At 72.3% G+C, this 41,760-nt stretch carries 34 protein-coding genes; 19 read left to right on the forward strand and 15 right to left on the reverse strand.

Annotation, left to right across the window (positions count from 1 at the left end):
* Positions 1 to 90: 90 nt before the first annotated feature.
* Entirely contained in the window at positions 91 to 1,431 is a 1,341-nt protein-coding gene (locus tag AB0435_RS26115) for a UDP-glucose/GDP-mannose dehydrogenase family protein (RefSeq protein ID WP_366004363.1), read from the reverse strand.
* Between the two features lie 197 nt (positions 1,432 to 1,628).
* Between AB0435_RS26115 and AB0435_RS26120 the strand changes: the two genes are divergently transcribed.
* Positions 1,629 to 2,789 (forward strand): acyl-CoA dehydrogenase, encoded by a 1,161-nt coding sequence (locus AB0435_RS26120; protein ID WP_366428090.1) that lies wholly within the window; start codon positions 1,629 to 1,631, stop codon positions 2,787 to 2,789.
* Positions 2,790 to 3,121: 332 nt separating this feature from the next.
* Positions 3,122 to 3,910 carry a VOC family protein gene (locus tag AB0435_RS26125; RefSeq protein WP_366004327.1) on the forward strand — a complete coding sequence of 263 codons (789 nt, stop codon included), beginning with the start codon at positions 3,122 to 3,124 and terminating at the stop codon, positions 3,908 to 3,910.
* Between the two features lie 30 nt (positions 3,911 to 3,940).
* On the opposite strand, the gene AB0435_RS26130 is transcribed toward AB0435_RS26125, so the two are convergent.
* Positions 3,941 to 5,242 carry an LCP family protein gene (locus AB0435_RS26130; protein WP_366004326.1) on the reverse strand — a complete coding sequence of 434 codons (1,302 nt, stop codon included), beginning with the start codon at positions 5,240 to 5,242 and terminating at the stop codon, positions 3,941 to 3,943.
* 119 nt (positions 5,243 to 5,361) lie between these two features.
* On the opposite strand from AB0435_RS26130, the gene AB0435_RS26135 reads away from it, so the two are divergent.
* Positions 5,362 to 5,910, forward strand: coding sequence for an acyl-CoA thioesterase (locus AB0435_RS26135; RefSeq protein ID WP_366004325.1), 549 nt, complete (start codon positions 5,362 to 5,364; stop codon positions 5,908 to 5,910).
* Between the two features lie 225 nt (positions 5,911 to 6,135).
* Here the strand turns inward: AB0435_RS26135 and AB0435_RS26140 are convergent, their stop codons facing one another.
* The gene (locus tag AB0435_RS26140) at positions 6,136 to 7,608 is read right to left on the reverse strand and encodes an LCP family protein (protein ID WP_366004324.1); all 1,473 of its coding nucleotides are present in this window, start codon (positions 7,606 to 7,608) and stop codon (positions 6,136 to 6,138) included.
* A 222-nt stretch (positions 7,609 to 7,830) separates the two neighbouring features.
* Between AB0435_RS26140 and AB0435_RS26145 the strand changes: the two genes are divergently transcribed.
* Entirely contained in the window at positions 7,831 to 8,847 is a 1,017-nt protein-coding gene (locus tag AB0435_RS26145) for a glycosyltransferase family 2 protein (RefSeq protein ID WP_366004323.1), read from the forward strand.
* Positions 8,848 to 8,890: 43 nt separating this feature from the next.
* On the opposite strand, the gene AB0435_RS26150 is transcribed toward AB0435_RS26145, so the two are convergent.
* The 7 genes from AB0435_RS26150 to AB0435_RS26180 all read right to left on the reverse strand — a co-directional run bounded on the left by AB0435_RS26150 (position 8,891) and on the right by AB0435_RS26180 (position 16,315).
* A complete protein-coding gene (locus tag AB0435_RS26150; RefSeq protein ID WP_366004322.1) occupies positions 8,891 to 9,217 on the reverse strand; it encodes a DUF4288 domain-containing protein in 327 nt (108 codons plus the stop codon).
* Positions 9,218 to 9,226: 9 nt separating this feature from the next.
* Positions 9,227 to 9,577, reverse strand: coding sequence for a hypothetical protein (locus AB0435_RS26155; RefSeq protein ID WP_366004321.1), 351 nt, complete (start codon positions 9,575 to 9,577; stop codon positions 9,227 to 9,229).
* Between the two features lie 4 nt (positions 9,578 to 9,581).
* Positions 9,582 to 10,043, reverse strand: a complete 462-nt coding sequence (locus AB0435_RS26160; protein WP_366004320.1) for a hypothetical protein — start codon at positions 10,041 to 10,043, stop codon at positions 9,582 to 9,584.
* 187 nt (positions 10,044 to 10,230) lie between these two features.
* On the reverse strand, positions 10,231 to 11,961 hold the full coding sequence (locus tag AB0435_RS26165) for an LCP family protein (protein ID WP_366004319.1): 1,731 nt from the start codon (positions 11,959 to 11,961) through the stop codon (positions 10,231 to 10,233).
* 152 nt (positions 11,962 to 12,113) lie between these two features.
* Positions 12,114 to 13,904: an LCP family protein gene (locus tag AB0435_RS26170; RefSeq protein WP_366428091.1), complete on the reverse strand. Its 1,791-nt coding sequence runs from the start codon at positions 13,902 to 13,904 to the stop codon at positions 12,114 to 12,116.
* Between the two features lie 227 nt (positions 13,905 to 14,131).
* The gene (locus tag AB0435_RS26175) at positions 14,132 to 15,421 is read right to left on the reverse strand and encodes an LCP family protein (protein WP_366004317.1); all 1,290 of its coding nucleotides are present in this window, start codon (positions 15,419 to 15,421) and stop codon (positions 14,132 to 14,134) included.
* 141 nt (positions 15,422 to 15,562) lie between these two features.
* Positions 15,563 to 16,315, reverse strand: a complete 753-nt coding sequence (locus AB0435_RS26180) for a TIGR03089 family protein (RefSeq protein WP_366004316.1) — start codon at positions 16,313 to 16,315, stop codon at positions 15,563 to 15,565.
* 138 nt (positions 16,316 to 16,453) lie between these two features.
* On the opposite strand from AB0435_RS26180, the gene AB0435_RS26185 reads away from it, so the two are divergent.
* From AB0435_RS26185 to AB0435_RS26195, 3 genes are all read left to right on the forward strand, one after another.
* The gene (locus AB0435_RS26185; protein ID WP_366428092.1) at positions 16,454 to 17,959 is read left to right on the forward strand and encodes an N-acetylmuramoyl-L-alanine amidase; all 1,506 of its coding nucleotides are present in this window, start codon (positions 16,454 to 16,456) and stop codon (positions 17,957 to 17,959) included.
* A gap of 81 nt (positions 17,960 to 18,040) precedes the next feature.
* A complete protein-coding gene (locus tag AB0435_RS26190; protein ID WP_366004314.1) occupies positions 18,041 to 19,123 on the forward strand; it encodes an NDP-sugar synthase in 1,083 nt (360 codons plus the stop codon).
* A gap of 97 nt (positions 19,124 to 19,220) precedes the next feature.
* On the forward strand, positions 19,221 to 20,123 hold the full coding sequence (locus AB0435_RS26195; protein WP_366428093.1) for a DNA-3-methyladenine glycosylase 2 family protein: 903 nt from the start codon (positions 19,221 to 19,223) through the stop codon (positions 20,121 to 20,123).
* Positions 20,124 to 20,497: 374 nt separating this feature from the next.
* On the opposite strand, the gene AB0435_RS26200 is transcribed toward AB0435_RS26195, so the two are convergent.
* From AB0435_RS26200 to AB0435_RS26210, 3 genes are read right to left on the reverse strand one after another with little or no spacing between them, the layout of a single operon-like run.
* Positions 20,498 to 21,829 (reverse strand): coenzyme F420-0:L-glutamate ligase, encoded by a 1,332-nt coding sequence (locus AB0435_RS26200; RefSeq protein ID WP_366428094.1) that lies wholly within the window; start codon positions 21,827 to 21,829, stop codon positions 20,498 to 20,500.
* Positions 21,826 to 22,791: a 2-phospho-L-lactate transferase gene (gene cofD / locus AB0435_RS26205; protein ID WP_366004311.1), complete on the reverse strand. Its 966-nt coding sequence runs from the start codon at positions 22,789 to 22,791 to the stop codon at positions 21,826 to 21,828. The genes AB0435_RS26200 and cofD overlap by 4 nt, the downstream gene beginning before the upstream one ends.
* Before the next feature lie 43 nt (positions 22,792 to 22,834).
* On the reverse strand, positions 22,835 to 23,395 hold the full coding sequence (locus AB0435_RS26210; protein WP_366004310.1) for a cysteine dioxygenase family protein: 561 nt from the start codon (positions 23,393 to 23,395) through the stop codon (positions 22,835 to 22,837).
* Between the two features lie 718 nt (positions 23,396 to 24,113).
* Here AB0435_RS26210 and AB0435_RS26215 point away from each other — a divergent pair.
* The 3 genes from AB0435_RS26215 to AB0435_RS26225 all read left to right on the forward strand — a co-directional run bounded on the left by AB0435_RS26215 (position 24,114) and on the right by AB0435_RS26225 (position 30,089).
* A complete protein-coding gene (locus AB0435_RS26215) occupies positions 24,114 to 24,377 on the forward strand; it encodes a WhiB family transcriptional regulator (RefSeq protein WP_004952403.1) in 264 nt (87 codons plus the stop codon).
* Between the two features lie 391 nt (positions 24,378 to 24,768).
* The gene (locus AB0435_RS26220) at positions 24,769 to 28,509 is read left to right on the forward strand and encodes a glycosyltransferase (protein ID WP_366004309.1); all 3,741 of its coding nucleotides are present in this window, start codon (positions 24,769 to 24,771) and stop codon (positions 28,507 to 28,509) included.
* Entirely contained in the window at positions 28,506 to 30,089 is a 1,584-nt protein-coding gene (locus AB0435_RS26225; protein WP_366428095.1) for a DUF5719 family protein, read from the forward strand. Before AB0435_RS26220 ends, AB0435_RS26225 begins: the two co-directional genes overlap by 4 nt.
* 125 nt (positions 30,090 to 30,214) lie before the next feature.
* Here the strand turns inward: AB0435_RS26225 and AB0435_RS26230 are convergent, their stop codons facing one another.
* Entirely contained in the window at positions 30,215 to 30,724 is a 510-nt protein-coding gene (locus AB0435_RS26230; RefSeq protein ID WP_366004307.1) for a metallopeptidase family protein, read from the reverse strand.
* A 272-nt stretch (positions 30,725 to 30,996) separates the two neighbouring features.
* Here AB0435_RS26230 and AB0435_RS26235 point away from each other — a divergent pair, with 272 nt between their 5' ends.
* From AB0435_RS26235 to AB0435_RS26260, 6 genes are all read left to right on the forward strand, one after another.
* Entirely contained in the window at positions 30,997 to 31,428 is a 432-nt protein-coding gene (locus AB0435_RS26235; protein WP_366004306.1) for a DUF3499 domain-containing protein, read from the forward strand.
* A 139-nt stretch (positions 31,429 to 31,567) separates the two neighbouring features.
* A complete protein-coding gene (locus AB0435_RS26240; protein WP_366428096.1) occupies positions 31,568 to 32,926 on the forward strand; it encodes a phosphomannomutase/phosphoglucomutase in 1,359 nt (452 codons plus the stop codon).
* 161 nt (positions 32,927 to 33,087) lie between these two features.
* Positions 33,088 to 33,264, forward strand: coding sequence for a Trm112 family protein (locus tag AB0435_RS26245; RefSeq protein WP_116212094.1), 177 nt, complete (start codon positions 33,088 to 33,090; stop codon positions 33,262 to 33,264).
* 63 nt (positions 33,265 to 33,327) lie between these two features.
* On the forward strand, positions 33,328 to 34,485 hold the full coding sequence (locus AB0435_RS26250) for an SIS domain-containing protein (RefSeq protein WP_366004304.1): 1,158 nt from the start codon (positions 33,328 to 33,330) through the stop codon (positions 34,483 to 34,485).
* 84 nt (positions 34,486 to 34,569) lie between these two features.
* Entirely contained in the window at positions 34,570 to 35,775 is a 1,206-nt protein-coding gene (gene manA / locus AB0435_RS26255) for a mannose-6-phosphate isomerase, class I (RefSeq protein WP_366428097.1), read from the forward strand.
* Between the two features lie 86 nt (positions 35,776 to 35,861).
* Positions 35,862 to 36,830 (forward strand): cation diffusion facilitator family transporter, encoded by a 969-nt coding sequence (locus AB0435_RS26260; protein WP_366004302.1) that lies wholly within the window; start codon positions 35,862 to 35,864, stop codon positions 36,828 to 36,830.
* Between the two features lie 35 nt (positions 36,831 to 36,865).
* Here the strand turns inward: AB0435_RS26260 and AB0435_RS26265 are convergent, their stop codons facing one another.
* Complete coding sequence (locus AB0435_RS26265; RefSeq protein ID WP_366428098.1) at positions 36,866 to 38,830, reverse strand: fructose-specific PTS transporter subunit EIIC; 1,965 nt, start codon at positions 38,828 to 38,830, stop codon at positions 36,866 to 36,868.
* Positions 38,831 to 39,212: 382 nt separating this feature from the next.
* Between AB0435_RS26265 and ahcY the strand changes: the two genes are divergently transcribed.
* The 3 genes from ahcY to AB0435_RS26280 all read left to right on the forward strand — a co-directional run.
* Complete coding sequence (ahcY, locus tag AB0435_RS26270) at positions 39,213 to 40,670, forward strand: adenosylhomocysteinase (protein WP_366004300.1); 1,458 nt, start codon at positions 39,213 to 39,215, stop codon at positions 40,668 to 40,670.
* A gap of 103 nt (positions 40,671 to 40,773) precedes the next feature.
* Positions 40,774 to 41,388 (forward strand): hypothetical protein, encoded by a 615-nt coding sequence (locus AB0435_RS26275; RefSeq protein WP_366004299.1) that lies wholly within the window; start codon positions 40,774 to 40,776, stop codon positions 41,386 to 41,388.
* Positions 41,389 to 41,541: 153 nt separating this feature from the next.
* Positions 41,542 to 41,760 (forward strand): hypothetical protein (locus AB0435_RS26280; RefSeq protein ID WP_366428099.1); only part of this gene is annotated, 219 nt, incomplete at its 3' end.

Consider the following 41,760-nt stretch of genomic DNA (forward strand, 5'->3'; position numbering starts at 1 on the left):
GACTCGACCGGCACACCGCCGATCACCCAGAAGAATCCTCCGCCGCCCCAGCCGCATGATCAACCCCCGAAGGATTTACGACGCAGACCACTAAGCCTGCGGCCGCCCCATCGCACGGTAAACCCAGCCCGCCGCACGCCACGCGCCGGCGTCAAGAGCGTTGCGGCCGTCCAGAATCTGACGTTCCGCGACCAACCCGCCCAGCTCCGCAGGAGAAAGCTCCCGGAACTCCCCCCACTCCGTCAGATGCAGCACCACATGCGCCCCCCGCACCGCGTCCAGCGCCGTCGGCGCGTACGTCAGCGTCGGGAAGAGGCGCCGCGCGTTCTCCATCCCCTTGGGGTCGTAGACGGTGACCTGCCCGCCCTGAAGGTGGATCTGCCCGGCGACATTGAGCGCCGGGGAGTCCCGCACGTCGTCGGAGTCCGGCTTGAACGTGGCGCCGAGCACGGCCACCCGCCGGCCGAGGAAGCTGCCGCCGACCGCCTCCCGCGCGAGCTCGACCATATGGCCGCGGCGGCGCATGTTGATGGAGTCGACCTCGCGCAGGAAGGTCAGCGCCTGGTCGACGCCGAGCTCGCCCGCACGGGCCATGAAGGCCCGGATGTCCTTCGGCAGGCAGCCGCCGCCGAAGCCGATGCCGGCCCGCAGGAACTTCTTGCCGATCCGCTCGTCGTGGCCGATGGCCTCCGCCAGCTTCACCACGTCGCCGTCCGCGGCCTCGCAGACCTCGGCCATGGCGTTGATGAAGGAGATCTTCGTGGCGAGGAAGGAGTTCGCGGCGGTCTTGACCAGCTCGGCCGTGGGGTAGTCGGTGACGACGAACGGCGTGCCCTCGCCGACCGGGGTCGCGTACACCTCGCGCAGCAGCTTCTCGCCGTGCTCACCGGCGACGCCGACGACGATCCGGTCGGGGTGCAGCGTGTCCTGGACGGCGAAGCCCTCGCGCAGGAACTCCGGGTTCCAGGCGAGCTCCACGTCCGCGCCCGCCGGGGCCAGCTTGGTCAGCAGCCCCGCGAGCCGCGCCGCGCTGCCGACCGGGACGGTCGACTTGCCGACGACCAGCGCGGGCCGGTGCAGCACGGGGGCGAGGGAGGAGACGGCGGCCTCGACGTAGGACATGTCGCACGCGTACTCGCCGTGCTTCTGCGGGGTGTTCACGCAGATGAAGTGGACGTCGCCGAACTCGCCGACCTCCTCCCAGGAGGTGGTGAAGCGCAGCCGCCCGGTCGAGCCCTCGATCCCGGCGACGTGCTTGCCGAGCAGCTCCTCCAGGCCGGGCTCGAACATCGGGACCTTGCCCCGGGCGAGCATCTCGACCTTCTCGGGCACCACGTCCAGGCCCAGCACCTCGAAGCCGAGCTCCGCCATGGCCGCGGCGTGGGTGGCGCCGAGGTAGCCGGTGCCGATCACGGTGATCTTGAGGGCCATACGCTGCTCCATGTGCTGACGGTCCGGACTGCGCTGCCCGAGCATAGTCGGGGCGTGCCCCGGGAAGGATCTCGGGAGACGCCATGACACCTCGGCCGCAGTGCGGACGCTGTCGGCAAGCTCACGTAGTCCCCGCCGTGGGGGCACCCCTAGACTTGGTGTTACTAAACGGTAGTTAACTCTCAGGGGAGTACGCCTTGGCGGGATCAAAGGACTTCGACCTGTACCGGCCGGCAGAGGAGCACGACGAGCTCCGCAAGGTCGTGCGCTCGCTCGCCGAGGCGAAGATCGCGCCGTTCGCCGCCGAGGTGGACGAGGAGGGCCGCTTCCCCCAGGAGGCGCTCGACTCGCTGGTGGCCGCCGATCTGCACGCCGTGCACGTGCCCGAGGAGTTCGGCGGCGCCGGCGCCGACGCGCTGGCCACCGTGATCGTCATCGAGGAGGTCGCGCGCGTCTGTGCCTCCTCCTCGCTGATCCCGGCGGTCAACAAGCTCGGCTCGCTGCCCGTCGTCCTCTCCGGCTCGGACGACCTCAAGAAGCGCTATCTGAGCCCGCTGGCCAAGGGCGAGGCGATGTTCTCGTACGCCCTCTCCGAGCCCGACGCGGGTTCGGACGCGGCCGGCATGAAGACCAAGGCCGTGCGCGACGGCGACCACTACGTCCTCAACGGCGTGAAGCGCTGGATCACCAACGCGGGCGTCAGCGAGTTCTACACGGTCATGGCCGTCACCGACCCCGAGAAGCGCTCCAAGGGGATCTCCGCCTTCGTGGTGGAGAAGTCCGACGAGGGCGTCTCCTTCGGCGCGCCGGAGAAGAAGCTCGGCATCAAGGGCTCCCCGACCCGCGAGATCTACCTCGACAACGTCCGGATCCCCGCCGACCGCATGATCGGCGAGGAGGGCACCGGCTTCGCGACCGCGATGAAGACCCTCGACCACACCCGCATCACCATCGCGGCGCAGGCGCTGGGCATCGCGCAGGGCGCGCTGGACTACGCCAAGGGCTATGTCCAGGAGCGCAAGCAGTTCGGCAAGCCGATCGCCGACTTCCAGGGCATCCAGTTCATGCTCGCCGACATGGCGATGAAGCTGGAGGCCGCCCGCCAGCTCACCTACTCGGCCGCGGCCAAGTCCGAGCGCCTCGACGGCGACCTCACCTTCTTCGGCGCCGCGGCCAAGTGCTTCGCCTCCGACGTCGCCATGGAGGTCACCACGGACGCCGTCCAGCTCCTCGGCGGCTACGGCTACACCCGCGACTACCCGGTGGAGCGCATGATGCGCGACGCCAAGATCACCCAGATCTACGAGGGCACGAACCAGGTCCAGCGGATCGTGATGGCGAGGAACCTGCCGAAGTAGCGTCTTCGCCGGGCGTGATCGACTTCCGGTCCGTTCGGGCCTGTTCCGGGCCGGTCATGGGCGTCACACTGGGGAAATCCTGGGCTTGACGCCGGGTGGGAAACCGCCTCTCGTCTGTATGGACACAACGGCCCCCGGCACGATGCCGGGGGCCGTTCGCATACGTTCCGTAAGGCGACTTCCGTCCGTCCTTCGGTGGGATCATCCGCGCCGGGCGTGGTCACCCCGCAGCCCCCCCCGTACGGCCCCTCGCCGCTGGCGAGGGAAGGGTGGGGCGCGGAGGGTGGGAGGGCGGGGGGTCATCGAAACGCGCCCCCCGAGAGGCAGTCGACATGCCCGATGTAACCGGCCCGTACGCTCCCGGCACCCCCTGCTGGATCGATCTCATGGTGCCCGACCAGCAAGCCGCCCTGGACTTCTACCGCGACCTCTTCGGGTGGCAGGGCGAGGTCGGGCCGCCGGAGACGGGTGGGTACGCCGTCTGCACGCTGCGCGGCAAGCCGGTGGCCGGCATCATGACCGCGATGTCGCCGGACGGCGGGCCGACGCCGCCGACCGTGTGGACCACCTATCTCGCGACTGCCGACGTGGACGTCACCGAGCAGAAGGTCACCAAGGCGGGCGGCTCGGTGATGGTGCCGGCGATGGACGTGATGACCCTCGGCCGGATGTCCGTCGTCTCGGACCCGACCGGCGCGGTGGCCGGGCTGTGGCAGGCCAAGGACTTCCCCGGCGCGGGCGTCGTCAACGAGCCCGGCGCGCTGATCTGGAACGAGCTCGACACCAGCGACACCGGTGCCGCCACCACCTTCCTCTCCGCCGCCCTGGGCATCGAGGCGGCGGCCATGGAGGACGCGGACGGCTACTACGCGCTCAACGTCGACGGGCGGACCGTCGGCGGGATGCAGGGGCTCGACAAGCTCCCGGAGGGCACGCCCTCGCACTGGCTGACGTACTTCGCGGTCGACGACACCGACAGCACGGTCGACGCCCTCGTCCGCGCACGCGGCAACGTCCTCGTGCCGCCGTTCGACATGATGGCGGGCCGGATGGCCGTCGTGCAGGACCCGCAGGGCGGCATCTTCGCCGTGATCAACGCGTCCGGGCCGGAAGCCGCCTGACCCGGGCCCGGACCCGTTGCGCGCCGGGCGTCACTTGCCGGCGGCGGTGACCTTCTCGTCGTTCTTGAGCTGGTCGAAGAGCTGCTTGGCCTTGACCGGGTCCCACTTGACCGCCACGCCGTCGCTCCGGGTGGGCAGGTTGGCGTTGGAGATCGGCACGGTCAGCTGCTTGCCGTCGCCGCCGGTGACGCCCTTCATCGACCAGAACATCGACATCAGGTCCGTCAGCCCCATGTCCTTGTCGACGACGAGCGTGTCCAGCCCGGAGCCGATGACGGGGTAGAGGCGGAAGGGGTTGAGGACCGTGGACGGCGAGGCCGCCTGCTTGGCGAGGGTGTTCAGGAACTTCTGCTGATTGCGCATCCGCCCCAGGTCCTGGTCGGCCTCCTGGTGGCGCTGGCGTACGAACGCGAGCGACTGCGTGCCGTTCAGCGTCTGGCAGCCCGCCTTGAAGTCCGCGCCCGAGTCGCGGTCCTTCACCGGCTTGTCCAGGCACATGTCGACACCACCGAGTGCGTCGACCAGATTGCGGAAGCCACCGAAGCCGATTTCCGCGTAGTGGTCGATATGCAGTCCGGTGTTGTACTCGATGGTCTGCGCCAGCAGCTCCGCCCCACCGTCCGAATACGCCTCGTTGAGCTTGTGCGTGGACGCGGGGAACTGCTTGCCGGACTGCGGCCCGGTGAAGGCGGGGATCGTGACGTACGAGTCACGGGGCAGGCTCAGCATCGTGGTGCCGTTGTCGCCCGTGTGCAGGATCATCATCGAGTCGGTGCGCTTGCCGTCCGCGGACCCGGTGTGGAGGTCCTTCTTGTCCTGCTCGGACAGGCCCTCGCGGCTGTCGGAGCCGACGATCAGGTAGTTCGTGCCCTTCCCGCCGGAGGGGCGGTCCTTCACCTTGCTGAGGTCGACCTCGCGGCGCATCTTCGAGTCGGCCCAGAAGTACGTGCTGACGGAGACCGCCAGCAGCAGCACGACGAACGCGATCAGACCGACCGTGATCCGCTTGCGCCAGTTCGGCGGGCTGGTCCGGCCGCCGCCGCGCGGGCCCCGGCCGTCGCCGCCACCGGCACCGCCGCCGTGGTTCGGGCCCACCGGGCCGCCGTGCCCGTAGACCTGGCCCGTGTTGTAGCCGTCGCCGGGACGGGGGGCGGGGGGAGTGCCCGTGCCGCCGCCGCCGGAGTTCTGGCCGGGTACCGGCCGGTACGGGCGCGGCGGGGCGTCGCGGCGGACGTGCGGCATGGCGCGGACGCCCTCCGGCTCGGCGCTCGCGCTGCCGCGTCCGTACCGGTCACCCCGCTCGTCGGTCCGCCCTTCGGGCCAATCACTCATGCAATCGAGTGTGCCCGCCCGTACGGCCGACAGGCGGGCGGCTACATGATCGGGGCAGGGCTGTTGCAGAGCTGATGCAAATCCGGTCCTGTGGAGCGCCCGGGCATACAGTGGTGGACATGACCATTCAGGACCCGGATCTGGAGTCGGACATACCGGGCAAGCCGACATCCGCCTCGCGCACGGCCCTCTCCCACATCATGACCGCAGGTGACACGAACCTCCTCGGTACGGTCCACGGCGGCGTGATCATGAAGCTGGTGGACGATGTCGCCGGCGCGGTCGCCGGCCGCCACTCCGGCGGCCCCGCCGTCACCGCCTCCATGGACGAGATGGCCTTCCTCGAACCGGTCAAGGTCGGCGACCTCGTGCACGTGCAGGCTCAAGTGAACTGGACGGGCCGCAGCTCCATGGAGGTCGGCGTGCGCGTGATGGCGGAACGGTGGAACGAGTCCACCCCCGCGGTCCAGGTCGGCAGCGCCTACCTGGTCTTCGCGGCCGTCGACGACGGGGGCAAGCCGAGGCGGGTGCCGCCGGTGGAGCCGGAGACGGAGAAGGACCGGCGGCGGTACCAGGAGGCGCAGATCCGCCGCACGCACCGGCTGGCACGCCGCCGGGCGATCATGGAACTGCGCTCTTCCCGCGAGGCGGAGGGTCTGGCCGACTAGGCCGCGTCCGGCGGATCCCTTGCCGGGCTGCGGGCCGTTTGCCTCCCCCGGCCACTTCCCCCAGGCTCCGTCCGCGAGCGTCCTCAGGCTCCCCCAGCTACCGCTGGGAGGCGCCCCCAACGGGCTGAAATCGCGCACCCGCATCAGCCGACTCCAGCCCGTTGGGGCCCCCAAGGGCGCCCCCGCCGCAGGCGGCGAACCGGTCCGCGCAACCCACCGCCACATTCAAGGGCATACCGCCCGGTCCCCCGTCATCACCTCCGGGCCGCCCCGCCGGGGGGCGGCCCGTTCGCGGACCTCGTGGACCGTGGTGAAGTCCGTGCCGAGCGTGACGCGCATCAGGGGGCCCTGGCCCGGGGCGGGGCGGAGTTCCGCCGTGGGGAAGGCCGCCGCGAGGGAGCGGACCGAGCGGTCCCAGCGGGGGTCGTAGGCGATCACCGTGCGCGCCTGGGCGGGGCCCGCGGCCGCGTCCGTCGGGAGGCCCGTCGTGCTGAAGCCCATGGCGCGCAGCGCCAGGTCGGCGGCACGGGCCAGGCCCTGGCGCCCGCTGCCGTTGTAGACCTGCACCCGCACCTCCGAGGGCGCCACCTCCACCGGCGTCGGCGCCTCCTGCCGCCGGGACGGGGCCTTCGCGTCGTGGAGCCGGGAGGGCGTGTGCGCGGTCAGCGGCCTGTCCTCGCGCAGGGCCTGGAAGAGCCTGGCGGAGGCCACGTCGTCCCACTTCACGGTCGAACCGACGCGCGGGACCGGGAAGTTCGCGGAGGCGATCGGCACCGACAGGAACTCCGTGGCGGCGGGCGTGAGATTGCGCATGGCCTGGCCCAGCCCGATCAGCTCGCCGCTGTCGAGGCCCCGGTCGGCGCGTACCGAGCCCAGCAGCGTGTCGGCGACCTGCTGGAACATCACGGGGTTCAGCAGCACCCCGCTCTGCGACACCCGGTGCAGCAGCGCCGCGACGAAGCGCTGCTGCCGCTGCATCCGCCCCAGGTCGGCGGCCCCGTCGAGGTGCCGGGAGCGTACGTACTCCAGAGCCTGGCCGCCGTTGAGCGTGCTCGTGCCCACCGGCAGGTTCAGCCCGCTGAAGGGGTCCTGGAGCGGCCGGTCCGTGCAGAGCCGCACGCCGCCCACCTCGTCGACGGTCTTCATGAAGCTGGTGAAGTCGACCTCCAGATAGTGGTCGATGTGCACGCCGGTGAGGTGCTCCACGGTCCGCACGGTCAGCCCGGGCCCGCCCTCCGCGTACGCCGCGTTCAGCTTCTGCACGTGCGTGGGGTGCGGGCGGCCCGCCTCGTCCACGTGCTCGGGGATCTCGCTGTAGGTGTCGCGCGGCAGGCTGACCACGGTGGCCCGGTCGTGGTCGGCGGAGAGGTGCACCAGCATCACCGTGTCCGTGCAGTGACAGGGCGCGCCGCCCAGGTGGTAGAGCCGCCGCTCCTCCTCGGTGATCCTGTCCCGGGAGTCCGTGCCGACGACCAGCAGATTGGTGCCCTGCCCGCTCACCGGCCGGTTCGACAGCCCGCGGAAGACGTCGACCCGGCCGATGCGGCTGTCGATCCCGCTGACCACCGCGTGCCCCACGCCCGAGGTGCCCAGGACCACCGCCGCCACACCCGCGGCGATGCGCACCCCCCGGCGTGGCCGGCGGGGGGCGCCGTGGCGCGGGCCGTTCGTGCGGGTCGTGCGGGCCGGTGCGGTCATGAGGAGACCTCCGCGACGGACGGCAGCAGGGGCGGCCTGGGGCGGGCCAGGGACCGGCAACGGTAGGTCAATACGATCAGCGGGCCGTGCCCCCACGCCGCTCCGGGTCACCCGGCCACCCGGCCGGACAGCGCCGGTGTCCGCCATTAGCGGTAACGTGACCGACGATTCCGCCGACCCCGGCCCAGCCGGGTGGGTGACCCCCGTACCCCCCGAGGAACCATGCCCGAACAGCAGCCGCCCGCCGTTTCCGTGATCATGCCGGTCCTCAATGAGGAGCGGCATCTGCGTACGTCCGTGCGGCACATCCTGGAGCAGGAGTACGCCGGAGAGCTGGAGGTCGTGATCGCCCTCGGTCCCTCCACGGACCGTACGGACGAGATCGCCGCCGAGCTCGTGGCGGAGGATCCCCGCGTCCACACCGTGCCGAACCCCACCGGCCGGACGCCCGCCGCGCTCAACGCCGCGATCAAGGCGTCCCGCCACCCGGTCGTGGTGCGCGTCGACGGGCACGGCATGCTCTCGCCGGACTACATCGCGACGGCCGTGCGCCTGCTGGACGAGACCGGCGCGCAGAACGTCGGCGGCATCATGCACGCCGAGGGCGAGAACGCCTGGGAGAAGGCCGTCGCCGCCGCCATGACGTCGAGGATCGGCGTGGGCAACGCCGCCTTCCACACGGGCGGTGCCGCCGCGCCCGCCGAGACCGTGTATCTCGGTGTGTTCCGGCGCGAGGCGCTGGAGCGGCAGGGCGGTTACAACGAGGAGTTCGTCCGGGCCCAGGACTGGGAGCTGAACTTCCGGATCCGTGAGGCCGGCGGCCTGATCTGGTTCTCCCCGGAGCTCAAGGTCTCCTACCGGCCGCGCCCGTCGGTGAAGGCGCTGGCCAAGCAGTACAAGGACTACGGCCGCTGGCGGCACGTCGTCGCCCGCTACCACCAGGGGTCGATCAACCTCCGCTACCTCGCGGCGCCGACCGCCGTCGTGGCCATCGCGGCGGGTGTGGTCGCGGGGGCGACCGTCAGCCCGTGGGCCCTGGTCGTGCCCGGCGGCTATCTGGCCGCCATCGTGGCGGGCTCGGTCCCGGCGGGCAAGGGGCTGCCGCTGAAGGCGCGGGCGCAGATCCCGGTGGCGCTGGCCACCATGCACATGTCGTGGGGCTACGGCTTCCTGACCAGCCCGCGCTCCCTGGCGAAGAAGGTCATCGCCAGCCGTCGCCCGGCCGTCAGGAACGGCTGACCGCCCGTGGGGACCGGCACCGCCGCCGGTCCCCACGGACGCGTCAGATCTGCTCCCCCGAGAGGAGCGGCTCGAAGGAGCGGTAGGCGGCGTAGTTCCTGAAGTGCCGGGCGTAGAGCTCCGAGCCGTCGGCGAGGCGCTCGTCGAGCACCTCGTTGACGTCGACCACGTGCCGCAGCCGCCAGGTGATCAGCTCGCCCGCCTCGTTCTCGTAACTCGTCTCCAGGCCCTTGCCGTGCGCCTCGGCCTTCTCACGGGCGCCCGCCTCGTCCTCCGCCGTCAGCAGGACGAAGCTCTCCTGGTAGAGCGGGACGTGGTCCTCGGCGTCGGCCGAGGACTCGCACAGCAGGACAGCGACGTAAGTGGTCATGTTCCCGGGCTATTTCTTGAAGCGGTTGTCATTGAGGAGCTTCCAGGCGGTGTTGCACGAGCTCAGGCGGCAGCCCTTGAGATAGCCGAGGGTGTCGCCGTAGTGCTGGCCGGGGAACTCCCGCCGGATGGAGCCCTTCCGGCAGCGGGAGATGAAGTTGGTGGCGACCTCCCCCAGGTTCTCGTTCGCCACGCAGGCGTCGCCGAGAGGGTGCTCGGGGGCGAGGCGTACGGGAGCGGTGGCCGCCGCCGCGGCCGTGGGGAGGCCGGCCGCCGCGCCGCCCGCCAGGACGGCGGCCAGCACGCAGCGGGTCACGAGCGCCCGCACGGCACCCCGGCGTCCGTGGTGGTGGGTGCGCATCGGATCAGCAGCCCGCCATCTTCTCGTAGGCGATCCAGACCTCGCCCTTGTTGTTGAGGCTGACGTTCCCGGTCTTGTGTAGACCGGTGTACTTCCCGCGGTACTTGCGCAGTTCCCCGACGGGCGATTCCAGCGTCATGTAGGGGGAGTCGGGCTTCCAGTCCCCGGAGAACTTCGCGTAGACCTCGTTGGTCCCGTCGGTGCCGCTGGCCCAGCAGGCGCGGGACCCGGAGTAGAGCACGAGGTTGCCGTCGTACTGCATCTCCAGGCGGTAGCCGCCGTTCCGGAGGCAGTGGCCGGGGATGAGCCTGTCGGTGAAGGACGTGCCGTCGCTGCGGCACTCCTCCAGCACCCGGACGCTGTGGGCGGTCTCGGCGGGGGCGGCCGTGGCCTGCCCCGTCACCGCCGCGAGGGCTGCCATCAGGTTCACCGCGGCGAGTACGCAGACCCGGGAGACGTTCCTCATGCAAGCTGCCTTTCGTGAGCACTTTTGAGCCACAGGCGCAGAGAGTATCGGCAGTGCTACGTGAAGTCACCGGGATCGCGGAACTCTCACCCGTCACGGGGGTGAGGGGCCGGACCCCGTCCGGGTCCGGCCCCTCGTCCGTACGCTCACAGGCCGCTTCCGCCGTCGGGAGCGGCCCCGGCGGCGGTCAGAAACGATTCAGCGAATTGACCTTCATGCAGGCCGAGGTGTCGTTGCCGTTGAGCGGGTCCGCGCTCTCCGGGGCCTTGTTGTCGGCGTCCTTCTTCTTGCCCTTGTCGCCGTTCTTGTCACCGGACTTGTCGCCGCTCTTGTCGTCGTTCTTGCCGCCGGACGCGCCGCCGTCGCCCTTGCCGTCGGTGTCGTCCTTCGCGTCGTCCGCGCCGGCCCGGTCCTTGGGATAGGCCGTGCCCGAGCGCCAGTCGGCGCCGATGACCAGGGTCAGCTCGTCGACCGCGGTGGACATCCGCAGCGCGCTGTCCGGCAGCCCGAGGGCCTTGGCCACCGCTTCCGCGTCACCGCGCTGGGACGCCTTGGAGTAGCTGAGCGTCGTGTCGAGCTGCGACCGGGGGGTGGAGTCGGCGGTGGCCTTGGCGAAGCCCTTGCCGACGAGGAACGCCGCGATGTCGCTGCCCCGGCCGGTGGCCACGGGCTGGGCCGCGGTGCCCGTGCCGTTGAAGACCGTCAGCGGGACGCTGCCCTTGGGCGCGGCGGGCGTCGCCGGGGAGGACTTGGGGTCCTTCTTCTTGTCCTTGCCGTCGAGCGCGATGTCGTTGCGCACGAGCGAGAACAGCTTGTCCGCGTCGCCCGCCTTGGGGACGACGTGCGCGTCCGGGTCCTGCGGGTCGGTGGCCCACGGCATGGTCGTCATGGTGATCCGGCCGGACGGCACCTGCTTGAGGTCCTCGGCCAGGTCGTAGAGCTTCTTGACCGAGCCGAGGTCCTTGTCGACCGTCAGCGCCTTGGTCGCGGACTCGGCGAGCCCGGTGAGCTGGCCCGGGTCGGTCAGCTTGGTGCCGGACTTCAGCTGACGGACCATCGCGTTCATGTACATGTGCTGGGCGTGGGTCCGGCCGATGTCGCTGCCGTCCTCGAAGCCGTGCCGGGTGCGCAGCCACTGGAGCGCCTGCTCGCCCTTGACCTTGTGCTCGCCCTTCGTCAGCCGCAGCCCGGACTTGTCGTCGTAGACGTTGTTGTCGACGCAGACCGGCACGCCGCCGACGGCGTCGGCCATACTCACCACGCCCGAGAAGTCGATCATCATGAAGTGGTCGATGGGGATGCCCGTGAGCTCTTCCCAGGTGGCGACCGTGCAGCCCGGACCGCCGTTCATGAGGCTGGTGTTGATGATCTGGCTGCTGGTCTCGCGGTAGACCTTCCCGTCCTCCGGGTCGGTGCACTTGGGGATCGTCGTGCGGGTGTCGCGCGGGACGCTGACGACCGACATGTTGCTGCGGTCCGCGGAGACGTGCACCAGCATCTGGACGTCGGCGAGCGGCTTGCGGTCGGCGTCCTCGCGGGCGCCGCCCAGTGCGACGTTCTCGGGGGTGTTGCGGCTGTCCGAGCCCAGCACGAGGATGTTCAGCGGGCGCTGGCCCTCGGCGTTGGCGGCGCTCCGGTCGAGGCGCTTGTCACCGAGGTTGAGGGCGTCCTTCTTGAGGTTGCCGTTGAGGTGCTGGTAGTAGAAGTAGCCCGCGGCGGAGGCGCCGAGGACCAGGACCGCGAGGCAGAGCGCGGTCCAGCGGGCTATTCGCGCTATGCGCGAACGGCGCGAGGGCGGCGTCCCCTTCGTGCCGCCGGCGCCGCTCTTCCGCCCCTTGCCGCTCTTCTTCCCCTCGCCGTCACGGGCTCCCGGGACGCGGCCGCGCGAGCGCGACCCCCGCACACTGCTCTGCCGCATCGGGCCTCCCCTGAATGGTGCTTCCGGCCCGATGGGCAGGCATGCCGTCTCTGGTGCGCCGTGGGCGCGGGTCGTTCCGCGCGCACGGGCGGGCCACGCGTCTCACCGGAGGGTGGCCCGACCAGTGAGATGTGTGTGTGCCACGCTTAGGTTCACTTGGCGCAGATGTTCTTGTCGTCCGCTTCGACCTTTTGGATGCCCTCCGGGGCCTTTTCGGGCGCCGCGGGTGCGGAGACGGGGGTGCCGGCGGCCTTGAAGTCGGCGCCGAGCGTGAGCGTCATGTCCGCCATCGGAGCGGCGTCGGCCGCGGTCTCCTTGAGGGCGTCGGCCGAAAGGCCCATGGCGTCGGCGAGCTTGCGCGCCTGGTCGGCCTGGTTGGGTGCGAACTCCAGCACGGTCTTGTCGACCTTCTTGCCGCCGGGCGCGTTGCCGCCGTTGGTGGTGCGCGGCATGCCCTTGGAGTTCTGCATCCAGGCGACGGCCTCCTGGGCTGCGCCGATCCTGCCGCTGCCGTTGAGCACCTTGGCCCGTACGGCCGCGGGTGCCGCCATGGGGCCCTTGAGCAGCGCCTGCTGCTTGGCGTCCTTGGCGTCCTGTTCCTTCTTCTCCTTCTCCTTGACCTCGGTCAGGGAGACGTCCTGCTTGACCATGGCCAGCAGCGGGTCGGCCTTGGGCTTGTCCAGGATGACGGTCTTGCGGGTCTTGCCGTCGGCCGGGTTGTCGAGGACCGGCAGGGTCGCGAAGGTGATGTTCTTGATGTTGACGCGGCTGAGGTCCTTCGCCAGCTTGGTCAGGTCGCTGACCGAGCCTATGCCCGTGTCGACGGTGAGCGACTTGGTCGCCGCGTCACCGAGGTCGTAGAGCTTCTTCGGGTTGGAGAAAGTGTCCCCGGACTTCATCTTCCTGATCATCGAACTCAGGAACTGCTGCTGGAGCTTGATGCGGTCCAGGTCGCTCTCGAAGCCGACGCTGTGCCGGGTGCGGACGAACGCGAGCGCGTCCTCGCCCTCGATGTCGTGCCGGCCCTTGCTGAGCTTCAGGTGCGACTTGGGGTCGTCGATGTCCTTGCCCAGGCACACCTCGACGCCGCCGACCGCGGTGGACAGCTGCTTGACGGCGTTGAAGTCGGCCATCATGAAGTGACTGACCTTCAGGCCGGTGAGCTGCTCGACGGTCCGCCAGGTGCAGCCGGGGTCACGGTCCTCCTGGCCCAGGCTCTCGTTGAAGCGGACGCCCTTGGAGCCGGGGATCGCCTTGGTCTTGCCGTCCTGCTTGGTCGTGCACTCCGGGATGTCGGTGATCATGTCGCGCGGGATGGAGATCGCGGTGGCGTTGGAGCGGTCCTCGGAGACGTGGAAGAGCAGTGTGGTGTCGGCGTGGCCGACGCTGCCGTCGTCGCCGTAGCCCTCGTTGCCCTTGCCCGAGCGCTTGTCCGTGCCGATGACGAGGATGTTCACCGGGCCCTTGGTGACGGCGGCGTTGTCCACGCCGACGTCGACCTTGCTGAGGTTGTTGTTGAAGTGCTCGTAGAGCAGGTACGCGCCCAGCGAGCCGCCGACCAGGACGAAGGCGAGCGTGCCGCCCGTCCAGAGCATGACCTTCTTCTTCGCGGTCTTCTTCGGCTTGGGCCGGCGCCGGCCCGCGGCCGCCTTGGGGCCGCCGCCCCTGCGGCCGCCGCCACCGCCGCCGGTGCCGCGCTGACCGGGCACCGCCTTGGGTGCCTTGGGACCCGGGCGCTTGGGGGAGGGGCTGCCGGAGGGGACGAAGGAACTCGTCGCGGCGGGTGGGGTGGTGAGGGCGGCGGGTGGCGAACCCTGCGCGGAGGCCGGATCGGACCCCTCGGCATGGTCGAGGCGCAGCTCGTAGCTGCCGGTTTTGGGGTCGAAGACCCACTGGTCGGCGGGGTCGATGCCGCCCGCCCGCCCACGGCCTTGCGCGTCCACGGTCGCTTGAATCCTCCGTCGGTGCCACGCGGCGCCCGCCCCCCGAGGCGCTCGGTCACGTCGTCTTTCAGTGCGCGGCCAGCCCGGCCGTGCGCACCGGATCGCTCACACTATCCGCCCAGTTCAGCGCCAAGCGACGCCGGTGACAAATTCCACTCCCCTACAACTGGGCAATCTGCCCAATCCTTTCGCCGCCACGAAAAACCCGATCGTACGTTTCGGGCGATTCATCCGCAGTTGCCGCGTGAGGCGGTGGTTCCCTCGTACGTGGGGGGCGCGGTGGGGGACGCCGTAGGTGAAGGCGACGAGGGCGACGTGCCGGCCGGGTCCGTCGGAGCGGCGGGGTCGGTGGGGGCCTGGTATCCGCCCGGCGTCTGCGGTCCCGCGGTCCCCTCCGGCACTCCGGGGTCCTCGGCCTTGCCGTGCCGGCCGGGGTCGTGGCCCGGGTGCCCGCCGGGCTTGCTGTCGGCCGGGCGGACGTTCGCGCCGACCGACACCGGCTTGTCCTCCCGCAGTTGCCGGAAGAGCTGGTCCGCGTCAGGCTGCACGAGCTCGTCGCGGTCGGTGTTGTACGGGTACGGGCGGCGCGGCACCGTCAGGAACTGCACCCGGTCGCCGGGGATGCCCCGCACCGTGCGCACCAGGTCGTACAGCTTCCGCAGCGAGCCGAGCCCGGCGTCCGTGGTGAGCGAGGAGGTCGCCGCGTCCAGCACCGGGTAGAGCCGCGTCGGGTTGAGCAGCACGCCGTCGCTCTGCATCTCGGTGAACAGCGCGCCCAGGAAGGCCTGCTGTCGGCCCATCCGCTCCGTGTCGCTGCCGTTGCCGAGGCTGTAGCGGGCGCGGACGAAGCCCAGCGCCTGTTCCCCGTGCAGGATCTGACGGCCCGCAGGCAGCTTCAGGTGCGCCTCGTGGTCGTCGATCGGCTGCTTGAGACACACCTCGACCCCGTCGACCGCGTCCACCAGCCGTTTGAAGCCGCTGAAGTCCACGATCACGTGATGGGTGATCCGGATGTGGCTGATGTTCTCGACGGTACGGATCGTGCAGGCCGGACCCGCGAGCTCGAAGGCCCAGTTGAACTGCGCGAACCGCTCGTTCGTCCGGCTGCCGTCCGGGCGCCGGCAGCTGGGGATCTGCGCCATCAGGTCACGCGGCAGGCTGACGGCCGTCGCGCTCCGCCGGTCGGCGGACACGTGCAGCAGGATCGTGGTGTCCGAGCGCTGGGTCCCGCTGTCCTCGCCGTACTCGCTGTTGCCGGGCCCGCCCCGGCTGTCGGAGCCGATGATCAGGATGTTCTGCGCCCCGGCCACCAGAGCCGTCGGGCGCTCCCGCTCGTACTGCGCCAGCTCGTTCGCCGTGTCCGTGTCGGTGCGGATGTTGCCGTTGAGCTGTTCGTAGAGCACCCAGCCCACCGCGACCAGCCCGAGCGTCAGCACGGCCAGGCCCAGCGCCAGCCAGCGCAGCCAGCGGCGCCGCCGCCGGGGCGCGAGGGAGGGAGCGTCGGTGCCGTCGTTCACAGCTGCGTCCCTCCCTCACGGGGTGGTACGTGCCTCTGCCGGGCCTTTCCGCGAGGGACTCTCCGTTCCGTACGGTGCCGGCGGTGCGTCGGTGCCGGCGCGTATCCCCGATCATCGCGCGGTCCCGGCGATGCGGCAGCGTCAGAGGGCCGTCACGGTGACGCGCTCACTCTCCCGGCGCTTGTCCAGGCCGCCGCCGGAGAGCCGGTCGAGGTTGCGGCACAGCACCACCGACCCCCCGGCGGCGAGCGGCGCGAACAGCCCGGCGGAGAGGCCGTCCCAGGTGGCGTACGGCAGGCCGGACAGCATCCGCGAGCCCGCGCCCAGCCCGTGCTGGAAGGCGTCCGTGCCCGCCCGCTCGACCAGCTGGGCCCCCGTCAGCTCCAGGCCGTCCACCGCGAGCGCGGGGGCGTCCGGGTCGACGGGCGCGTACGGCGCGAACCGGTCGCCCTGGCTGGGCACCTCGACGGCGTAGTCCGCGAAGCCCTCCGGCGGCTGGGGGAACCGGCCGCCCAGCGGGCGCAGGGCGAGCGCGACGCGCTCCCCGGAGCAGGCGCGCGCCTCCTCCAGGGTGTCCGGGCCGCTCACCACCAGGTCCGCGGCGGCCGGGTCGCCGCCCACGTCGGCCACGACGCCGACGGAGGAGCAGGCGAGCAGCCAGACGGCCGTCTGCCAGTGGGCGGGCAGCAGCAGCGCGAGCCGGTCGCCGGGCTCGGCGGAGAGCTCGCCCTGGAGCAGATTGGCGGTCTTCGCCACCCAATTGGCGAAGGTGGCCACGGACAGTTCCACGCGCTCGCCGGTGGCGTCGTCGTAGAAGGTCACGAGCGGGCGGGCCGGGTCCGCGGCGAGCGCGGAACGCAGCAGGTCGGCGGGGGTGCGATCGGTGGCGTTCATCGCCGCCAGGGTACGCGGCGGGGCCGCTGACGGGCAGTCGGGAAAGCGCGCGCGGGCCCGTGCGGGGGCCGACTGGGCGTCACTTTCCGGCCCTCTTTGAATGGACAGACTTATCGGCATATGTCCAGGATTTCTGTCATGCGTGGATTCCTTGTCTCCTCGACGGTCAGCGCCGCCGCCCTCACCCTCCCCTTCCTGGCCACCTCGTCGGGGGCCGCCGCCCCCGCGGGCGCCTCCTCCGGTGCGACCTCGTTCACCGGTGCCCCGAACACCGTCCCCGGCTCGACGCAGTCCCTGCCGCTGGTCCGCCTCGGCGGCTCCGACCGGGCGCGCACCAACGGACCCGCCGAACAGGGCGTGCCCCAGCGCGAGGTCAAGCCCTTCTCCCTGATCGGCATCGTGTGGGACGACGCGGGCGCCGAGCTCCGCGGCCGCGCCCAGGTGCGCACCCGCGCCGTGGGCAGCCGGGCGTGGTCCGGCTGGCAGGACGTCCAGACCCACGACGACGACCGCCCCGACCTCGACTCCGGCGAGGCGCGCAACGGCCGGCTGCGCGGCTCCACCGCGCCCCTGTGGGTCGGCGCGTCCGACGCCATCCAGCTCCGCGTCCGCCCCGACGCCGCCACCGAACGCACCCCCGAGGGCCGCGCCCTGCCCGCCGGCATGCGCCTCGAACTGGTCGACCCCGGCGCCGCCCCGGCCCACCACTCCCGCCGCGTCCCCGTCGTGCCGCCGGGCACCGACGAGGAACGCGCCAGCTCCGCCGCCAACGCCCCGCTCGCCCCGCTCGGCGCCACCGAGATCCCCGCGGCGGGCCGGAAGGCCGCGCGCTCCGACATCGCCGCCACCGGCATCGGCCGCGTCGGAATGCCCTCCGACGAGCCCGAGGGCGACACCGAGAACGACGATTCAAGCGACTCCAGCGACTGGAACGACAGCGACGAGAGCGGCGACTCCCGGGTCAGCGAGGACCCGGACGACGGCTACGACCAGGACGGCCCCTCGGACTCCGGCGAGAACACCGCCCCCGACGGCCGCTACACCGCCTCCCGCCCGCGCATCGTCACCCGGGCCGGCTGGGGCGCCGACGAGTCGCTCCGCGAGCGCGCCTTCGCGTACACCAAGTCCGTCAAGGCCGCCTTCGTCCACCACACGGCCTCCGGCAACAACTACAGCTGTTCCGAGTCCGCCTCCGTCATTCGTGGTATCTACCGCTACCACGTCGTGAGCAGCGGCTGGCGTGACATCGGCTACAACTTCCTCGTCGACAAGTGCGGCACCATCTACGAAGGCCGCGCCGGGGGTGTGGCGAAGCCGGTCATGGGCGCGCACACCCTCGGTTTCAACACCAACAGCATGGGCGTCGCCGTTCTCGGAACCTTCGCCAGCTCCACCCCGCCCAAGGCGGCGGTGAACGCCCTGTCCTCCCTGACCGCCTGGAAACTCGGCCTGTTCGGCGTCAACCCGCGCGGCACCACGACCCTGGTCTCCGGCGGCGGAAACCTCTTCAAGAAGGGAGCCTCCGTCAAGCTCAAGGCCATCTCCGGACACCGCGACGGCTACGCCACGGAGTGCCCGGGCGACCGCCTCTACAGCAGGCTCGGCACGGCCCGCTCGGCCGCCGCCCGCCTCCAGGGCCGCTGACCGGGGACCCCGCCGCCCGCCGGTCTGCATACACTGGCCGCCGATCAAGGCCCGGCCCCAGCAGGAAGCAGAGACGACAAGGTGACTGAAGCGATCCTCCTGGTGGGCGGCAAGGGGACACGGCTGCGCCCCCTCACGATGCACACGCCGAAGCCGATGGTGCCGGCGGCGGGCGTCCCGTTCCTGACCCACCAGCTGGCCCGGGCACGCGCCGCCGGGGTCGAGCACATCGTGCTCGCCACGTCCTATCTGGCCGAGGTCTTCGAGCCGTACTTCGGCGACGGATCCGCCCTCGGCCTCCACCTGGAGTACGTCACCGAGGTGGAGCCGCTCGGCACCGGCGGAGCCATCCGCAACGTCGCCTCCCGGCTGCGCTCGGCCCCGGACGAGCCGGTGCTGATCTTCAACGGTGACATCCTCACCGGCCTCGACATCGAGGCGCTGGTCGACACCCACCGCACCACGGGAGCGGACGTCTCCCTGCACCTGACGCGGGTCGAGGACCCCCGCGCCTTCGGCCTGGTGCCCACCGACGCCACCGGCCGGGTGACCGCCTTCCTGGAGAAGCCTCAGACGCCCGAGGAGATCGTCACCGACCAGATCAACGCGGGCGCGTACGTCTTCAACCGCTCGGTGATCGACTCCATCCCCGCGGACCGGCCCGTCTCGGTCGAGCGCGAGACCTTCCCCGGGCTGCTCGCGGCGGGCGCGCACCTCCAGGGCATGGTCGACTCCACCTACTGGCTCGACCTCGGCACCCCGCAGGCCTTCGTACGCGGCTCCGCCGACCTGGTCCTCGGCCGGGCGCCGTCCCCGGCCGTGCCGGGCCGCTGCGGCGACCGGCTCGTCCTGGACACCGCGGACGTCGCCCCGGACGCCAAGCTCACCGGCGGCACCGTGATCGGCGCCGGGGCCGTCGTGGAGCCGGGCGCGCGGGTCGACGGCAGCACGGTCCTCGACGGCGCGGTCATCGAGGCGGGCGCGCAGGTGCGCGACTCCCTGGTCGGCGCGGGCGCGCGGATCGGGGCGCGCACGGTCCTGGACGGCGCGGTCATCGGTGACGGCGCGCGGGTCGGCGCCGACAACGAGCTCCGGGCCGGGGTGCGGATCTGGTGCGGCGCGCGGATCGACGCGGGGGCGATCCGCTTCTCCTCCGACCAGTAGGGGTTCCCCGGCCGGGTGAATCCCGGGCGCGGGCTCGCCCGGCCGCCAAGCGGATTGAGGACCTCCGCTTGTCGGTGTGCCGACGTAGGCTGGCTGGATGGCGACGCGCACATGGGTCCCGTCGGGCCCGTACGACCTGGGGCGCACCCTCGGCGTCCTCGCGCGCGGTCCCGGCGACCCGGCCTGTCAGGTGGCGCCGGACGGCTCCGTCTGGCGCGCGAGCCGCACCCCGGACGGTCCGGGCACACTCCATGTGAGCGCCCGCGGGGGCGAGGTGCACGCGGAGGCGTGGGGCCCCGGCGCGGACTGGCTGCTGGACCACCTCCCGGCCCTCCTCGGCGGCACGGACGACCCCGGCGCCTTCACGCCCCGCCACCGCCTCGTGCACCAGGCGCACCGGCGCAACCCGGGGCTCCGGCTGGCCCGCACCGGGCTCGTCCTGGAGTCGCTCATCCCCTCGATCCTGGAGCAGAAGGTCACCAGCGACGAGGCGTACCGCGCCTGGCGCCTCCTCCTCCAGCGCCACGGCGAACCCGCCCCCGGCCCCGCACCCCGCATGCGCGTCATGCCCGACCCCCGGGGCTGGGCCCTGCTCCCCTCCTGGGAGTGGCACCGGGCGGGCGTGGACGGCAAGCGGTCCGCGACGATCGTCCGCGCCGCCCGCGGCGGCGCCCGCCTGGAGGAGGCCGCCACCATGGACGAGCGCTCGGCCGCCGCCCGCCTCCAGGCCGTCCCCGGCATCGGCCCCTGGACGGCGGCGGAGACCCTCCAGCGCAGCAACGGCGCGAGCGACGCGGTCACGCTCGGGGACCTGCACCTGCCGAAGATCGTCGGCTACGCGCTGACGGGGCGCCGGGACGGGGACGACGCGGAGATGCTCGACCTGCTCTCCCCGTACGCAGGCCAACGCCACCGGGCGTGCCGCCTGATCCTGCTCACGGGGGTGACCCCACCACGCCGGGTGCCACGCTTCTCGGTGAACGACATCAGGGCGATCTGAGGGGGCTTTCCCTGGGCGGCGGGCCGGTTGCCGCCTGCGGCGGGCCTTTCCCCTACCCGCCCCTTCCCGAAACTGGGGGCGAGCCCCCAGACCCCCGAAGCACGCTTCGCGCGTTGTCCTCAAACTACCCCAGCTACCGCTGGGAGGTGCCCCCAACGGGCTGGGTATGCGGGCTACGGTCCGCACCATTCAGCCCGTCCGGCGTTTGAGGACGCGACCGAAGGTCGCCCCCGCCGCAGGCGGCAACGGACCCGCAGCCGGGGGTCTGGGGCACGAGCCCCAGTTCGGGAAGGGGCGGGTAGGGGAAAGGCCCGCCGCAGGCGCAGACAACCCGCACTCAGCAACGGCGAGCAACCACAGCCCCCCGCCCTACCTCACCGCACCTCGACAAAAGAAGAAGCGCTACGCGCAGGCCGCTCCCGCGCCGCCCCCGAGGCCCGCCCCACCGCAACCGCTCCCATCGGGGACCACCCCGCCGGAAGGTCGAGCACGGAGCGCACGACATCCGCGCAGAACATCGTCGACGAGACCCAGGCCGACCCCAGCCGCTCCCCGGCCAGCGCGACCAGGAAGTTCTGGACGGCGGCCCCGGCGGCGACCACGAACATCTCCCGCTCGGCCGCGTTGCGCCGCTCGTCGGGATACGTGTGGGAGCCGTCCATGACGAGGCACGGCACCACCAGATACGGGGCGTTGCGCAGGACGTCGCCCCGCCGCACCCGCTTGGCGATGCTCCTCTCGCTGAAGCCGTCGCCGCGCAGGTCGGAGATCCAGGCGTCGCGCATGGCGTCGAGCAGCCGCGTCCGCGAGGACTCGGACTCCAGCAGGACGAACCGCCAGGGCGTGGTGTGGTGCGGGGCGGGCGCGGTGATCGCGGCCGCGACGGCCCGCCGTACGGCACCCGGGTCGACGGGGTCGTCGGTGAACTCACGGATCGTGCGCCGCTGGGTCATCGCTTCCCGCACGGCCTCGGAGGTGCCCAGCCGGAACATGTCGTCGGCGGGGGCGCGGACGAGCGCCCGCGCTCCGGTGCCGTCGTCGCCCACCACGTGCGGAAGCCCCCGCACCACGGCCACCGGCAGCCCCGCGGTCTTCCCCTTGACGAGGTCGCCCGCGGCGGCCAGTTCGTCCGCGGTGGCGACCGTCGTCACGTTCAGGGGATTGCCGTGGGTGTCCAGGCCGCCGCGCAGGTCGTCGAGGACGCGCACCCCGGCCGCCCCGATCGCGACGTCGGTCAGCCCGCTGCGCCAGGGGCGCCCGAAGGTGTCGGTGATGACGACGCCGACCTCCACGCCCAGCGCGTCCTCGATCCCGGCGCGCAGCGCGCGGGCGGAGGCGTCGGGGTCCTCGGGCAGCAGCAGCACCGTGCCGGCCTCGGTGTTCGACGCGTCGACCCCGGCGGCGGCCATGACCAGCCCCTGCCGGTTCTCGACGATGCGGAGGGTGCCGCGCCGGGCCACGACCCGTACGGCCTCGGCGTCGATCGCGGCCTCGCGGTCGGCGGCCCGGACGATCCGGCCCTCGGCCTTGCTGACGATCTTCGAGGTGACGAGCAGGACGTCGCCGTCGGCGAGGCCGGGCAGCCCCTCCGCGCCGGCCGCCGAGGCGATGACCTTGACCAGGTCGTCCCCGGCCCGCACCTCGGGGATGCCGGGCAGCGCCCAGACGCGGTACGCGGGGACGTCCTCCCGCGGCAGGCCGGTCATGCGCGCACCTCCTCGGCGAGGGCCAGCGCCCGCTCGGCCATCCGCGCGGTGGCCTCGACGTCGGTCATCATCAGCGGGACGGAGAGGCAGCGGATCCCGGCGGCCTCGACCTCGGCCACGGCGCCCGCGTCGACGGTGTCGACCAGCCAGCCGTCGATGAGCTCCGCGCCGTAGTGCCGGGCGACGGCGGCGGCCGTGGACTCCACCCCGACGGCCTCCAGCACCTTGTCGGCCATGCCGCGCACGGGCGCGTCCCCGACGATGGGGGAGAGGCCCACGACGGGCGCCGCGGCGGACGCGACGGCCTCGCGGATGCCGGGCACGGCGAGGATCGTGCCGACGCTGACGACCGGGTTGGACGGCGGGAAGAGGATGACGTCGGCCGCCGCGATCGCCTCCAGCACGCCGGGCGCGGGCTTGGCCTCCTCCGCGCCGACGGGGACGATCGCGTGCGCGGGCGTGGCCGCGCGCAGCCGCACCCAGTACTCCTGGAAGTGGACGGCCTTGCGGCCCTCGCCGTCCGGGTCGTCGATCAGGACGTGCGTCTCGACGCGGTCGTCGCTCATCGGCAGCAGCCGCACGCCCGGCTGCCAGCGGCGGCAGAGCGCCTCGGTGACGGCGCTGAGCGGATAGCCGGCGGCGGTCATCTGCGTACGGACGATGTGCGTGGCGAAGTCGCGGTCGCCGAGCCCGAACCACTCGGGCCCCACGCCGTAGGCCGCCAACTCCTCCTTCACGGCGAAGGATTCCCCGGCCCGGCCCCAGCCCTGCTCCTCGTGGATGCCCCCGCCGAGGGTGTACATCACGGTGTCGAGGTCGGGACAGACCTTGAGGCCGAAGAGGTGGATGTCGTCTCCGGTGTTCCCGATGACGGTGATGTCCGCGTCGGGGACTGCTGACTTGAGGCCACGGAGGAAGCGGGCGCCCCCGATCCCGCCGGCCAGAACCACAATGCGCTGCATGCGGAACAGTGTGTCAGTCGCCTATGACATCCCTGTGGGGGCATCAGCCGCGTACGGCGTCCCTGTCCGCGCCCCTGGCCGCGTCCCTCTCGATGGCCCGGTCGGCGGGCAACACGGCGGCCGCGGGCCGCCGGTGGCGCATGGGCATCTCGGTGAGGCCGGGGGAGTAGACGTGCAGGCTCACGGCCGGACCGAGGGAGTCGTTGACGACCTCGTGGGCGTAGCCGGGCGCGAAGACGCGCTGATCGCCGGCGCGCAGCCGCCGCCGCGCGCCACCCTGGACGCCGCCGCCCCAGCTGACCTCGGTGAGCTCCCCCTGAAGGACGGTCAGCACGCCGGAGGACGGCCCGTGGTCGTGCTGCCCGCTGCCCTGGCCGGGCACCCAGCTCAGCAGCCAGACCTCGTAGCCGGGGCCGGTGCGCAGCCGGTGGTACCAGCGGCTCGTGGCGTCGTACTGCACGAGGCGGGCCCAGGAGGCGGTGTCGGCGGCGATGGAGCGGGCCAGCCCGGCGAACTCGGCGATGGTGGCGGGGTGCGCGGGGACGGGCGGCATCAGGTGCGGGACGGCGAGCGGGTCGCCTGCGATCTGGACGTCGCTGTTCATGTGCGGGGTTCCTCGGCGGGTGTGCTGGGGCTGCGCGTGGGAGGCGGTGCGGGGACGCGTACGGACGCGTCCGGGCACGGGAGCGCGGGCCCTGCGGACGGGCGGGAAGGGCGAGCGGGATGGTGCGCGAGGTGGTGCGGAGAGGAAAAGCTCAGCCGGAGCTCGTGGGCATCAACAGCTGGAACAGCGACAGCGCGCCTGCACAGCGCAGCGGGACCCGTAGTCACGGGTCAGGCTGAGTGCGGCGATCGCTGGCATGCCACCAAAGGTGACGGGCCCGACCGCGCTCTGTCAACCGGGTGTCCGTTTTAGGGCTAATCTTTCACCTCATCCGGTAACTGAGGGTGCTGAAAGGTTTGCGGCCCGGGGGTCGCGGACAGGTGGCGCACCAGTCGCGGCCATAAACATCATTCGGCCGGACGGTGCAACGGGATTGCCGTGTGTGACGTCCTCTCCTTCAGGACGTGACGTCCTCTCCTTCAGGAAGAGGATGGGGCTGTCGGGACGGGCAGTTGATTCTGTCCGGACTTGTAATGTTTCGGACACTTTCTGCTTGGCTTTGGTTCCGCAGAGTGAATAAGGGGCCCAATAGCAGATCTCGGCTTGACTGGCCCGGATCGGCACACTTGTAATTTCACCCGTGTTGTTCTGCCGCACTTGATGAAGGCAGCCTTGATGAAGGCAGCACGGGGACGCAAATGACAGACGAGGGGCGCACATGACCGAGCTGTTCCAGCAACTGCTGGTCGAGGAGGCGGACGAGGAGCTCGGCTGGCAGGAGCGCGCGCTGTGCGCTCAGACCGATCCCGAGTCCTTCTTCCCCGAGAAGGGTGGTTCCACGCGCGAGGCCAAGAAGGTCTGCCTCGCCTGCGAGGTCCGCTCGGAGTGCCTTGAATATGCCCTTGCCAATGACGAGCGCTTCGGCATCTGGGGAGGTTTGTCCGAGCGAGAGCGCCGCCGCCTCAAGAAAGCAGCGGTCTGATTGATCGGACAAACAGTTCTGTGGACAGTCTTATCGAAGTCCGGCGAAGAGAAATAGCCCCGCCGCACTCCACCCATGACGAACGGTCCGCCTGCCGCGTTCCACAGCGAGCGGCGGACCGCCGCGTTCGCGGCCACCTGGCCGGACACGGCATATCGGCCCCCCGGGGCGGCACCCCCGCCGTCGGCCGGGGCACCTCGCGGACACCCGGCGCGACCGCGTCGAGAGGCCCGGGAGCCCGCCCCCGCTGACGGGACGGGGCGGGGCACACACCACCGGAGAGGCCCTAGTGTGGTGGCCCGTCGAGCGCACCGCTCGACCGCAGCCAGCAACCGCACAGCAGTCCTCCGGGGGGCGACCCCCGGACCCTGGCCGGAGGGCCCGTACCTCGATGTCCGTGCACAGCAATACGGCGGCCCACTACCCGGCCACCTCTGCCACGTTCGACCCCGCAGTCCCCCCGGCGTTCCCACGCCACGTCGTCACCGCCGTGCTCGTCGCCCACGACGGCGCCCGCTGGCTGCCCGACGCGCTGACCGGACTGCTCGGCCAGGAACGGCCCGTCCAGAGCGCCGTCGCCGCCGACACCAGCAGCACCGACGACTCCGCGCGACTGCTCGCCGAGGCCCTCGGCCCCGACCGCGTCCTGCACCTCGCCCGCCGCGCCGGATTCGGCGCCGCCGTCGACGAGGCCGTCCGCGCGGCCCCCGCGCCGGACCCCGGCGAACTGCCCTACCTCAAGCGCTCCAGCGGCTGGGACCCCGTCAGCCGCACCTGGCAGGAGGACCCCTACGACCAGGGCGGCCGCGCCGGCCACCGCCACGACGACCTCGACCCCGTCCAGTGGCTCTGGCTGCTCCACGACGACTGCGCCCCCGAACCCGGCGCCCTGCACGAACTGCTGCGCGTCGCCGACGCCGAACCCGACGCCGCCGTCATCGGACCCAAGCTCCGCAGCTGGTACGACCGCAGACAGCTGCTGGAGGTCGGCGTCTCCATCGCCCGCAGCGGCCGCCGCTGGACCGGCCTGGAGCGCCGCGAACAGGACCAGGGCCAGCACGACCAGGTGCGGCCCGTGCTCGCCGTCTCCACCGCCGGCATGCTCGTCCGCCGCGACGTCTACGAACAGCTCGGCGGCTTCGACCCCCGGCTGCCCCTCATGCGCGACGACATCGACCTGTGCTGGCGCGCCCACGCCGCCGGACACCGCGTGCTCGTCGCCCCCGACGCCGTCATGCGGCACGCCGAGGCCGCCGCCCGCGAACGCCGCCCCGTCGACTGCGCCGGCCGCAACGCCGTGAACCCCCACCGCGTCGACAAGGCGGGCGCCGTCTACGCCCTCCTCGCCAACACCCGCGGCCCGCTCCTGCCGTACGTCATGCTCCGGGTCGTCCTCGGCACCCTGCTGCGCACCCTCGGCTACCTCCTCGGCAAGGCCCCAGGACAGGCGCTCGACGAACTCACCGGACTCTTCGGCACCCTGCTGCGCCCCGGCCGGCTCCGCGCCGCCCGCGGCCGGAGGGGCGCGTCCACCGTCGCCGCGAGCGAACTGCGGCCGCTGTTCCCCCCGCCCGGCGCGACCGTCCGGGCCACCGTCGAACAGCTCGCGAGCAACCTGACCGGCCGCTCCGAGGCCGAACTCTCCTCCGCTGGACGCCACGGAGCCGTCGAATCCGGACCGGGCGGCGACGACGCGGACTTCCTGGAAGTCGAACAGTTCACCCGGCTCAGGCGCGTCGCCCGCAAGCCGGCCCCCGTCCTCTTCGCCCTCCTGCTGCTCGTCTCCGTGATCGCCTGCCGCGCGCTGTTCGGCGGCGGCTCACTGTCCGGCGGCGCCCTGCTGCCCGTACCCGACGGCGTCTCCGACCTCTGGGCGCGCTACACCAGCGGCTGGCACCCCGTCGGCGTCGGCAATACCGGCAGCGCGCCCCCCTACCTGGCCGTACTCGCCGCCCTGGGCACGCTCTTCCTCGGCTCCACCGGCTTCACCCTCACCCTCCTGCTGGTCTGCTCCGTGCCCCTGGCCGGACTCACCGCCTACTTCGCTTCCCGCCCGCTCGTCTCCTCCCGCCTGCTGCGCGCCTGGGCGAGCGTCGCGTACGCCTTCCTGCCCGCCGCCACCGGCGCCCTCGCCACCGGCCGGCTCGGCACCGCCGTCCTCGCGATCCTGCTGCCGCTGATGGCCCGCGCGGCCGTCGCCGCCACCGCACTGCGCGTCCCCGGCGCCCGCCCCACCTGGCGCGCCTCCTGGACGTACGCGCTCCTGCTCACCGTCACCACCGCCTTCACCCCGGTCGTCTGGCCGCTCGCCGTCGTCCTGGGCCTCGGCGCGCTCGCCGTGCACGCGGTGCGGGGCGGCGCCGCCCGGCTGACCCTCCACGGGCCGCGCTTCCTCGCGGTGGTCCTCACCCCCCTGCTCGTGCTCGCCCCCTGGTCGCTCGGCCTGTTCACCGACCCCGGCCGCTTCTTCACCGAGGCGGGCATCGACCACGGGCACGGCACCAGCGCGCCCTGGCACCTGCTCGCGGGCGACCCGGGCGGCCCGAAGACCTTCGGCGGCCTGCTGCTCGCCGGCGTCGTCCTGGCCGCCCTCGCCGCCCTGCTGCGCGCCGACCGGGCCCGCGCCGTCCGTACGGCCTGGACGGCGGCGCTCGCCGCCCTCCTCTGCGCGGCCCTGGCGAACGGCAGCGGCTGGGCCGGGCCCGCGGCCCTGGTCTACTGCCTGGCGCTCATCGCCGCGGCCGTCGTGGGCGCCGAGGGCGCCCGCGAGCGCGTCGCCGCGCTCAGCTTCGGCTGGCGCCAGCCCGTCGCCGCCCTGATCGCCCTGACGGCCGCCGCGGGCCCGCTCGTCGCCGCCACCGTGTGGATGGTGGCCGGTGCCGACGGACCGCTCGAACGGCGCTCCCCCGAGCAGGTCCCGGCGTTCGTCGCCGAGGAGGCGGGCACCCGCGACCAGGCCCGCACCCTGGTGCTCGACGGCACCGACGGGCACGTCGGCTACGCCCTGGTCCGGGGCTCCGGCGCCCGGACCGGCGACGCCGAACTGGCCGTGGCCGCCGGGCGCGACAAGAAGCTCGACGCCGTCGTCGCCGGTCTCGTCGCGGGCTCCGGAGCGGACCAGGCGGGCCTCCTCGGCGACTACGCCGTCGGCTACGTCCTCGTACGCGACAGCGCGCCGCGCTCGACGGGCCGGGTCCTGGACACCACCCCCGGCCTCACCCGGCTCAGCCGCCAGGACCGCAGCTCGCTGTGGCGGGTCGACCGCGGCGTCGCCCGCGTCACCATCACCCCCGGCACCGGGCAGGACGCCGCACAGCAGGCCGCCCCCGTGACGGTCGCCTCCGGCCCCGTCGAGGCGCACACCACCGTCCCGGCCGGCCCCCGGGGCCGGATCCTGCGCGTCGCCGACAAGGCCGCGCCCGGCTGGCAGGCGACCCTCGACGGCCACCCGCTCAAGCGCACCACCGTCGACGGCTGGGCGCAGGGCTTCGAACTGCCCGCCGGAGGCGGAAAGCTCGCCCTGACCTACCAGGCCCCCCTGGCGCACACGGCGTGGCTCTGGACGCAGGGGCTCCTCGCCGCCGTCCTGGTGGTGCTCGCCCTCCCGGGCCGCCGCCGCGAGGTCGACGACGACCTGCCGGAGACCGGCGCCCCGGCCGCCGCCGCACCCGCGCCCGCCGCGCCCTCCGTCCCGGCGCAGCCGGTCGCCGGAGAGGGCCGCCGGGCCCGCCGCCTGCGAGCCGCCGCGGAGGCCGAGGCGACGCCCCCTCCGGCCGTACCGGAGCCCCCCGCGGCCGAGCCTGCCGCCGACCCGTACGCACAGCAGACCGCCGATCCCTACGCCGCCGTCCCGCAACAGCAGCAGTACGGCCAGTGGGGCGACGCGCAGGGCTACGGGACGTACGACCAGCAGCCCTACCAGGAAGGCGCCTACGACGGCGCCCACGACGGCTCGTACCAGCAGCAGAGCGGTGACTACGCGCAACAGGCGCACTATCCCGCCGATCCGTACGCGGCGGGGGCGTACGACCCGTACGACCCGTACAGCTACGGACAGCAGCACTACGACACGACGTACGGCGACGGTGGCCAGCAGCAGCACCAGCACCGCGACGGGAGCGAGCAGCAGTGAAGCGCACCACCCTGTCCCTGTTCGGCGCGGTGGCGGCGCTCGCCGCGGTCACCGGCGTCGCCGTGTTCGAGGCGCCGTCAGGCACCGCCGGTACGGCCGCGAAGGCGCCCGCCCGGCTGCCGGTGGAGCGCTCGATGCGGCTCTGCCCGGCGCCCACGTCCTCGGACGTGGGGGAGACGACGTACACCGCGTTCACCCCGGCCGGCGCGTCTCCCCGCGCGGGCGGACGCAAGGCCACGGCGGACCTGCTGGCGGCGAGCGGCGCGGCGGCGGGTCCGGCCAAGAAGGACGACGGCAAGTCAGACGGCAAGACCGACAGCAAGTCCGACGGCAAGTCCGATGCCAAGGACAAGAAGAAGGACGGCCAGGGTGCGGTGGCGGCCGGTGCGGCGGTGCTGTCCCTGAAGGAGCCCGGCAAGCCCGTCACCGCCACCACGGACCGCTCCGACGCCCCCGCCCTCATCGGCACCGCCGACGGCACGCTCGCCCCCGGCTGGACCGTGCAGCAGAGCACCGTGGTGAGCGCGGGCAGCGGGCGCGGACTGCACGGGCTCACCTGCACGGCACCCGACACGTCCTTCTGGTTCCCGGGCGCGAGCACCGCCAAGAGCCGCCAGGACTACGTCCACCTGACCAACCCGGACAGCACCCCCGCCGTCGTCGACCTGGAGATGTACGGCAAGGACGGCCGGATCCAGGCGGCCGCCGGCGAGGGCATCAACGTCCCGCCGCGCTCCACCGTGCCGGTGCTCCTGTCGACCCTCACGGACGCCCCCACGGAGAACGCGACGCTCCATGTGGCCGCCCGCTCCGGGCGGGTGGGGGCCGCGCTCCAGGCGTCCGACGAGAAGCTCGGCGGCGACTGGCTGCCGCCCTCCGGCGAGGCGGCACCCGACGCCGTGCTCCCGGGCATCCCGGCCGACGCCACGTCCGTCCGCCTCTACGTCTTCGCGCCCGGCTCCGACGACGCCGACCTGAAGCTGCGCTTCGCCGGGGCGAACAGCGCGATCACCCCCGCCGGTCACGAGAGCGTGCACGTCAAGAGCGGCATGACGACGGCCGTCGACCTCGGGGACGTCACCCGCGGCGAGGCCGGCTCCCTGCTGCTCTCCGCGGACGGCGGCAGCACCCCGGTGGTCGCCGCGGCGCGGGTCACCCGGGGCAAGGACGACAAGCAGGAGACGGCCTTCATCGCCGCCACCCCGCCGATCGACAAGCGCGGCACGGTCGCCGACAACCGCGTGAAGAGCAGCACCCTCGCCCTGGTCGCGCCCGGCAAGGACGCGGCCCAGGTGAAGGTCACCTCCTCGGCGGGCAGCGACGGCGGCGGCGCCGTCAGCAAGACGTACACCGTCAAGCCGGGCACCACGCTGTCCGTGGAGCCGCCGGAGCCCTCCGGCGCGAAGGGGAGCTACGCGGTGACCGTGGAGAAGGTCTCGGGCGGCCTGGTGCACGCCTCGCGGATGCTCGCGCTGCCCAAGGACGGCGTGCCGATGTTCACGATCCAGCCCGTTCCGGACGACCGCTCCACGGTGGCCGTCCCGGAGGCCGGACAGGATCTGTCGATGCTGAACCGGTGACCCGGCCGGCCGTCACCTCCGGTCTCCGGCCGTCATCCTCTGACCGTCAGTGCGTCACCGGCGTTCAAACCTCCAGCACCGCGCGGCCGGTTGGCGTCGCCCGGGCGCGAGCCGCCGAAGCGGCGTCAGTCCTGGCCGTAGCGCGGATCCACCGACTCCGGTGCCAGCCCGAGGAGTTCGGCGACCTGCTCCACCACGACCTCGTGCACGAGCAGCGCGCGCTCGTCCCGGCTCTTGGTGCGGATCTCCACCGGCCGCCGGTAGATCACGATCCGGTCCGGGGTGTCGCCGTGCGCCGCGACGTAGCGGCCGAGCGGCACCGTCTCGCCGTCGAACTCGAAGGCGTCGAGACCCTCGGCGTCGCTCATCGTGTCGCGTCCGTCACGGATGGCCACCGGGGCCTCGCGCACGACGAAGTCGACCGCGGACAGCTGCGGCCAGAGCCGCTCCAGCCGCTCCGCCGAGTCGTGCACCAGGTCGACGAACGCCTCGCCCCGGCTGACCGACAGCGGCACTTGGGGCGGGGCGATCGGTCCGCGCATGCCGCGTCCGTGGCGGTCGCGGTGACGCGGCCGCGGCCCGGCGGGGCTGGGGGCGCCTCCGGAGGTGACCGGAGGAGGTACGGGGCTGTCCATCACTCCCGAGGGTAGCCGTCGTCCGGCCGTGTGCACGTAGTGATCGCATATCAGCCGAATGTCGCTGGATGAATGTTTCAGTCACTTCTGCGATCAATTACGGCCATGTGCAGGACGGTGTCATGCTCGTTGAAGGACACTGTGCGGACAGCTTGATGACAGATTTCATCGCCGGTGTGCCTTGCCCTCAGGGCCTCCGCACAGCCCAACCAGGCGGTACGGAAGCGGCGTCCACAGGGCGAACGGAGCCGACACGGAGGAGTGAGCCGGGGGTGAGTCGTCGCGGACCGCTCAAGAGTGCGGTACCGTCCAACCTCGTGAGCCCTGTACGTCGCTGTTCGCGCACCGCGTGCGGCCGCCCGGCCGTCGCGACGCTGACGTACGTCTACGCCGATTCGACCGCCGTTCTCGGACCGCTCGCCACCTACGCCGAGCCCCATTGCTACGACCTGTGCGCCGAGCACTCCGAGCGCCTGACCGCACCCCGCGGCTGGGACGTCGTCCGGCTCGCCCTCGACACCGGCCCCGCCCGCCCCAGCGGTGACGACCTCGAAGCGCTGGCCAACGCCGTGCGTGAAGCGGCCCGCCCGCAGGAACGCCTGACGGGACCCGGAGGCACCCCCGCGCCCGGCGGCCGCGAGGCCGACCCCATGGAGGTCGCCCGCCGAGGCCACCTCAGGGTCCTGCGTTCGCCCGACTCCTGACGCCCCGGCGCCCGCCGCTCCCCGGCCCACGGCCGTCAACACCCGTCCACGTCCGGCCTTCCGCTCCTCCGATGCCCGGATTGTCATTGCCTCCAGGTAGGTTTGTGTCCCCTGTACAGGACTCCAGGAGGGGTTGGCTGTGGCTGATCTGTCGCAGATCGTGAAGGCGTACGACGTCCGCGGTGTCGTCCCCGACCAGTGGGACGAGCCGCTGGCCGAGTTGTTCGGCGCCGCCTTCGCCCGCGTCACCGGCGCGGACGCGATCGTGACCGGGTACGACATGCGCCCCTCCTCGCCCGGTCTCTCCCGGGCCTTCGCGCGAGGCGCCGCGGCGCTCGGCGTCGACGTCACCGAGATCGGGCTCTGCTCGACCGACGAGCTGTACTTCGCCAGCGGCGCCCTCGGCCTGCCCGGCGCGATGTTCACCGCCTCGCACAACCCCGCGCAGTACAACGGCATCAAGATGTGCCGGGCCGGCGCGGCCCCCGTCGGCCAGGACACCGGCCTCTCCGACATCCGCGCGCTCGTGGAGCGGTGGACGGAGACCGGCGCCCCCGAGCCCGCCGCCACCCCCGGCACGATCGCCGAACGGGACGTCCTCGGCGACTACGCGAAACACCTGCGCGGCCTCGTCGACCTGTCGGGCATCCGCCCGCTGAAGGTCGTCGTCGACGCGGGCAACGGCATGGGCGGGCACACCGTCCCGACCGTCTTCGACGGCCTGCCGATCGAACTCGACGCGATGTACTTCGAGTTGGACGGCACCTTCCCCAACCACGAGGCCAACCCCCTCGACCCGAAGAACCTCGTCGACCTCCAGGCACGCGTGCGCGAGGTCGGCGCCGACCTCGGGCTCGCCTTCGACGGCGACGCCGACCGCTGCTTCGTCATCGACGAGAACGGCGACCCGGTCTCCCCCTCCGCCATCACCGCCCTGGTCGCCGCCCGCGAGCTCGCCAAGCACCCCGGCGGCACGGTCATCCACAACCTCATCACCTCCTGGTCGGTGCCCGAGGTCGTCGCGGAGCACGGCGGCAAGGCCGTACGCACCCGCGTGGGGCACTCCTTCATCAAGGAGGAGATGGCCCGCACCGGCGCCATCTTCGGCGGCGAGCACTCCGCGCACTACTACTTCCGCGACTTCTGGAACGCCGACACCGGCATGCTCGCCGCGATGCACGTGCTCGCGGCGCTCGGCGGCCAGGACGAACCGCTGTCCCGCCTCGTCGCGCAGTACGACCGCTACGCCGCGTCCGGCGAGATCAACAGCACCGTCGACGACCAGGCCGGGCGGGCCGCGGCCGTCAAGGCGGCGTACGCCGACCGCGACGACGTCCGGCTCGACGAGCTCGACGGCCTGACCGTCACGGCCGCCGACTGGTGGTTCAACCTCCGCGCCTCCAACACCGAGCCCCTCCTCCGCCTGAACGTCGAGGCACGCGACCCCGAAACGGTGGCCCGCCTCCGCGACGAGGTCCTCGCCCTCGTCCGCGCGTAGCCCCGGCCGGAAGCGGGAAGGACGGGCGGGTGAGAACCGGCCCGTCCCACCCGCCGCACCGAGCCGCGACCGAGCGCTCCGCCCGCCCCGGATATCCACCACCCCCAGCGGGAGCGACTACGCTGGCCGGGCAAGGGACGTACACGCCGAAGGGAACCCCCATGCCGCTCGAAGCCGGTCTTCTGGAGATCCTCGCCTGCCCGGAGTGCCACGCACCCCTCCACGAGGAAGAGCAGGCCGCCGAGCTGGTGTGCGAGAGCAAGAGCTGCGGCCTGGCCTACCCCGTGCGCGACGGCATCCCCGTCCTGCTCGTCGACGAGGCCCGGCGCCCCGCCTGACGCCCGCCCGGCCCGGCACACACCCGTACGGCGTACGCCACGGCGATCGGAGGCTGATCAACGGTGTTCGACGAGTCGCTCCTCGATGACCCGCAGGCCCTGTCCCGAGCCGACCTCCACGGCCTCCTGCGCGGCGCCGCGGAATCCGGCGCCCGGGTCCGCACGGCCGCCCGCAACGCCGCAGAAGCGGGCATCGGCGCGCTCCGCCCGGACGGCCGCCCGCGCGCCCTCCTCGTCGCCGGGCCCGCCCCCGCCGCGGGCTGCGTCGCCGACCTGCTCACGGCACTCGCCGGCGGCAGCGCCCCGGTCACCCTGATCCGCCCCACCGGCGTCGCCCCCGCCCCCGGCGCCCTGCGCTGGACGCTCCCCGGCTGGACCGGCCCGCTGGACCTGCTGCTGGTCGCCACCCCCGACGGCACGGAACCCGGCCTCGCGATCCTCCTGGAACAGGCGTACCGCCGAGGCTGCTCCGTCGTCTGCGTCACCCCCGACGGCACCCCCCTGGCCGACGCCACCGAGCAGGCGCGCGGCCTGACCATCCCGCTGACCGCCGCCCCCGGCGAGACGCCCACCGGCGGCGCGGAGGCCACCGCCGGCGCCGCCGCGCTCCCCGTCGGCCCCGGCACCCTCTGGTCCCTCCTCACCCCGCTCCTCACCCTCACCGACCGCCTCGGCCTGCTCGCCGCCGACCGAGGCGCCGTCGAATCCCTCGCCGACCGGCTCGACCAGATCGCCGAGATCTGCGGCCCCGCCCACGCCACCTACAGCAACCCCGCCAAGACCCTCGCGGCCGAGCTCGCGGGCACCCTCCCGCTGATCTGGTCCGAGGGCGACCTCGCGGGCGCCGTCGGCCGCCACTTCGCCACCGTCCTCGCCGCACTCTCCGGCCGCCCCGCGCTCGCCGCCCAACTGCCCGAGGCACTCACCGCGCACGGCACCCTGCTCGCCGGGGACTTCGCCGCCGGAGCCGACCCCGAGGACTTCTTCCGCGACCGCGTCGAGGACCCCGAAGCCCTGCACGCCCGCGTCGTGCTCCTCCGCGAACGCGAACCCGACATCACCTCACCCGGACCCGCCGCCCGCGAACTCGCCCTCCAGCGCGAGACCCCCATCAGCGAGCTGGAGGCCACCGAGGGCGGCACGCCCCTGGAGACCGCGGCGGAGCTGCTCGCCATCACGGATTTCGCCGCCGTCTATCTGGCGCTCGCCTCCACCCCGTAGAACGCGGGAACGGCACGGACCCGTGACCGACGACCGGGCTCGTGCACACGACGCCAGCCGTACGAACAGTCAGGAAGCCGCCCCATGGACCGCCTCGCCAACACCGTGCGCCCCTACGCCTGGGGCTCCACCACCGCGATCCCCGAGCTCCTCGGCACCACCCCCACCGGCGAACCACAGGCCGAACTCTGGATGGGCGCCCACCCCGGCGCCCCCTCCCGCGTCGACCGCGGCGCCGGACCCCGGCCCCTGTGCGACACCATCGCCGACGCACCGGAAGCCGAACTCGGGCCCGAGACCGTACGCCGCTTCGGACCCCAGCTGCCCTTCCTCCTCAAACTCCTCGCCGCCGCCTCCCCGCTCTCCCTCCAGGTCCACCCCGACCTCGACCGGGCCAAGGCCGGATACGCCGAAGAGGAAGCACGCGGCATCCCCGCCGACGCACCCCACCGCACCTACCGCGACGCCAACCACAAACCCGAACTGCTCTGCGCCCTCACCCCCTTCGAGGGCCTCTGCGGCTTCCGCGACCCCGCCGGGACGGCCGCACTCCTCGCCGCACTCGACGTCGACTCCCTCAAGCCCTACGCCGACCTCCTCCACGCGCGGCCCGAGGCCGACGCCCTGCGCGAGGTCCTCACCGCCGTCCTCACCGCCGAACACACGGCCATCGCCGACACCGTCCACGCGGCCTCCGCCGCCTGCGAACGCCTCGCCGCACAGGACGGCCCGCACCGCACCGCGTACGCCGCCTACGCCTCCATCGCCCGCCACTACCCCGGCGACCCCGGCGTCATCGCCGCCATGCTCCTCAACCACGTCCGCCTGAACCCCGGCGAAGCCCTCTACCTCGGCGCTGGCGTCCCCCACGCCTACCTCGACGGCCTCGGCGTCGAAATCATGGCCAACTCCGACAACGTCCTCCGCTGCGGCCTCACACCGAAACACATCGACGTCCCCGAACTGCTCCGCGTCGTCCGCTTCGAGAGCACCGAACCCGCCGTCCTGCGCCCCGAGGCCGACGCCGGCGGCGAAGAGGTCTACGCGACACCCGTCGACGAATTCCGCCTCTCCCGCCACGTCTTCGCACCCGCCTCAGAAACCCCCGCCACCCTGCCCCCCGGCACCCCGCAGATCCTCCTGTGCACCTCCGGCACCGCGACCCTGCGCACCGCCGACGGCACCGAGCTGCGCCTGGACCGGGGCGAGTCCGCGTTCGTACGGGCCGACGAACGCGCCGAACTCACCGGCGACGACGCCACCGTCTTCCGCGCCACGGTCGCCGTCTGACCCGGCCCCCGGCCGACGGCTGCGACAATGACCCGCCGTAAAGGAAGAGCAAAGCAACACTCCGGCGGAAGGGGCATGCCGCACCCATGAGCGCATCAGGCGGAACCAAGGCCATCGTCGCCGCGTTGGGGGCCAACATGGCCATCGCCGTGGCGAAATTCGTCGCGTTCGCGTTCAGCGGCTCGTCGTCGATGCTCGCCGAAGGAGTGCACTCGGTCGCCGACTCCGGCAACCAGCTGCTGCTCCTGCTCGGCGGCAGGAAGGCGGAGAAGAAGGCGAGCGAGGAGCACCCCTTCGGCTACGGCCGGGAGCGCTACGTCTACGGATTCCTCGTCTCCATCGTCCTGTTCACCATCGGCGGCGTCTTCGCGCTCTACGAGGGCTACGAGAAGATCAAGGAACCGCACGAGCTGGACAACTGGTACTGGCCGGTCGCCGTGCTCGTCTTCGCCGTCGTCGCCGAGGGCTTCTCCTTCCGCACGGCGATCAAGGAGTCCAACGCACTGCGCGGCAAGCAGTCATGGCGCTCCTTCATCCGCACGGCCAAGGCCCCCGAACTCCCCGTCGTCCTGCTGGAGGACTTCGGCGCCCTCATCGGCCTCGTCCTCGCCCTGCTCGGCGTGGGCCTGACCCTCGCCACCGGCGACGGCGTCTGGGACGGCATCGGCACGCTGTGCATCGGCATCCTGCTCGTCCTGATCGCGCTCGTCCTGGCCGCCGAGACCAAGTCCCTGCTGCTCGGCGAGGCGGCTGGCCCGGAGCAGATCGCGAAGATCCGCGCCGCCGCCGTCGACGGTGCCACCGTCACCGGCGTCATCCACATGCGCACCCTCCACCTCGGCCCCGAGGAACTGCTCGTCGCGGCCAAGATCGCGGTACGGCACGACGACACCGCCGTCGAGGTCGCCCGCGCCATCGACGCCGCCGAGGCCCGCATCCGCGAGGCGGTCCCGATCGCCCGGGCGATCTATCTGGAGCCCGACATCTACAGCGACGAAGCGGCAGCGGCGGGCGAGGACCCCGCGGCGACCCCGGGCGGCCCCGCCCGCCACTGACCGGAAGCCCCGGCGGGCCGGGTGGGGGAGCGCCCCTACCCGACCTCCCGGAGCACCTCCACGATCTCCCCCGGCTCCTCCGCCGCGAGCAACCGCTCCCGGAACGCCGGATCCATCAGCTTCCGCGACAGCATCGCCAGCAGCCGCAGATGCTCGTCACCCGCGGCGGCCGTCGGCACCGAGATCATGAAGACCAGCCGGGCCTTCGTACCGTCCAGTGCCCCCCACTCGACCCCCTCCGGGGACCGGGCGAAACCGACGACCGGCGCCGAGACCGCGTCCGTCTTGGCGTGCGGAACGGCGATCTCCTCCCCGAGCCCGGTCGTCCCCAGCTCCTCACGCGCGAGCGCGGCACGCACCAGCCCCTCGACATCCGTCACCTTCCCGGAGGCGGCGAGCAGTTCGGCCATCTCCCGGATCGCCGCCTCCTTGCCGGAGGCCACGAGCCGCGGCCGTACGGTCCTCTCGGTGAGGTAACCGGAGAGCGCCGCGCTCTCCGCGGCAGGCGGCACCTCAGGCGGGACGGCGGCCGCCCCCGCCGCCGGAACGGCCGCGGCCGTCCGGACACCGCCCAGCGACATCAGCGAGACCGTCGTCAACGCCGTCACCGCCATGCCGACCGCGATCGCGACGAAGAACATCGGCACCCCGCCGACCGCCCCCAGCACCGCCACGATCGGACCGCCGTGCGGCACGCTGTCCTTCACCGCCGCCAGCCCCGCGATCGCCCCCGCCACCGCGCCGCCGAGCATGTTGGCGGGAATCACCCGCGCCGGCCGGGCGGCGGCGAACGGGATCGCGCCCTCCGTGATGCCGAAGAAGCCCATGAACAGCGCCGCCAGGCCCGTCTCCCGCTCCTGATCGGTGTACAGCCGGCGCCGCAACAGCGTCGCGAGCCCCTGCCCGAGCGGCGGTACGGGAATCGCCGCCGCACACATCCCCATGATCTCCGGGTTCTTGGAGACAAGACCCGCGCCGAAGAGGAACGCCGTCTTGTTGACCGGCCCGCCCATGTCGAAGGCGATCATGAGGCCCAGGAGCACACCGAGCAGCGCCGCGCTCGTGCCCGTCAGCCCGCCCAGCCAGCTCGTCAGGTGCTCGAACACCCAGGAGATCGGCCGCCCGATCACGTAGATGAAGAACAGGCCCAGCGCGGACGTCGCCACCACGGGGATCACGATCACCGGCATGATCGGCCGGACGAACGCCGGAACCTCGACCTTCTTGATCCACCGGACCAGATAGCCGGCCAGGAAACCGGTCGCGATCGCCCCGATGAACCCCGCGCCCGCCTTGCTGTCGTAGAGCTCCCCGTGCCCCGCGATCCAGCCACCCACCATGCCCGGCACCAGCGCCGGCCGGTCACCGATCGCATAGGCGATATAGCCGGACAGGATCGGGATCATCAGCGTGAAACCGACGGTGCCGATGTCGTTGACGGACTTCCAGAAGGAGTTGTCGAAGACGATCCCCTGCGACGTCGTGTGCCCGCCCAGCGCGAGCGACACCGCGATCAGCAGCCCGCCGACGACCACGAAGGGAATCATGTACGAGACGCCGTTCATCAGCGCCTTGTAGACGGCACCGCGCTCCTTGCCACCGCCCCCGGCCGCCGCCGGAAGGACACCGCCACCGGAACCCTCGTACACCGGGGCGCTCCGCACCCGCTCGATCAGCCGCTCCGGGTGGTGGATCCCCTCGGCCACCCCGACGGACAGCACCCGCTTCCCGGCGAAACGGCTCAGGTCGACGTCCTTGTCGGCGGCGACGATGATGCCGTCCGCCTGCCTGACATCGTTGTCGGTCAGGGTGTTCTCCGCCCCGATCGACCCCTGCGTCTCCACCTTGATCTCATGACCGAGCGCCTCGGCGGCCTGCGCCAGCTTCTCCGCCGCCATATAGGTGTGGGCGATACCGGTCGGACAGGCGGTCACCGCCAGCAGCCTGAGCCCCGGCCCCCTGACCCCCGCGCCCTCGGAGGGGTCGGCTGGACTGGTCACATGGATCTCCTCACGGATCGGCACGCGCGGCAGCGCCGACGGTTCCCCCGTCCGCGCGTTGATCGAATCCTGCAACACGACGCCTGCGGAGGAAAGCGATCACGACCTCCGCGTGCGGAACAGGGCCGGACGGGGCTGGGGTTCACCGCCACCATCGGTGTAGATTCGTGACCAGAGCCAGACGTCGCTGCTGATGGCGGTCGGGCGGCCCGCGCGACGGACCGGCCGAGGGAGAGAGGGCCTCCGACGGACTGCGCTGCGGCCAGGGGACGGGTGTGTCCGGACAGGTGTCAGCCACCTGCCGAGCGGAGTCGTCCCTGCAGACTGACCGCGTGCACAGCCGTACCCATCCTCGCTCGCCCCTTCAGGAGGAGCAGCCCGTATGACCACCACCTCCACCGGCCAGGACTTCAAGGTCGCGGACCTGTCGCTGGCAGCTTTCGGTCGTAAGGAGATCACCCTCGCCGAGCACGAGATGCCCGGTCTGATGGCGATCCGCAAGGAGTACGCGGAGGCGCAGCCGCTGGCAGGCGCCCGCATCACCGGCTCGCTGCACATGACGGTGCAGACGGCCGTGCTCATCGAGACGCTGGTCGCCCTGGGCGCGCAGGTGCGCTGGGCGTCCTGCAACATCTTCTCCACCCAGGACCACGCCGCCGCGGCCATCGCCGTCGGCCCGGCGGGCACCCCGGAGAACCCGCAGGGAATCCCCGTCTTCGCCTGGAAGGGCGAGACGCTCGAGGAGTACTGGTGGTGCACGGAGCAGGCGCTGACCTGGCCCGGCACCGCCACCGGCGGCCCCAACATGATCCTGGACGACGGCGGCGACGCCACCCTCCTCGTGCACAAGGGCGTCGAGTTCGAGAAGGCCGGTACGGCCCCGGACCCCTCGACGGCCGACAGCGAGGAGTACGCCCAGATCCTCACGCTGCTCAACCGCACGCTGGGTGAGCACCCGCAGAAGTGGACCCAGCTGGCGTCCGAGATCCGCGGCGTCACCGAGGAGACCACCACCGGCGTCCACCGCCTCTACGAGATGCAGCAGGCCGGCTCGCTGCTCTTCCCGGCGATCAACGTGAACGACGCCGTCACCAAGTCGAAGTTCGACAACAAGTACGGCTGCCGCCACTCGCTGATCGACGGCATCAACCGCGCCACCGACGTCCTCATCGGCGGCAAGGTCGCGGTCGTCTGCGGCTACGGCGACGTCGGCAAGGGCTGCGCGGAGTCCCTGCGCGGCCAGGGCGCCCGGGTCATCGTCACCGAGATCGACCCGATCAACGCCCTCCAGGCGGCGATGGACGGCTTCCAGGTCGCCACCCTGGACGACGTCGTCGAGACCGCCGACATCTTCGTCACCACCACGGGCAACAAGGACATCATCATGGCCGCCGACATGGCCAAGATGAAGCACCAGGCCATCGTGGGCAACATCGGCCACTTCGACAACGAGATCGACATGGCCGGCCTCGCGAAGATCCCCGGCATCGTCAAGGACGAGGTCAAGCCGCAGGTCCACACCTGGACGTTCGCCGACGGCAAGGTCCTGATCGTCCTCTCCGAGGGCCGTCTGCTGAACCTGGGCAACGCCACCGGCCACCCGTCCTTCGTGATGTCGAACTCCTTCGCGGACCAGACCCTGGCCCAGATCGAGCTCTTCACCAAGCCGGAGTCGTACCCGACCGACGTCTACGTCCTGCCGAAGCTCCTCGACGAGAAGGTGGCCCGCCTCCACCTCGACGCGCTCGGCGTCAAGCTGACCACGCTCCGCCCGGAGCAGGCCGCCTACATCGGCGTCAAGGTCGAGGGCCCGTACAAGCCGGACCACTACCGCTACTGACACCGCTGCGGTGGCCGCCGTCGGGCGGCCACCGCGGTAACCGGCGCGCAGGCCCCCGCCCTCCTCGGTGGGGGCCTGTCCCGCTTTCGTCCAAGGACCCACCATGCCCCGCGGCCGCTACTCCCTCCACGACCCGCACGACCACACCCCCCTCGGCGAGGAGCACTTCCACTGCGCCACCGGTCCCTCCGGCTGGCGCTACGTCTCCCAGCTCACCGCCCCCTCCGGCGACCACGCCGGTTCCGTCGACCTCACCCTCGACGACCTCGGCCGCCCGATCCGCCTCCAGCTGCACGCGGCGAGCTGGCAGGTACGGGGCGCGGCACTCGACGGCGTCACCTGGGTACGTACGGATCCGACCGGCGAGCACGCCACCGAGGGCAACGCGGCCGCCCACGCCTTCACCGGAGCGTCGCCGGCCTTCCACGTGGCCCTGGCCCGGCTGCTGCGGCTCGCGCCCGGCGAGGGCGCGAAGCGGATCAGGCTCGTCGGCTTCACGCCCCCCGCGCTGGCCCCCCGGACCTTCGACCAGGCGTGGTCCCTGGTCGCGAGGACGCCGCACGCCACGGACAACGGCGTGCTGACGGTGGACGAATACCAGGTCAGCGACCTCGAGACGGGCGAGCAGCACAGCGTGCACCTGGCCGGTGACGTGGTCCTGGCCGCACCGGGCATCGAGCTGGAGGAGCTGGAGAGCCCGCCGTCGTCCTTCGAGTGACGACGGGACGATGTGCGCTGGGCCGTACGGGCCTGGTACTGTCCTACTCGCTCCGCAAAACCTGTTGACACGGGCCGCGCGGGGAGGTAGATTCGAACGGTTGCCGGGAGCTGGACAGCTCCGGTCGCAACGGTTAGAATCTGAATCGCTTCGGTGCCGGATTCAATTCGCACGAAGCACACCTCACTCTCCTTATGGGAAGCGAAAACGCCGATTAGCTCGGCCGAAACGCTTCTGATAAAGTCGGTGAAGCCGGAAAGCGAAAAGCTGGAAGGCGAAACCCCGCTCCAACAGGGGGCCGGAAACGGAATTCGGACCGACTGCTTCTTCTGGAAGCGGGGGGCACGGAAAACGGATCTGGTAAGGTTGGAA

Source organism: Streptomyces sp. NPDC051173, from assembly GCF_040689515.1.
Taxonomy (GTDB): Bacteria; Actinomycetota; Actinomycetes; order Streptomycetales; family Streptomycetaceae; genus Streptomyces.

Bases quoted from the DNA above. Each gene is read 5' to 3' on its own strand.
- AB0435_RS26180 (WP_366004316.1), bottom strand. From the start codon at position 16,315: ATGAACGCCACCGATCGCACCCCCGCCGACCTGCTGCGTTCCGCGCTC.
- AB0435_RS26220 (WP_366004309.1), top strand. From the start codon at position 24,769: ATGTCCGTGCACAGCAATACGGCGGCCCACTACCCGGCCACCTCTGCC.
- AB0435_RS26155 (WP_366004321.1), bottom strand. From the start codon at position 9,577: ATGCGCACCCACCACCACGGACGCCGGGGTGCCGTGCGGGCGCTCGTG.
- AB0435_RS26200 (WP_366428094.1), bottom strand. From the start codon at position 21,829: ATGACCGGCCTGCCGCGGGAGGACGTCCCCGCGTACCGCGTCTGGGCG.
- AB0435_RS26230 (WP_366004307.1), bottom strand. From the start codon at position 30,724: ATGGACAGCCCCGTACCTCCTCCGGTCACCTCCGGAGGCGCCCCCAGC.
- ahcY (WP_366004300.1), top strand. From the start codon at position 39,213: ATGACCACCACCTCCACCGGCCAGGACTTCAAGGTCGCGGACCTGTCG.
- AB0435_RS26245 (WP_116212094.1), top strand. From the start codon at position 33,088: ATGCCGCTCGAAGCCGGTCTTCTGGAGATCCTCGCCTGCCCGGAGTGC.
- AB0435_RS26210 (WP_366004310.1), bottom strand. From the start codon at position 23,395: ATGAACAGCGACGTCCAGATCGCAGGCGACCCGCTCGCCGTCCCGCAC.
- AB0435_RS26150 (WP_366004322.1), bottom strand. From the start codon at position 9,217: ATGACCACTTACGTCGCTGTCCTGCTGTGCGAGTCCTCGGCCGACGCC.
- AB0435_RS26195 (WP_366428093.1), top strand. From the start codon at position 19,221: ATGGCGACGCGCACATGGGTCCCGTCGGGCCCGTACGACCTGGGGCGC.
- AB0435_RS26260 (WP_366004302.1), top strand. From the start codon at position 35,862: ATGAGCGCATCAGGCGGAACCAAGGCCATCGTCGCCGCGTTGGGGGCC.
- AB0435_RS26275 (WP_366004299.1), top strand. From the start codon at position 40,774: ATGCCCCGCGGCCGCTACTCCCTCCACGACCCGCACGACCACACCCCC.
- AB0435_RS26115 (WP_366004363.1), bottom strand. From the start codon at position 1,431: ATGGCCCTCAAGATCACCGTGATCGGCACCGGCTACCTCGGCGCCACC.
- AB0435_RS26165 (WP_366004319.1), bottom strand. From the start codon at position 11,961: ATGCGGCAGAGCAGTGTGCGGGGGTCGCGCTCGCGCGGCCGCGTCCCG.
- AB0435_RS26135 (WP_366004325.1), top strand. From the start codon at position 5,362: ATGACCATTCAGGACCCGGATCTGGAGTCGGACATACCGGGCAAGCCG.
- AB0435_RS26185 (WP_366428092.1), top strand. From the start codon at position 16,454: ATGCGTGGATTCCTTGTCTCCTCGACGGTCAGCGCCGCCGCCCTCACC.
- AB0435_RS26130 (WP_366004326.1), bottom strand. From the start codon at position 5,242: ATGAGTGATTGGCCCGAAGGGCGGACCGACGAGCGGGGTGACCGGTAC.
- AB0435_RS26140 (WP_366004324.1), bottom strand. From the start codon at position 7,608: ATGACCGCACCGGCCCGCACGACCCGCACGAACGGCCCGCGCCACGGC.
- AB0435_RS26145 (WP_366004323.1), top strand. From the start codon at position 7,831: ATGCCCGAACAGCAGCCGCCCGCCGTTTCCGTGATCATGCCGGTCCTC.
- AB0435_RS26215 (WP_004952403.1), top strand. From the start codon at position 24,114: ATGACCGAGCTGTTCCAGCAACTGCTGGTCGAGGAGGCGGACGAGGAG.
- cofD (WP_366004311.1), bottom strand. From the start codon at position 22,791: ATGCAGCGCATTGTGGTTCTGGCCGGCGGGATCGGGGGCGCCCGCTTC.
- AB0435_RS26125 (WP_366004327.1), top strand. From the start codon at position 3,122: ATGCCCGATGTAACCGGCCCGTACGCTCCCGGCACCCCCTGCTGGATC.
- AB0435_RS26160 (WP_366004320.1), bottom strand. From the start codon at position 10,043: ATGAGGAACGTCTCCCGGGTCTGCGTACTCGCCGCGGTGAACCTGATG.
- manA (WP_366428097.1), top strand. From the start codon at position 34,570: ATGGACCGCCTCGCCAACACCGTGCGCCCCTACGCCTGGGGCTCCACC.